At 58.3% G+C, this 57671-nt stretch carries 47 protein-coding genes (2 of these 47 only partly in view); 15 read left to right on the top strand and 32 right to left on the bottom strand.

Annotated features, from left to right (window positions below; genetic code table 11):
- On the top strand, positions 1–938 hold the final stretch of the coding sequence (locus AC3WMT_RS10405; RefSeq protein ID WP_103305683.1) for a glycosyltransferase. 2047 nt of this gene lie to the left of the window's left edge; 938 of the gene's 2985 nt are visible here — the last part of the coding sequence; its start codon lies off the left edge, out of view; it ends in the stop codon at positions 936–938.
- A 242-nt stretch (positions 939–1180) separates the two neighbouring features.
- Here AC3WMT_RS10405 and AC3WMT_RS10400 read toward each other — a convergent pair whose 3' ends face one another.
- The 17 genes from AC3WMT_RS10400 to mtnA all read right to left on the bottom strand — a co-directional run bounded on the left by AC3WMT_RS10400 (position 1181) and on the right by mtnA (position 20954).
- Positions 1181–2197 (bottom strand): MraY family glycosyltransferase, encoded by a 1017-nt coding sequence (locus AC3WMT_RS10400; RefSeq protein WP_103305682.1) that lies wholly within the window; start codon positions 2195–2197, stop codon positions 1181–1183.
- Positions 2194–3156, bottom strand: coding sequence for a UDP-glucose 4-epimerase family protein (locus AC3WMT_RS10395; protein WP_103305681.1), 963 nt, complete (start codon positions 3154–3156; stop codon positions 2194–2196). The genes AC3WMT_RS10400 and AC3WMT_RS10395 overlap by 4 nt, the downstream gene beginning before the upstream one ends.
- Positions 3153–4076: a glycosyltransferase gene (locus AC3WMT_RS10390; protein ID WP_103305680.1), complete on the bottom strand. Its 924-nt coding sequence runs from the start codon at positions 4074–4076 to the stop codon at positions 3153–3155. Before AC3WMT_RS10390 ends, AC3WMT_RS10395 begins: the two co-directional genes overlap by 4 nt.
- Before the next feature lie 57 nt (positions 4077–4133).
- Positions 4134–5024, bottom strand: a complete 891-nt coding sequence (rfbA, locus tag AC3WMT_RS10385; RefSeq protein WP_103305679.1) for a glucose-1-phosphate thymidylyltransferase RfbA — start codon at positions 5022–5024, stop codon at positions 4134–4136.
- Positions 5021–5914 (bottom strand): dTDP-4-dehydrorhamnose reductase, encoded by an 894-nt coding sequence (gene rfbD, locus AC3WMT_RS10380; protein ID WP_103305678.1) that lies wholly within the window; start codon positions 5912–5914, stop codon positions 5021–5023. The genes rfbA and rfbD overlap by 4 nt, the downstream gene beginning before the upstream one ends.
- The gene (gene rfbB / locus AC3WMT_RS10375; protein ID WP_177431439.1) at positions 5911–6987 is read right to left on the bottom strand and encodes a dTDP-glucose 4,6-dehydratase; all 1077 of its coding nucleotides are present in this window, start codon (positions 6985–6987) and stop codon (positions 5911–5913) included. Before rfbB ends, rfbD begins: the two co-directional genes overlap by 4 nt.
- Before the next feature lie 221 nt (positions 6988–7208).
- Positions 7209–7448, bottom strand: coding sequence for a LapA family protein (locus AC3WMT_RS10370; RefSeq protein ID WP_103305677.1), 240 nt, complete (start codon positions 7446–7448; stop codon positions 7209–7211).
- Between the two features lie 27 nt (positions 7449–7475).
- Positions 7476–7772 (bottom strand): integration host factor subunit beta, encoded by a 297-nt coding sequence (gene ihfB, locus AC3WMT_RS10365; RefSeq protein WP_003189779.1) that lies wholly within the window; start codon positions 7770–7772, stop codon positions 7476–7478.
- A 151-nt stretch (positions 7773–7923) separates the two neighbouring features.
- The gene (locus tag AC3WMT_RS10360; RefSeq protein WP_103305676.1) at positions 7924–8202 is read right to left on the bottom strand and encodes a hypothetical protein; all 279 of its coding nucleotides are present in this window, start codon (positions 8200–8202) and stop codon (positions 7924–7926) included.
- Positions 8203–8414: 212 nt separating this feature from the next.
- Positions 8415–10100, bottom strand: a complete 1686-nt coding sequence (rpsA, locus tag AC3WMT_RS10355; RefSeq protein ID WP_103305675.1) for a 30S ribosomal protein S1 — start codon at positions 10098–10100, stop codon at positions 8415–8417.
- 119 nt (positions 10101–10219) lie between these two features.
- Entirely contained in the window at positions 10220–10909 is a 690-nt protein-coding gene (gene cmk, locus AC3WMT_RS10350) for a (d)CMP kinase (RefSeq protein WP_015093983.1), read from the bottom strand.
- Positions 10906–13113 (bottom strand): bifunctional prephenate dehydrogenase/3-phosphoshikimate 1-carboxyvinyltransferase, encoded by a 2208-nt coding sequence (locus AC3WMT_RS10345; protein ID WP_256583571.1) that lies wholly within the window; start codon positions 13111–13113, stop codon positions 10906–10908. The genes cmk and AC3WMT_RS10345 overlap by 4 nt, the downstream gene beginning before the upstream one ends.
- 28 nt (positions 13114–13141) lie before the next feature.
- A complete protein-coding gene (gene hisC, locus AC3WMT_RS10340) occupies positions 13142–14254 on the bottom strand; it encodes a histidinol-phosphate transaminase (protein WP_103305673.1) in 1113 nt (370 codons plus the stop codon).
- Positions 14255–14266: 12 nt separating this feature from the next.
- On the bottom strand, positions 14267–15361 hold the full coding sequence (gene pheA, locus AC3WMT_RS10335; protein WP_007908404.1) for a prephenate dehydratase: 1095 nt from the start codon (positions 15359–15361) through the stop codon (positions 14267–14269).
- The gene (gene serC, locus AC3WMT_RS10330; protein WP_103305672.1) at positions 15361–16446 is read right to left on the bottom strand and encodes a 3-phosphoserine/phosphohydroxythreonine transaminase; all 1086 of its coding nucleotides are present in this window, start codon (positions 16444–16446) and stop codon (positions 15361–15363) included. Before serC ends, pheA begins: the two co-directional genes overlap by 1 nt.
- Before the next feature lie 231 nt (positions 16447–16677).
- Complete coding sequence (gene gyrA, locus AC3WMT_RS10325) at positions 16678–19452, bottom strand: DNA gyrase subunit A (RefSeq protein ID WP_103305671.1); 2775 nt, start codon at positions 19450–19452, stop codon at positions 16678–16680.
- A gap of 425 nt (positions 19453–19877) precedes the next feature.
- Positions 19878–20954: an S-methyl-5-thioribose-1-phosphate isomerase gene (mtnA, locus tag AC3WMT_RS10320; RefSeq protein WP_103305670.1), complete on the bottom strand. Its 1077-nt coding sequence runs from the start codon at positions 20952–20954 to the stop codon at positions 19878–19880.
- Positions 20955–21062: 108 nt separating this feature from the next.
- Here mtnA and AC3WMT_RS10315 point away from each other — a divergent pair, with 108 nt between their 5' ends.
- The 5 genes from AC3WMT_RS10315 (at position 21063) to AC3WMT_RS10295 (ending at position 26043) form a co-directional block, all read left to right on the top strand.
- Positions 21063–22397, top strand: coding sequence for a TRZ/ATZ family hydrolase (locus AC3WMT_RS10315; RefSeq protein ID WP_103305669.1), 1335 nt, complete (start codon positions 21063–21065; stop codon positions 22395–22397).
- Positions 22398–22455: 58 nt separating this feature from the next.
- A complete protein-coding gene (gene ubiG / locus AC3WMT_RS10310; RefSeq protein WP_025113081.1) occupies positions 22456–23154 on the top strand; it encodes a bifunctional 2-polyprenyl-6-hydroxyphenol methylase/3-demethylubiquinol 3-O-methyltransferase UbiG in 699 nt (232 codons plus the stop codon).
- Between the two features lie 4 nt (positions 23155–23158).
- Positions 23159–23830 (top strand): N-acetylmuramic acid 6-phosphate phosphatase MupP, encoded by a 672-nt coding sequence (mupP, locus tag AC3WMT_RS10305; RefSeq protein ID WP_103305668.1) that lies wholly within the window; start codon positions 23159–23161, stop codon positions 23828–23830.
- 184 nt (positions 23831–24014) lie between these two features.
- Positions 24015–24755, top strand: a complete 741-nt coding sequence (locus tag AC3WMT_RS10300) for a YciK family oxidoreductase (RefSeq protein ID WP_103305667.1) — start codon at positions 24015–24017, stop codon at positions 24753–24755.
- Between the two features lie 361 nt (positions 24756–25116).
- Positions 25117–26043 (top strand): GGDEF domain-containing protein, encoded by a 927-nt coding sequence (locus tag AC3WMT_RS10295; protein WP_103305666.1) that lies wholly within the window; start codon positions 25117–25119, stop codon positions 26041–26043.
- Positions 26044–26171: 128 nt separating this feature from the next.
- Here AC3WMT_RS10295 and AC3WMT_RS10290 read toward each other — a convergent pair whose 3' ends face one another.
- The 7 genes from AC3WMT_RS10290 to AC3WMT_RS10260 all read right to left on the bottom strand — a co-directional run bounded on the left by AC3WMT_RS10290 (position 26172) and on the right by AC3WMT_RS10260 (position 34206).
- Positions 26172–26933 carry an iron-containing redox enzyme family protein gene (locus AC3WMT_RS10290; RefSeq protein WP_371919323.1) on the bottom strand — a complete coding sequence of 254 codons (762 nt, stop codon included), beginning with the start codon at positions 26931–26933 and terminating at the stop codon, positions 26172–26174.
- 79 nt (positions 26934–27012) lie between these two features.
- Complete coding sequence (locus tag AC3WMT_RS10285; protein WP_103305664.1) at positions 27013–29472, bottom strand: EAL domain-containing protein; 2460 nt, start codon at positions 29470–29472, stop codon at positions 27013–27015.
- A gap of 201 nt (positions 29473–29673) precedes the next feature.
- Complete coding sequence (locus AC3WMT_RS10280; RefSeq protein WP_103305663.1) at positions 29674–31500, bottom strand: ABC transporter ATP-binding protein; 1827 nt, start codon at positions 31498–31500, stop codon at positions 29674–29676.
- Positions 31493–32095, bottom strand: coding sequence for a DsbA family protein (locus tag AC3WMT_RS10275; RefSeq protein WP_172828209.1), 603 nt, complete (start codon positions 32093–32095; stop codon positions 31493–31495). The genes AC3WMT_RS10280 and AC3WMT_RS10275 overlap by 8 nt, the downstream gene beginning before the upstream one ends.
- 35 nt (positions 32096–32130) lie before the next feature.
- Positions 32131–33072: an oxygen-dependent tRNA uridine(34) hydroxylase TrhO gene (trhO, locus tag AC3WMT_RS10270; protein ID WP_103305662.1), complete on the bottom strand. Its 942-nt coding sequence runs from the start codon at positions 33070–33072 to the stop codon at positions 32131–32133.
- Between the two features lie 300 nt (positions 33073–33372).
- Positions 33373–33672, bottom strand: coding sequence for a BolA family protein (locus AC3WMT_RS10265; RefSeq protein WP_103305661.1), 300 nt, complete (start codon positions 33670–33672; stop codon positions 33373–33375).
- Positions 33673–33684: 12 nt separating this feature from the next.
- The gene (locus AC3WMT_RS10260) at positions 33685–34206 is read right to left on the bottom strand and encodes a DUF2059 domain-containing protein (protein WP_103305660.1); all 522 of its coding nucleotides are present in this window, start codon (positions 34204–34206) and stop codon (positions 33685–33687) included.
- 193 nt (positions 34207–34399) lie between these two features.
- Between AC3WMT_RS10260 and AC3WMT_RS10255 the strand changes: the two genes are divergently transcribed.
- Positions 34400–35794, top strand: a complete 1395-nt coding sequence (locus tag AC3WMT_RS10255) for a class II fumarate hydratase (protein ID WP_103305659.1) — start codon at positions 34400–34402, stop codon at positions 35792–35794.
- A gap of 104 nt (positions 35795–35898) precedes the next feature.
- On the opposite strand, the gene AC3WMT_RS10250 is transcribed toward AC3WMT_RS10255, so the two are convergent.
- A complete protein-coding gene (locus tag AC3WMT_RS10250) occupies positions 35899–36858 on the bottom strand; it encodes a DMT family transporter (RefSeq protein WP_103305658.1) in 960 nt (319 codons plus the stop codon).
- A 207-nt stretch (positions 36859–37065) separates the two neighbouring features.
- Here AC3WMT_RS10250 and AC3WMT_RS10245 point away from each other — a divergent pair, with 207 nt between their 5' ends.
- Positions 37066–37260: a DUF6316 family protein gene (locus AC3WMT_RS10245; protein WP_103305657.1), complete on the top strand. Its 195-nt coding sequence runs from the start codon at positions 37066–37068 to the stop codon at positions 37258–37260.
- Positions 37261–37381: 121 nt separating this feature from the next.
- Here the strand turns inward: AC3WMT_RS10245 and AC3WMT_RS10240 are convergent, their stop codons facing one another.
- Complete coding sequence (locus AC3WMT_RS10240) at positions 37382–38566, bottom strand: thiolase family protein (RefSeq protein WP_103305656.1); 1185 nt, start codon at positions 38564–38566, stop codon at positions 37382–37384.
- A gap of 103 nt (positions 38567–38669) precedes the next feature.
- The gene (pap, locus tag AC3WMT_RS10235; protein ID WP_103305655.1) at positions 38670–40184 is read right to left on the bottom strand and encodes a polyphosphate:AMP phosphotransferase; all 1515 of its coding nucleotides are present in this window, start codon (positions 40182–40184) and stop codon (positions 38670–38672) included.
- A gap of 349 nt (positions 40185–40533) precedes the next feature.
- Between pap and mnmC the strand changes: the two genes are divergently transcribed.
- The gene (gene mnmC, locus AC3WMT_RS10230; protein WP_103305654.1) at positions 40534–42513 is read left to right on the top strand and encodes a bifunctional tRNA (5-methylaminomethyl-2-thiouridine)(34)-methyltransferase MnmC2/FAD-dependent 5-carboxymethylaminomethyl-2-thiouridine(34) oxidoreductase MnmC1; all 1980 of its coding nucleotides are present in this window, start codon (positions 40534–40536) and stop codon (positions 42511–42513) included.
- A 3-nt stretch (positions 42514–42516) separates the two neighbouring features.
- Here the strand turns inward: mnmC and AC3WMT_RS10225 are convergent, their stop codons facing one another.
- Positions 42517–47352, bottom strand: a complete 4836-nt coding sequence (locus AC3WMT_RS10225; protein WP_103305653.1) for an NEL-type E3 ubiquitin ligase domain-containing protein — start codon at positions 47350–47352, stop codon at positions 42517–42519.
- Positions 47353–47602: 250 nt separating this feature from the next.
- Here AC3WMT_RS10225 and AC3WMT_RS10220 point away from each other — a divergent pair, with 250 nt between their 5' ends.
- The 5 genes from AC3WMT_RS10220 to AC3WMT_RS10200 all read left to right on the top strand — a co-directional run bounded on the left by AC3WMT_RS10220 (position 47603) and on the right by AC3WMT_RS10200 (position 55023).
- The gene (locus tag AC3WMT_RS10220; RefSeq protein ID WP_103305652.1) at positions 47603–49420 is read left to right on the top strand and encodes a dermonecrotic toxin domain-containing protein; all 1818 of its coding nucleotides are present in this window, start codon (positions 47603–47605) and stop codon (positions 49418–49420) included.
- A gap of 109 nt (positions 49421–49529) precedes the next feature.
- Positions 49530–51302, top strand: coding sequence for an N-acetylglutaminylglutamine amidotransferase (locus AC3WMT_RS10215; RefSeq protein ID WP_103305651.1), 1773 nt, complete (start codon positions 49530–49532; stop codon positions 51300–51302).
- Between the two features lie 3 nt (positions 51303–51305).
- A complete protein-coding gene (ngg, locus tag AC3WMT_RS10210; protein WP_103305650.1) occupies positions 51306–53054 on the top strand; it encodes an N-acetylglutaminylglutamine synthetase in 1749 nt (582 codons plus the stop codon).
- A 166-nt stretch (positions 53055–53220) separates the two neighbouring features.
- A complete protein-coding gene (locus AC3WMT_RS10205; RefSeq protein WP_103305649.1) occupies positions 53221–54411 on the top strand; it encodes an osmoprotectant NAGGN system M42 family peptidase in 1191 nt (396 codons plus the stop codon).
- Between the two features lie 384 nt (positions 54412–54795).
- Complete coding sequence (locus AC3WMT_RS10200; RefSeq protein WP_003192759.1) at positions 54796–55023, top strand: YheU family protein; 228 nt, start codon at positions 54796–54798, stop codon at positions 55021–55023.
- A 5-nt stretch (positions 55024–55028) separates the two neighbouring features.
- Here the strand turns inward: AC3WMT_RS10200 and csrA are convergent, their stop codons facing one another.
- The 3 genes from csrA to AC3WMT_RS10185 all read right to left on the bottom strand — a co-directional run bounded on the left by csrA (position 55029) and on the right by AC3WMT_RS10185 (position 56574).
- Positions 55029–55214: a carbon storage regulator CsrA gene (csrA, locus tag AC3WMT_RS10195; RefSeq protein WP_103305648.1), complete on the bottom strand. Its 186-nt coding sequence runs from the start codon at positions 55212–55214 to the stop codon at positions 55029–55031.
- A gap of 148 nt (positions 55215–55362) precedes the next feature.
- The gene (locus AC3WMT_RS10190; protein ID WP_003226957.1) at positions 55363–55695 is read right to left on the bottom strand and encodes a YnfA family protein; all 333 of its coding nucleotides are present in this window, start codon (positions 55693–55695) and stop codon (positions 55363–55365) included.
- A gap of 63 nt (positions 55696–55758) precedes the next feature.
- Positions 55759–56574 (bottom strand): SDR family oxidoreductase, encoded by an 816-nt coding sequence (locus AC3WMT_RS10185; protein WP_103305647.1) that lies wholly within the window; start codon positions 56572–56574, stop codon positions 55759–55761.
- 323 nt (positions 56575–56897) lie between these two features.
- On the opposite strand from AC3WMT_RS10185, the gene AC3WMT_RS10180 reads away from it, so the two are divergent.
- Entirely contained in the window at positions 56898–57056 is a 159-nt protein-coding gene (locus tag AC3WMT_RS10180; RefSeq protein ID WP_169432680.1) for a DUF3309 family protein, read from the top strand.
- A 73-nt stretch (positions 57057–57129) separates the two neighbouring features.
- Here the strand turns inward: AC3WMT_RS10180 and AC3WMT_RS10175 are convergent, their stop codons facing one another.
- Positions 57130–57671: the 3' portion of an LTA synthase family protein gene (locus AC3WMT_RS10175; RefSeq protein ID WP_103305646.1), read on the bottom strand. Its footprint extends 1552 nt past the window's final position; only the last 542 of its 2094 coding nucleotides appear in the window; its start codon lies off the right edge, out of view; its stop codon occupies positions 57130–57132.

Below are 57671 nucleotides of genomic sequence, written 5' to 3'. Positions count from 1 at the left end.
GAATCAACAATCAAAGCCTGAAACCAGCAGAAGTTGTTTTCGTCGATGACGCGTCAGAGGAAGATTACGTTGATGGATTACAAAGTCTGGTAAAAGAACATCTGCTATTACCATACCGGATAATACGGCACCCCCAAAACAAGGGCTTGGCTGGGGCGCGAAATACGGGCCTCGCGGCCGCACAAACTGATTTCATCATCAATATCGACTCAGATGATGTACCGTTGAATGATTTTGTAAGAGATATCGTTTTCTCTCTCAGATCAAATCCGCAGCACGCCGCGGCCGTTCCTTATCTTTGTGCTTTTGATGACGGTACTGATTTCAACATCGTGCGATCTGGCATGTATGTGTACCGCCCTCTTGGCGACGGTGTAATTGCGTCGCAACTGGATAACCAGCTTGGGCATGCGAACGCAGGGTTTAGAACATCCACGCTGAGAGAGTTTGGTGGATGGGACGAATCCAGCAAGGCCATGTGGGAAGATTGGGCGCTTTACTTGAAGTTGACGGCAGCGGGTCGAAAAATTGCGATCATTCCAAAGATTGGTTGCCTTTATCGTGTCCGTCCACAGTCAATGCTGCGTACATATAAGACCTGGCCTGCGATGCGTCGACTGGCGAACAACATGCTCGGGCTGCCTAGATATGAAAATTTCCGCCTGCAGGCAATGCTCCGTAGCTATCGCGACGTCACAGCGCAGGAAGCGGAATCTCGACATCGCTTAGCTGCACTTCAGGTAGAGTTCAGTATCCTTCAGCAAGAGATTAACTCTAGTCGCCAGGAGCTAAACAGAGGCGGAGTCAGAGCGGTGCGCAGCCTGGCCAACCGGCTCGCACAATACCCTGCGTTGTTTGATGCAGTAAGAAAATGTGGGCGTACCGGGTGGAAAATCTTACGCAAACTGGCTCATCTGGGCCGCCGACTCAGAGGATGAGCCGGCGCCTAACAGGAAAACAACTCAACTGAATTGAGCCCAATGTAATCTAAACAGCCCACCGTTTTTTGAACGCCTACGAAGTTGCTTTCAAAAAACGGCGGGCTGTTAACTATAAGATCTCAGCCACCTTGATCGCGGACTGGCTAGCTCGCAAAACATCGACAGATAGGCTTATTAAAAGGAAGCCCTGGAAACTCTCTTTTCCTCGAAAATTTTAATATCCCTTCAAATATCTCCGACTACTTGGATGCCGCCACTCCAGCATTAAACTTCCATGCCAGCACCATTAGCGGGGAATAGGCCAAGAGCGCACCGAAAGCACCATTTAACCAACTGTTTCCGACCATCAATGCCAGTGGAAACAAGTAACACACATTTATTATCACGACCCCCGCCGTTACCAGTCCATGACTACCCCACCGATCAGTTGCATGCTGATATCCGTGACTACGATGGGCTTCGTATACTTTGTCGCCGCGCAAGAGACGCTGAATTAAAGTCCAGGTTGCATCGACAATAAAGACGCTGAGCATAATCATCCAACTCCACAGCATTTCCGGTGAATTTCCCGAAGACTGGATTGCCAACCCCCCAAGCACCAGCCCCAGAAAACCACTTCCTGCATCTCCCATAAAAATCCGTGCGGGTGGAAAATTCCACCATAGAAAACCTGCTACTGCCCCTGCCAGAATCAAAGGCATCCAAGCCAAGTCACTGCTCCCGCTGATCCAACAAACCAACCCCATTCCAAGGCAAACACTGATAGCCTCGGCGCTGGCCAAACCATCAATCCCGTCCATGAAGTTATACAGATTCAACATCCAAACCAAATACACCACACCCAGGATGTCACCAAACCACCCCAGATTAATAACGACGCCAAATAAATCGATTGTGGGGAAACCGTTAAACCAGAACAGAGCCCATCCCGCCGCAATGAAATGACCCAACAAACGCCACCTGGCAGCAATATGGCCATGATCATCAGCGAACCCTATCAACGCGACGAGTAGACCCGAGCCAAAGACCCCATACAGCGTAGAGGCGCTTATCAGATTAAGACCCGCAAGCACGGGAAGCGCTAGAAGGAAGGAAACTACAATGGCCACCCCGCCCCCGCGCGGCGTAGGGACCGAATGAGAGCTACGCTCGTTAGGTATATCCATCAAACTCTTCGTCAGCGCATAACGGCGCAAGACAAACGTCGATGCCCATGAAATGGCGAAAACTGCGAATAGAAGCCACCAAACAGTCATTTCGATTGTTCATCCAGATAATAGCCAGCGGTCTGACGCATGGCTTTGTCCATATTGACGGAAGGACTCCATCCCAATAAATCACGATTTTTACTAATATCGACTTGGAGGGAACCGCAGACTCTCTGCGCGATAGCCTTCCTCCCCAGCGCTGATGCCATTAGCGTTAATAACGTCTCAGGGAATGGCACAAGCCGCGCGGAGTTACCCAACGCCTTAGAAAGCCGACGGAGCAGTTCAGTTGTAGACAAGTCTTCACCGTCGCTCACCAGAAAGATCTGATTGGCGGCTGCGGGATGATCAATGCACGTAACAATAAGACTCACCAGATTTCCGATCGAAACCAGACTTCGTTGATTGCTGATAGCACCTAGAGGCAAAGGGATACGTCTGGCCAGCCAACTCAGCATGCTGCGAAAGTTTGCTTTCACCCCTGGACCATAGACCAGTGGAGGGCGAATGATCACCACTTCCATGCCGGTGTCTCGACTTAATTGCTTTAATCCCTCCTCAGCCTCGTATTTGGATACGCCGTATGGATCCTGCGGATCGGGTCGATCATCGGCTTTGAACGGCATACCCAAGCATGTACTTTCGCCATTGACCTTAATTGAACTAACGAAGATGAAGCGTTTAACCCCTGATGCAGCAGCATGCTCCGCCAACCTGAGGGTGCCGATCACATTTACTTTACGGAACTCGGCCAAAGCGTCCATTGAGGCCTCATTCATGACATGCACTCGAGCAGCGGCATGAATGACAACTTGTACATCATCAAGGACGGGCAAGGCATCGACGCGGGTCAAGTCGAAGATTTGGGTCGGGCACAGTCCATTCAGGCGCGTGATACCGCGCGCAGATGCAATTGGGGAGAACTTCTTGTCCACTAACAGCTTGAAAACTACCGCTTCGCCAACAAAACCAGCCCCCCCTGTAACTAATACCTTCGGGGCCATCATCTAGTCATCTTCCCTATCAACGCAGTAACCCAGCAAATGCAAAAGAAAAAAATCTTATCGCGCATCCGGCGTCGACAATGCCGGGCGCTGAAGGACAGCCTCAAAAGGTGCCTGCGCCGCAATTTCAGCCAGGTTCGTACAAAGGGGTGTGAGTCATGCCCGATCAAGTGCGCAATCAGTTGCACCTGATTAAACCACCAACCATCGTGAATGGTTTTGTAGCGGGCAACCAGTGGGCTTAAACCCTTGTTGGCGCCCACTTGGTTACGCTCGTGTTGGCGGTAGTTCATGGATGGTTCAGGATCGATGTACCAACGATAATCATGGCTGCGGGCAAATGCATAGCAATACCAGTCATGCAAACTGACATCTTGTAAAAGCCGCCAATTATCGAGCATCGATTTTTTTAAAGAATCCGCGAGGCTCTTACTCATTACGTACGTACAGCCGGGCCCCGCAGCCTCGAAAAGAAAATCCCAGGCAACCTGAGGTTGTGCCTTGTCCAGAAAATGAGTTTTGCCATTTGGCCAGAAAGCCGTGACGTTACTGGAGTAGGCATCCACCTCACGGGTTTGGAGGACATACGTCGCACGCTGAAGCTTGTTCGTGTGCCAGATGTCATCCTGATCAGCGAAGGCAACAAAATCGTAACCGTCGAAGTCAACATCGCGTATGAGTCGAAAGAAATTTCGAGATGCTCCACCGAAGCTGCCGGCAGCCGGCAAGACTAAAACTTCAGGATGCTCAGCGGCGTAAGCAGCACACCACCCTTCGGTACCATCAGTGGAGGGATCAATACTGATATAAATAGTTACGTCGATAGCTAACTGGCCGAGGATCGAGGCCAATTGCTCCTCGATCCACTGCATACCATTGTAGGCAGCCAGCAAAACCGCGACCTTGGGATGTTTTACTGGCATGCCATTCCTGCTTGCACCGGTTAAAACGCTTCGACTCGAAAAGGCTCGGCGCTCGAATCAGCGAGATGGTGAATCCAGCAGCTTCTGCAGGTACTGACCGTACCCGGTCTTCTTTAGTGCATCAGCTTGAGCGCCCAACTGCTCGGCGGTAATCCAACCATTGTGATAGGCAATCTCTTCAAGACAAGCCACTTTCAGGCCTTGGCGTTGCTCAATGGTGTGCACAAAGTGGCTCGCTTCGAGTAGAGAATCGTGGGTCCCGGTATCGAGCCAGGCGAAACCACGCCCTAGCATTTCAACATTGAGTGTCTTGCGCTCGAGGTACGCACGGTTAACATCGGTGATTTCAAGTTCGCCACGATCGGAGGGTTTGATATTTTTAGCGATCTCGACAACATCGTTGTCGTAGAAATACAGCCCGGTAACTGCATAGTTGGATTTTGGCTTCAGCGGTTTTTCTTCAATACTTAGCGCCCGACCGGTTTTGTCGAACTCTACAACACCAAAACGCTCGGGATCGGAGACGTGATAACCAAATACGGTCGCACCATGCTGCTGAGAGCTGGCAGAGCGCAAATTATCCGAGAAGTGCTGACCGTAGAAAATATTATCACCGAGGATCAGGCAGCAAGGGGATTCGCCGATGAACTCTTCACCAATAATAAAAGCCTGTGCCAGGCCATCCGGACTTGGTTGCTCGGCGTACGTCAGCTTGATGCCATACAGGCTGCCATCACCCAACAGTTTACGGAAACATGGCAAATCTTCAGGCGTGGAAATAATCAGGACTTCACGCATGCCCGCCAGCATCAGCACCGACAGCGGATAAAATATCATCGGCTTGTCGTAAATCGGCAACATCTGCTTGGACACCCCAAGAGTCAGAGGATGCAGACGAGTGCCGGAGCCACCGGCGAGGATGATGCCTTTACGATTTGTCGTGGTCATTTGTTCAAAACTTCCCTAAGCATTCGGGTTACACCACTTTGCCAATCCGGCAAGTGCAGAGAAAAATTGTCGCGCAACTTCTGAGTATTCAGCCGTGAATTGAGTGGGCGACGTGCAGGCGTTGGATAAGCAGTCGTGGCTATCTCGTTTACAGACGTCACGGCGAGCGCTTCGCCGTTGTCTTTGGCGAAATCGATGACTTGGGTGGCATACCCATGCCATGAAACCTCTCCACGGGCGGCCAAGTGATAAACACCCGCCAATTCGGGACGCTGCATTACTTTGAGAATTGCAAAAGCAGTCACGTCGGCAATCAGATCAGCACCGGTTGGCGCGCCTACCTGATCGGCAATAACATCGAGAGACTCACGATCTTTCGCCAGTCGCAACATGGTTTTTGCGAAGTTGTTGCCGCGAGCAGCATATACCCAACAGGTACGAAAAATCAGATGCTTACACCCCGAATCGACAATCGCCTGCTCGCCTAGAAGCTTGCTGGCACCATACTGATTCAGGGGAGCGACCGGATCATCTTCCCGCCAAGGTGCAGAACCATCCCCACTGAATACATAATCAGTCGAGTAATGAATCAGCCATGCATCGCAGGACAGCGCTTCCTCTGCCATCACACAAAGTGCCTGACCATTTACTCGCTCAGCGAGTTGCGGCTCAGACTCTGCCTTATCCACGGCAGTATATGCAGCGGCGTTGACGATAACATTCGGGGCTACCTGACGAATGGTGGCGCGTAACGCGTCCAGGTCAGACACGTCGCCGCACAAACCATCGACCGTATCGCGATCAAGGGCAATCAACTCACCAAGCGGCGCCAAGGAGCGCTGCAGCTCCCAACCAACCTGGCCATTTTTTCCCAACAAGAGAATTTTCATACCTTGTTCGAGCGACCTGCGTAATTCTGGTCAATCCATTGCAGGTAGCTACCACTCTTTACGTGCTCTACCCATTCGGTGTTACTCAAGTACCATTCGACGGTCTTGCGAATACCGGTTTCAAAAGTTTCCTGGGGAGTCCACCCCAGCTCGCGCTGGATCTTGCTCGCATCGATTGCGTAGCGTTGATCGTGACCAGGGCGATCCTGAACATAAGTGATCAAACTTGCGTGCGGACGGTGAGCGGAGTCAGGGCGCAGCTCGTCCAGCAATGCACATAGGGTATGCACCACTTCGATATTCTGCTTCTCATTATGACCACCAATGTTGTAGGTCTCACCGATGTCCCCCTCCGTCACGACCTTGTATAACGCACGAGCGTGATCCTCTACGTACAGCCAGTCACGAACCTGATTGCCCTTGCCATAGACCGGCAGCGGCTTGCCTTCAAGTGCATTGAGAATGATCAGAGGAATCAATTTCTCAGGAAAATGACAGGGGCCGTAATTGTTCGAGCAATTGGTGACCAGAGTAGGCAGGCCATAAGTACGAGCCCAAGCGCGAACCAGATGGTCGGAACTTGCCTTGCTTGCCGAGTAAGGCGAGCTTGGCTGATAGGGCGTAGTTTCGGTGAAGAGGTCTTCCGGACCTTCAAGATCACCGTAAACCTCATCAGTAGAAATGTGGTGAAAGCGGAAGTTGGCTTTACGCCCATCCTCCAATGCAGCCCAATAGTGGCGCGCGGCTTCCAGCAGGGTGTAAGTACCGATGATATTGGTTTGAATGAACTCGGATGGTCCGGAAATCGAGCGATCGACATGAGACTCTGCGGCCAGATGCATGATCGCATCTGGTTGATGTTCATGCAGAACACGGTCGATTTGATCGCGATTGCAGATATCAACGTGCTCAAATGCATAACGCGCGTCCTGGCTAACCTCTGCCAGGGATTCCAGATTACCGGCGTAAGTCAGTTTATCGACGTTAACGACTGAGTCGGTTGTATTGGAGATGATATGACGGATGACTGCCGAGCCGATGAACCCGGCGCCGCCGGTAACTAGAATTTTCACGCGAAACCATACCCTTGAGCTGCGGACAGTGCCATCAACGAGCACCATCTAATCCATGAATTCAGAAGCCATCAATTATGGCTTCCGTCAAAGTCAGTCTGAATCGACGTGCGTTAAAGGCGTTGTCGAACAAGGGCTGCATTTTACAGCTTAACGGACGTTTTACGAATGGATATAGGCAGGTAGAGACGCAATTCGACAGATGCCCTGCATCTATCGTTTCAAGTAAGACGTTTGCGCGCTGCTCTGGACGAACGCCCTAGAAACCAGCCGAGAATCGGACCAATCAGCATGCCGATGAGCAACGCCAAAACCGCAACAAGCGAAACCGGCAACTGCGGACCAGACAAACCCAGAAACACTAACGATACCGACTGCTGGTTCTCCAGCACGAATGCCAGAATCAATAGCACCAATAAAAGAATGAAAACGCCAAGAAAGATACGCTTGAGGTTACGCATGAGCCACCCCAGGAAAAATAGCGATTGTCAAACCCCCTCCTCCTCTTCCTCGTTCACTCGATCACGCAGCTCTTTACCTGGCTTGAAATGCGGAACGAACTTACCATCCAGACTGACCGACTGACCGGTCTTCGGATTGCGCCCAACGCGCGGCGCACGATAATGCAGAGAGAAACTGCCAAACCCACGGATCTCGATGCGATCTCCGGTAGCCAGGCACTGGGACATTTGTTCAAGCATGGTCTTGATGGCCAACTCCACATCCTTGGATGAGAGCAGCCCTTGATGGGTGACAATTCGTTCGATCAACTCCGACTTCGTCATATTTTTCCCTTCTTTTTCAAGCAGCTAGATCAGCGCTTGAAAGGTTTTAGCACGCCCGGAAGATTTTGAACAGCCCAGGGATTGACATATATTCCTCGGCGTTGAAACGCCCATTTTCAGGGCATCAAATCAACAAACCAGCTCACGACACTCAGCGACAGATGACCAACATGGTTCGCGTCACGTAGCCAGCAGGGTTGAAGCCAAAAGGAAACTCATCCTCATCCTTGGCATCATCCGATCGGGTGATCACTTTGTAGCCCGCCCCCTTGCACTCCTTCGCTGCTCGTTTTTGACACTTCTCCCAGCCAGAACCCAATCCAGAGCAGTCGACCTCGATACCGCTGACGCCACGTACCGCATGAGTCTTGGCGCTAGTGGTGCAGCCTGCCAAAACCAACACAGCCATGAGGGCAATAAACTTGTTCATTCACTTCCTTATGCCAGGCTACGCCCGACCACTACACGCTTAAGACAAGCTTAGTCGCGAATAGGCGATTGATCCGATTAAAGAAACAGACAATCGGGCGCATGGAATGGTTTCACAAGCAGCGCTGTTCGCACAAAAAGTAAGCACCCCCATCAAATCACAGGCACAAAAAAGGGCGACCGAAGTCGCCCTTTTTAATGATCAAGCAGAACTTAGTTCTGTTTGGCCAATGCCTGGCGCATCAATGCCGCCATGGTGGTCTCGCCGGTAACAGCTTCCGGAGTCTCTTTCAGGCTCTGGATAGCTTCTTTCTCTTCAGCATCATCTTTCGACTTGATGGAGAGTTGGATCACGCGGCTCTTACGATCAACGCTGATGATCTTGGCTTCTACTTCCTGGCCTTCTTTCAGAACGTTGCGCGCGTCTTCAACGCGGTCACGGCTGATTTCGGAGGCTTTCAGAGTCGCTTCGATATCGTCGGCCAGAACGATGATGGCGCCTTTGGCGTCAACTTCTTTCACGGTGCCAGTAACGATTGCGCCTTTGTCGTTAACCGAGACGTACTCGGAGAACGGATCGCTTTCCAGTTGCTTGATACCCAGGGAGATACGCTCGCGCTCTGGGTCAACCGACAGGATAACGGTGTCCAGCTCGTCGCCCTTCTTGAAACGACGAACAGCTTCTTCGCCAACTTCGTTCCAGGAGATGTCGGACAGGTGAACCAGACCGTCGATGCCGCCGTCCAGACCAATGAAGATACCGAAATCGGTGATCGACTTGATGGTGCCGGAGATTTTATCGCCCTTGTTGAACTGGCCAGAGAAATCTTCCCATGGGTTAGATTTGCACTGCTTGATGCCCAGGGAGATACGACGACGCTCTTCGTCGATGTCCAGAACCATAACTTCCACTTCGTCGCCGACTTGTACGACTTTCGAAGGGTGGATGTTCTTGTTGGTCCAGTCCATTTCCGAAACGTGTACCAGACCTTCAACGCCTTCTTCCAGCTCAGCGAAGCAGCCGTAGTCGGTCAGGTTGGTTACACGAGCGGTAACGCGAGTGCTTTCTGGGTAACGGGCTTTGATAGCAACCCATGGATCTTCGCCCAGTTGCTTCAGGCCCAGGGAAACACGGTTGCGTTCGCGATCGTATTTCAGAACCTTGACGTCGATTTCGTCACCAACGTTGACGATCTCGGAAGGATGCTTGATGCGCTTCCAGGCCATGTCGGTGATGTGCAGCAGGCCGTCCACGCCACCCAGATCGACGAATGCGCCGTAATCGGTGAGGTTTTTGACGATACCTTTGACTTGCTGGCCTTCCTGCAGGGATTCCAGCAGAGCTTCACGCTCGGCGGAGTTCTCGGCTTCCAGGACGCTGCGACGGGAAACGACAACGTTGTTGCGCTTCTGGTCCAGCTTGATGACCTTGAATTCCAGCTCTTTGCCTTCCAGGTGCGTGGTGTCGCGCACTGGACGGACGTCAACCAGGGAACCTGGCAGGAACGCACGGATGCCGTTAACGTCGACAGTGAAGCCGCCTTTAACCTTACCGTTGATAACGCCCTTGACCACTTCCTCAGCTGCGAAGGCTGCTTCCAGAACGATCCAGCACTCGGCGCGCTTGGCTTTTTCACGGGACAGCTTGGTTTCACCGAAACCGTCTTCAACCGAGTCCAGAGCAACGTGAACTTCGTCACCGACATTGATAGTCAGATCGCCAGCGTCGTTGTAGAACTGCTCAAGCGGGATGAGTGCTTCAGACTTCAGGCCAGCGTGAACGGTTACCCAGCGAGCTTGGTAATCGATATCAACGATAACACCGGTGATGATGGAGCCTGCCTGAAGGTTCAGGGTTTTTAGGCTTTCTTCAAAGAGTTCCGCAAAGCTTTCGCTCATTTTAATTCCTGTAGATGAGGGCGAAGAATACGCCCATCTCCACACCCCAGACGGTGTGGGTTAGTTTCATTTAAAAGAAGCGCTGCAGGACTATGACTGGTCCCCTGCGGCCTTCTTGGTCACCCGGCGATATCGCGAATGGCGATCTCGCTCATGATGCGTTCAAGCACCTGATCGATGGACAACTCCGTGGAATCCAGCTGTATCGCGTCGGCCGCCGGTTTGAGCGGGGCCACTGCGCGCTGGGTGTCACGCTCGTCGCGTGCACGGATCTCATCTAGCAGACTCGACAGACTAACACCCTCGACTTTGCCCTTCAACTGCAAATATCGACGGCGCGCCCGTTCCTCGGCACTGGCAGTCAGGAAAATCTTCAGCGGTGCATCGGGAAAAACCACCGTACCCATGTCGCGACCGTCGGCTACAAGACCCGGCGCTTCCTGGAAAGCACGCTGGCGCTGCAGCAGCGCCTCGCGCACAGCCGGCAATGCAGCCACTTGCGAAGCGCCGGAGCCGACGCTTTCGGTGCGAATGACATCGCTGACCTCGTCCCCTTCCAGAATGATCCGTTGCAATTGACCGTCGGTCGCCGCAATGAACTGAACATCCAGATGAGCGGCAAGTTTCTTCAACAGCTCTTCATTGGTCAGGTCGACACCATGGTTGTGCGCAGCAAACGCCAGCAAACGGTAAAGCGCACCGGAATCCAGCAGATTCCAGCCAAGACGCTTGGCCAGAATCCCGGCAACGGTGCCTTTGCCCGAGCCGCTTGGCCCATCGATGGTGATGACCGGTGCAATGTTCTTCACGACTGAGCCTCTTGTGCCACACGAATACCGACCTGACCGCACAACGCGAGGAAGTTCGGGAACGACGTCGCGACGTTGGCGCAATCATGGATGCGGATCGGTGCAGTGGCGCGCAAGGATGCAACGCTGAAGGCCATCGCGATACGGTGATCGCCGTGACCATGCACTTCGCCGCCGCCAATCTGGCCGCCGTCGATGATGATGCCGTCCGGAGTTGGCTGACATTTGACGCCCAGCGCCAGCAAACCGTCCGCCATCACCTGAATGCGATCCGATTCCTTGACCCGCAGCTCTTCGGCACCAGTCAGCACGGTGCGCCCTTCGGCACAGGCAGCGGCCACGAACAGTACCGGGAATTCATCGATGGCCAGCGGAACCAGCGCTTCGGGAATCTCGATACCCTTGAGTTTAGCTGCCCGCACGCGCAGGTCAGCCACAGGTTCGCCGCCGACTTCACGCTGGTTTTCCAGAGTGATGTCCGCGCCCATCAGACGGAGGATGTCGATGACGCCGGTACGGGTCGGGTTGATGCCGACGTGTTCAAGCACCAACTCCGAACCTTCGGCAATCGAAGCAGCCACCAGGAAGAACGCCGACGACGAGATGTCGCCTGGTACTTCGATATGAGTAGCGGTCAGCTTGCCGCCGGACTCGACCGAAGCCGTCGCCCCATCAACGCTCACCGGGTAGCCAAAGCCACGCAACATGCGCTCGGTATGGTCGCGGGTCGGCGCAGGCTCGGTTACCGTGGTCTTGCCTTCAGCGTACAGACCGGCGAGCAGCAGGCAGGATTTTACCTGCGCACTGGCCATCGGCATGGTGTAGGTCAGACCTTTGAGCTTGTGGCCACCACGAATGGTCATCGGCGGACGACCTTCAGCGGCAGTTTCGATCACGGCGCCCATTTCACGCAGTGGATTGGCCACGCGATTCATCGGACGCTTGGACAGCGAAGCATCACCGGTCAGGGTGCTGTCGAAGTTCTGCGCGGCCAACAGACCGGACAGCAGACGCATCGAGGTACCGGAGTTGCCCAGATAGATCGGGCCCGGCGCAGGTTTCAGGCCGTGCAGGCCAACACCGTGAATGGTCACGCGGCCGTGGTGCGGGCCTTCGATGACCACGCCCATGTCGCGGAATGCCTGCAAGGTTGCCAGGGCGTCTTCGCCCTCAAGGAAACCTTCGACTTCGGTGACGCCTTCGGCCAGCGAGCCGAGCATGATCGAACGGTGGGAAATGGATTTGTCACCCGGTACGCGAATCCGACCGGACAGGCGGCCACCAGGTTGAGCCAAGAAGATCAGATCGTTGGAATTCATAGCGTCCACATAGGCCCTGCGGGCCAGGATTTTACTGAAATGCTCGCGGGCAACCCGGGCGCGAGTGAAAACGCCCAACAATTGGTGCCCATCCCCTGCATCGACCGCGTCGCGCAAGGCGTCGAGGTCGCTGCGAAATGTATCGAGTGTGCGCAGGACAGCCTCGCGGTTGGCGAGGAAGATGTCGTGCCACATCACCGGGTCGCTTCCGGCGATTCTTGTGAAATCGCGGAAACCGCCCGCAGCGTAACGGAAGATCTCAAGATTTTCATTGCGCTTGGCCAACGAATCGACCAGACCGAACGCCAGCAGGTGCGGCAGATGACTGGTTGCAGCCAACACTTCATCGTGACGCTCGACCTGCATGTGCTCGACGTCGGCGCCCAGTTCGCGCCACAGACGATCAACCACCGCCAGCGCAGCCGGATCGGTTTGCTCAAGCGGCGTGAGGATCACTTTATGGCGGCGGAACAGCTCGGCATTGGAGGCTTCCACCCCGCTCTGCTCGGAACCGGCAATCGGATGGCCCGGCACGAAGCGCGCCGGCATAGCACCAAACGCCTCGGTTGCCGCGCGCACGACATTGCCTTTGGCGCTGCCGACATCGGTCAGAATCGCCTGACCCAGATCCATGCTCGCCAATCGCGCGAGCACTTTCTCCATCGCCAGAATCGGCACCGCCAACTGAATCACGTCCGCGCCCTGGCATGCAGCCGCCAGGTCATCTTCGCAGCGATCCACCACACCCAACTCGACCGCCAGCTTGCGCGATTGCGGATCGAGATCGACCCCAACCACTTCGCGGCACACGCCGCTTTCACGCAAGCCCTTGGCAAACGAACCACCGATCAACCCCAGACCGACCACTACAAGGCGACCGATCATAGGTGCAGCAGATTGCAGAGCAGTGACATCACCCACGAGCCAGAACCTTGCGCAGCGCTTCGAGGAAGCGGCTGTTTTCCGCCGGCAGACCGATGGTCACCCGCAGGTGGTTCGGCATGCCGTAATTGGCCACTGGACGCACAATTACGCCTTCGCGCAGCAAGCCCTGGAACACCGGAGCCGCCACCTGACCGAGATCGACGCAAATGAAGTTACCCTTGGACTCGATCCAGCCCAAGTCCAGCTCCCGGAAACCGGCTTGCAGTTGCTGCATGCCTGACTCGTTGAGCTGACGGCTTTGCGCCAGATACTCTTCATCTTTCAACGCCGCACACGCCGCTGCCAAAGCCAGGCTGTTGACGTTGAACGGCTGGCGAACACGGTTCAGCACGTCCGCCACTACCGGAGTGGACAGGCCATAACCAACGCGCAACGCCGCCAGACCATAGGCCTTGGAGAACGTGCGCGAAACCAGCAGATTCGGGTACGCAGCGAGGAAGTCCAGACCATCCGGCAGATCACTGCCTTCGGCGTACTCGATGTAGGCCTCGTCCAGCACCACCAGCACGTGCTCCGGAACATCCTGGAGGAATTCGTCCAGCGCTTCGGCGCCGAACCATGTGCCGGTCGGGTTGTTCGGGTTGGCGATGAATACTACGCGGGTGTTGGCATCGATGGCCGCGAGCATCGCCGGCAAATCGTGCCCCCAATCTTTGGCTGGGACGACTTTGGCCTCGGCACCGACCGCCTGAGTGGCAATCGGATACACAGCGAACGCGTGCTCGCTGAACACGGCATTCAGGCCCGGCGCAAGATAGGCGCGCGCGACCAGTTCGAGAATGTCGTTCGAGCCATTGCCCAGGGTGACCTGGTTCAGGTCAACACGGCACTGCTCGGCCAGCAGGGATTTCAGCGCGAAACCATTACCATCCGGGTAACGGGTCAGCTCGGCCAGTTCTTCGCGGATCGCCGCCAGCGCTTTCGGGCTGGCGCCCAGCGGGTTTTCGTTGCTTGCCAGTTTGACGATTTTGGCCGGATCAAGGTCCAGCTCACGCGCCAGTTCATCCACAGGCTTGCCCGGAACGTACGGCGAAAGTTGTTGCACGCCCGGCTGTGCCAGAGCGAGGAAATTGCCACTCATTACTACCGCCCCTTACAGAACTGCTTTCGGGTAGGAACCCAGCACTTTGAGTGCCACTGCTTCCTGACTGATCTTCTCCAATACACCCTTGATCAACGGATCACGGTGGTGGCCGACGAAGTCGATGAAGAACACGTAAGTCCATTTGCCGCTGCGCGACGGACGGGTTTCGATGCGGGTCAGGTCGATCCCGTTGTCATGGAACGGCACCAGCAACTCGTGAAGCGCGCCGGGTTTGTTGCTCATCGACACGATGATCGAGGTCTTGTCGTCGCCGGTCGGCGGCACTTCCTGGTTACCGATCATCAGGAAGCGCGTCGAGTTGTCCGGACGGTCTTCGATCTTCTCGGCCAGACGAGTCAGGCCATACAGCCCGGCCGCCATGTCGCCAGCGATTGCCGCCGAATTCCACTCACCTTTAACCCGCTTGGCAGCTTCAGCGTTGCTCGACACCGCGACGCGCTCGACATTCGGGTAATGCGCATCCAGCCACTTGCGGCACTGGGCCAGCGACTGCGCATGGGAATAGATGCGGCTGATGCTGTCGGTCTTGGTGTTTTCACCGACCAACAGGTGATGGTGGATACGCAGCTCGACTTCGCCGCAGATCACCATGTCGTGTTCGAGGAAGCTGTCCAGCGTGTGGTTGACCGCGCCTTCGGTGGAGTTCTCCACCGGGACAACACCAAAGTTCACCGCACCGGCAGCCACTTCACGGAACACTTCGTCGATCGCCGCCATTGGCTTGCTGATCACCGCATGACCAAAGTGCTTCATGGCCGCCGCTTGAGTGAAGGTGCCTTCAGGGCCGAGATAAGCCACCTTCAGTGGCTGCTCCAGCGCCAGGCAGGAAGACATGATTTCGCGGAACAACCGCGCCATCTCTTCGTTGCCCAACGGTCCCTGATTGCGCTCCATGACGCGCTTGAGCACCTGAGCTTCACGCTCGGGACGATAGAACACCGGCACTTCGCCTTCGGCCAGCGAAGCCATCTTTACTCTTGCGACTTCCTGGGCGCAACGCGCACGCTCACTGATCAGCTCCATGACTTTGGTGTCCAGAGCGTCAATGCGAACGCGCAGCGCCTTGAGTTCTTGCTCGGACATCAGCCGTGTTCCTTCTCGAATTCAGCCATGTACGCCACCAGCGCATTGACGGCGGTGATGTCGACGGCGTTGTAGATGGAAGCGCGCATGCCGCCCACAGAGCGGTGGCCCTTGAGGTTGAGCAGACCGCGCTCGTCAGCACCCGCGAGGAACGGCTTGTCCAGACGATCGTCAGCCAAGCGGAAAGGCACGTTCATCCACGAGCGGTCGGACTTGTTGATCGGGTTGCTGTAGAGACCACTGGCATCGATGAAGTCATACAGCGTGCGCTGCTTGACGTCGTTGAGCTTGGCGATGGCTTCGACGCCACCCTGCTCTTTCAGCCACTGGAACACCAGACCGGACAGGTACCAGGCCAGGGTCGGCGGGGTGTTGTACATAGAGCCGTTATCGGCCGCGACCTTGTAGTCGAGCATGGTCGGGCACAGCGAGCGTGCCTTGCCGAGCAAGTCTTCGCGGATGATGTTGACGACGATGCCGCTCGGGCCGATGTTTTTCTGCGCCCCCGCGTAGATCATGCCGAAACGCGAGATGTCGACCGGGCGCGACAGAATGTCCGAGGACATGTCAGCCACCAGCGGTACGTCGCCGGTTTCCGGGATCCACTGGAATTCCAGACCGCCGATGGTTTCGTTCGGCGCGTAGTGAACGTAAGCGGCGTCTTTCGACAGGTTCCACTCGTTCTGACCCGGAATGGCGAAATAGTCGTAAGGCTTGGCGGTGGCGGCAACATTGACGTGGCCGTAGCGCGACGCTTCTTCGATGGCTTTCTGTGACCAGATACCGGTGTCGATGTAGTCGGCAGAGCCGCCTTCAGGCAACAGGTTCAGTGGAATCTGCGCGAATTGCTGGCTGGCGCCACCTTGCAGAAACAGCACTTTGTAGTTCGAAGGGATATTCAGCAGGTCACGCAAATCCTGCTCGGCCTGGGTCGCGATGGACACGAACTCATCGCTGCGATGGCTCATTTCCATGACCGACAGGCCCTTGCCGTGCCAGTCAAGGAGTTCACCTTGGGCGCGTTGCAGGACAGCTTCGGGAAGCGCCGCAGGGCCGGCGCAGAAGTTATAGGCTCGCTTGCTCACATCCAGTCTCGCTCTGATTTGGTGATATCACGCAATAAATCACACTACCGATCAACATGGCCCTGTGGGAGCGAGCCTGCTCGCGAATGCATCACCGCGGTGTGTCAGAGGTACCGCAGCGTCTGCATTCGCGAGCAGGCTCGCTCCCAAAGGGAATCTCCATGATGTCGAAATTTCATACCGGACAAATAACAAGGGGGCGAATTTTCATCCGCCCCCTCGCTTGTCCGCTTATTCTTGCGGCTCTTCGTCTGCTGCGGCGTCGAGCTGCTGGTCTTCGGCGGCATCGTCGATCACGACGTTGCCCTCGAATTCCTCGCCCTCTTCACCTTCAAGCTCTTCACCTTCGACTTCCGAAGGCTCCTGAACCCGCTCCAGACCGACCAGGGTTTCATCCTTGGCCAGCTTGATCAGGGTGACACCTTGAGTGTTACGACCCAGGCTCGACACTTCGTCGACACGGGTACGCACCAGAGTGCCCTGATCGGAGATCAGCATGATTTCTTCGCCATCCTGCACCTGAACCGCGCCGACCAGACGGCCGTTACGCTCGTTGCTGACCATGGCGATAACACCTTGACCACCACGCTTGTACTCAGGGAACTCGGTGATAGCAGTACGCTTGCCATAACCACGCTCGGAAGCAGTGAGGATCTCGCTGCCTTCTTCCGGAATCAGCATGGAGATCAGCTTCTGTCCTTCCGGCAGACGCATGCCACGCACACCCCGGGCGGTACGGCCCATGGCGCGAACTTCGGATTCCTTGAAGCGGGTCACTTTGCCGCCGTCGGAGAACAGCATGATTTCCTGCTCGCCATCGGTGATGGCAGCGGAGATCAGAATGTCGCCTTCGTCCAGTTCCAGGGCGATCAGACCGACGCTGCGCTGACGGCTAAAGGCCACCAGCGGAGTCTTCTTGACCGTACCGTTGGCGGTCGACATGAAGATGAACGGCGCCTTCTTGCGGTCGGCAGCCTTGATGCGCGCACGGCGCTCTTCGTCGGTTTCGTTGCTGTTTTCGATTTCTTCTACATCAGTCTCAACGCCTTCGGCTTCTTCTTCGTCAGCCTGACGCTTCATGGCTTCGAGATCGACCGGCAGCATGGTGGTGATGTATTCGCCCTCGCTCAACGGCAAGAGGTTGACCAGCGGACGACCACGGGCGGCGCGGGACGCTTCCGGAATCTCGTAGGTCTTGAGCCAGTACACCTTGCCCTTGCTGGAGAACAGCAGCAGCGTGGTGTGGCTGTTGGCAACCAACAGGTGAGCGATGTAGTCCTCATCCTTGACGCCGGTAGCCGACTTGCCCTTACCGCCACGACGCTGAGCCTGGTACGCAGCCAATGGCTGAGTCTTGGCGTAGCCACCGTGGGAAATGGTCACGACGCGCTCTTCTTCCGGGATCATGTCACCCAGGGTCAGGTCGAGACGGGCATCGAGAATCTCGGTGCGACGCTGATCGCCATATTCGGCACGGATCACTTCCAGCTCTTCGCGGATCACTTCCATCAGGCGCACGGCGCTGTTGAGGATGCGGATCAGCTCGCCGATCTGGTTGAGGATCTCTTGATACTCGGCCAGCAGCTTCTCGTGCTCCAGACCGGTCAGACGGTGCAGGCGCAGTTCCAGAATGGCTTGCGCCTGCTCTGGCGACAGGAAGTATTTGCCTTCGCGCAGACCGTATTGGGGATCGAGGTTTTCCGGACGGCACGAATCGGCACCAGCTCGTTCAACCATCGCCACTACGGCGGAAGATTCCCAAGGCGTGCTGATCAACGCTTCCTTGGCTTCCGAAGGAGTCGGCGAAGCCTTGATCAGAGCGATAACCGGGTCGATGTTCGACAGGGCGACGGCCTGGCCTTCGAGGATGTGGCCACGCTCACGCGCCTTGCGCAGTTCGAACACGGTACGACGGGTGACGACTTCGCGACGGTGACGAACGAAGGCTTCCAGCAGATCCTTGAGGTTAAGGATGCGTGGGCGGCCATCGATCAGCGCAACGATGTTGATGCCGAATACCGATTGCAACTGGGTCTGGGCGTACAGGTTATTGAGGATCACCTCAGGCACTTCGCCGCGACGCAGTTCGATCACGACGCGCATACCGTCCTTGTCGGACTCGTCGCGCAGTTCGGTGATGCCTTCCAGCTTCTTCTCTTTGACCAGCTCGGCGATCTTCTCGATCAGACGCGCCTTGTTCAGCTGGTACGGCAGTTCGGTGATGACGATCTGCTGACGACCACCGACCTTGTCGATGTCTTCAATGATCGAACGGGCACGCATGTAAATGCGCCCGCGACCGGTGCGGTAGGCTTCGATGATGCCGGCGCGGCCGTTGATGATCGCGGCAGTCGGGAAGTCCGGACCGGGGATGTATTGCATCAGCTCATCGACGGTCAGCTCAGGGTTGTCGATGAGTGCCAGGCAACCGTCGATGACTTCACCGAGGTTGTGCGGCGGAATGTTGGTCGCCATGCCCACGGCGATACCGCTGGAACCGTTGACCAGCAGGTTTGGCACGCGGGTCGGCATGACCGCCGGGATCAGTTCGGTGCCGTCGTAGTTCGGCACCCAGTCCACGGTTTCTTTATGCAGGTCAGCCAGCAGTTCGTGCGCCAGCTTGGTCATGCGCACTTCGGTGTATCGCATGGCCGCAGCGTTGTCGCCGTCGACCGAACCGAAGTTGCCCTGACCGTCGACCAGCAGGTAGCGCAGGGAGAAAGGCTGAGCCATGCGGACGATGGTGTCGTACACCGCGGTATCACCGTGCGGGTGATACTTACCGATCACGTCGCCGACAACACGGGCAGATTTCTTGTACGGCTTGTTGAAGTCGTTGCCCAGCTCGCTCATCGCGAACAGTACGCGACGGTGCACGGGCTTGAGGCCATCGCGCGCATCCGGCAGTGCACGGCCGACGATTACGCTCATCGCGTAGTCGAGATAGGACTGTTTCAGCTCGTCTTCGATATTGACCGGGAGGATTTCTTTGGCCAGTTCGCCCATGAGAAGCCTGATTCCTTTTTCTGGTGAAACTTCGTCATATCCATGTGGGAGCAACGAAGCTCGTCGGGGCAGGCTGAGTGCCATGCACCGACTTACGACAAATCAACAATCTGGAGAGTGGATTTGCGCAGTAAAGACAGCTCCGCGGAGCTGCCTCGGAAAACGCCGGATGTTATCACAAAGGCCGCCACGCACCTATCCCCCAGATGCGCATGGAGCATAGTTAGTTGACCGGTGACAGGCTTAACGGGGACGAGAGAGGCTCAGAGCTTCTTTGAATGCAGAATTGGGGCGTGGATTGCGGATGTTTATTGACTTTTAAGGCCTCATCGCTGGCAAGCCAGCTCCCACAGAATCGGTGGCAAGCTCAAAACCTGTGGGAGCTGACTTGCCAGCGATGGCGTCTTCACAGACGCCATACCCCATCAATGCAGGCGTTTGCGGCACATCAACTGGGCCATCTTCGCGGTATCCGGGCGCTCGACGATGCCTTTCTCCGTGACGATTGCATCGATCAGGTCCGCCGGCGTCACGTCAAACACCGGGTTGAACGCCTCAACATCGGCGCCGACACGTTTGCCGCCGACTTCGAGTAACTCGGCACCGTCACGCTCCTCGATCGGGATGTCGTCGCCGCTGGCCAGATTCATGTCGATGGTCGAACTCGGCGCCACCACCATGAAGCGCACACCGTGGTGCATCGCATTGACGGCCAGTTGATAGGTGCCGATCTTGTTCGCCACGTCACCATTGGCCGTGATCCGATCAGCACCGACGATCACCCAGGTCACGCCTTTGGTCTTCATGATGTGCGCGGCGGCGGAGTCGGCATTCAGAGTGACAGGGATGCCTTCGTTGGCCAGCTCCCACGCCGTCAAGCGCGAGCCCTGTAGCCATGGACGGGTTTCGTCGGCATAAACACGCTCGACCATGCCCTCAAGGAACGCCGCGCGGATCACGCCCAGCGCCGTACCGAAACCACCCGTGGCGAGTGCGCCGGTATTGCAATGGGTCAGGATCGCCTGGGCATTGCCCTGATGCTTACGGATCAGGTCGACGCCCAGCTGCGCCATAGTCAGATTGGCTTCGCGGTCGCTTTCATGAATGGCAATGGCTTCCGCTTCCAGCGCGGCCAGCGGATCGGCATTGTCCTTCAGACGATCAAGCCGATCGTGCATGCGACCCAGCGCCCAGAACAGGTTGACCGCAGTCGGACGAGAATCGGCCAGCAGTGCGAAATCCTCTTCCAGCGCCGCGTACCAGTCGCCCCCTTCGGCGACCCGCGCACGGGCCGCAAGCACAATGCCATACGCCGCACTGATGCCAATGGCCGGCGCGCCGCGCACCACCATCGAGCGAATCGCTTCAGCCACGCCGGCGGCGCTGGTGTAGGCAATCCAGGTTTCCTCGAACGGCAAAATACGCTGATCCAGCAGGTGGAGCGCGCCATCTCGCCAATCGATGGCCTTTACTTTCTCCGCAGCCAACAGTCGATCGCGCATCCCTCACCCCGCACTCATGAACAAAAGCCGCCGATTATAGCGATCCCCCCGCGAAGACGCTCGGGTATACTTCGCCATCCTTTATAAAAGCACTGGAACCGACCCTCGATGCCGAAACCTGCCATTGCGCTCGACTTATTATTGCTGCCGACCTGGCTGGTACCCGTCGAACCTGCAGGCGTTGTGCTCAAGGAGCACGGCCTGGGCATCCGCGACGGTCGCATCGTGTTTATCGGCCCGCGCGCCGAAGCGTTGAAATGTAACGCCACGGAAATCCGCGAGCTGCCGGATGTGCTGCTCGCTCCCGGCCTGATCAATGCGCACGGCCACGCGGCGATGACGCTGTTCCGTGGCATGGCCGACGATCTGCCGCTGATGACCTGGCTGGAAAACCACATCTGGCCGGCCGAGGCCAAATGGGTCGATGAAGACTTCGTCCGTGACGGCACCGATCTGGCCATCGCCGAGCAGATCAAGGGCGGCATCACCTGCTTCTCGGACATGTATTTCTTCCCGAAGGTTGCCAGTGAGCGTGTACACAACAGCGGTATCCGTGCACAAATCGCCATTCCGATCCTCGACTTCCCGATTCCCGGCGCCAGCAGCGCCGATGAAGCCATTCGTCAGGGCGTCGAGCTGTTTGGCGACCTCAAGCATCATGAGCGGATCAAGATCACTTTCGGCCCTCATGCACCCTACACCGTCGGCGACGAGAACCTTGAGAAAATCCGCGTGATCGCCGAGGAGCTCGACGCCTCGATTCACATGCACGTCCATGAAACTGCCTTTGAAGTCCAGCAAGCGCTCGAGCAGGGCGGCGAACGGCCGCTGGCCCGCCTCGGCCGACTCGGTTTGCTCGGCCCGCGCTTCCAGGCGGTGCACATGACGCAGATCAGCGATGACGACCTGGCGTTGCTGGTAGAAAGCAACACCAGCGTGATCCATTGCCCGGAATCGAACCTCAAACTGGCCAGCGGTTTCTGCCCGGTGGAGCGTTTGTGGCAGGCCGGGGTGAATGTCGCCGTCGGTACTGATGGTGCAGCGAGCAACAACGACCTCGACCTGCTGGGTGAAACCCGCACTGCCGCACTGCTGGCAAAAGCCGTCGCCGGCTCGGCCACCGCACTCGATGCCCACCGCGCCCTGCGCATGGCCACTCTCAACGGCGCGCGGGCGCTGGGCATAGAATCGCAGGTCGGCTCGCTGGAAGTCGGCAAAGCCGCCGACATCGTCGCCTTCGACCTCTCCGGCCTGGCCCAGCAGCCGGTCTATGACCCGGTTTCGCAGCTTATATATGCCACCGGTCGCGATTGCGTGAAACATCTGTGGGTCGCCGGCAAACAATTGCTCGACGACCGGCGCCTGACGCGCATGGACGAACAACAGCTGGGCGCCACCGCCCGCACCTGGGGCCAGCGCATCAGCGGCCACACCGAATCGTAAACACCGCGGAACACAATCCGCGGCTACAGCCTTTTTCAAGTTTTTCGAGGAATTGAACATGAGCAACGTCGACCACGCCGAAATCGCCAAATTCGAAGCCCTGGCCCATCGCTGGTGGGATCGTGAAAGCGAATTCAAACCGCTACACGACATCAACCCGCTGCGGGTCAACTGGATTGACGAGCGGGTCAATCTGGCTGGCAAGAAGGTCCTCGACGTCGGTTGCGGCGGCGGCATTCTCAGCGAAGCCATGGCCCAGCGCGGCGCCACCGTGATGGGCATCGACATGGGCGAAGCGCCATTGGCGGTGGCGCAACTGCATCAGCTGGAATCCGGCGTCAGTGTCGAATACCGGCAGATCACCGCCGAAGCTTTGGCCGAAGAAATGCCCGAGCAGTTCGACGTAGTAACTTGCCTTGAGATGCTTGAGCACGTGCCCGACCCATCGTCGGTGATCCGCGCCTGCTTCCGCATGGTCAAACCGGGCGGCCAGGTGTTCTTCTCGACCATCAACCGCAACCCGAAGGCGTACCTGTTTGCCATCGTCGGCGCCGAATACATCATGAAGCTGCTGCCGCGCGGCACCCACGACTTCAAGAAATTCATCCGCCCGTCCGAGCTGGGCGCCTGGAGCCGCATGGCCGGCCTGACCGTCAAGGACATCATCGGCCTGACCTACAACCCGTTGACCAAGCACTACAAACTGGCCAACGACGTTGACGTCAACTACATGATCCAGACCCTGCGCGAGGAGTAAGCCGATGGCCATCAGAGCAGTCCTTTTCGACATGGACGGCACCCTGCTCGACACCGCGCCGGACTTCATCGCCATTTGTCAGGCGATGCGCGCGGATCGCGGCTTGCCGCCGATGAACGACAAGCACATCCGCGATGAAATTTCCGGCGGCGCCAAAGCGATGGTCGCGGTGACTTTCTCGATGGACCCGGAATCGCCGGGCTTCGAGGAATTGCGTCTGGAATTCCTCGAACGCTATCTGGTTGGCTGCGCAGTGCACAGCAAGCTGTTCGACGGCATGGGAGAACTGCTGGCCGACATCGAGAAAGCCAATCTGGTTTGGGGCGTGGTGACCAACAAGCCGCTGCGCTTCGCCGAGCCGATCATGCAACAACTGGGGCTGGCCGAGCGCTCGGCGCTGCTGATCTGCCCCGATCACGTGAAAAACAGCAAGCCGGATCCGGAGCCGTTGATCCTTGCGTGCAAGATGCTTGATCTGGATCCGTCGACGGTTCTGTTTGTAGGCGATGATCTACGCGATATCGAGTCGGGCCGCGATGCCGGTACAAAAACGGCAGCGGTGACGTTTGGCTACATTCATCCGGATGACAACCCACGGCACTGGGGTGCGGATGTTGTGGTGGATCATCCGTCGGAGTTGCGCAAGGTGCTCGATAGCGCGCTTTGCAGCTGCTGACCCGACTGTTTGCAGGAGCCGTTTGTGGCGAGGGGATTTATCCCCGATCGACGGCGAAGCCGTCGTTAAACCTGCACGTCAAATCGACCTGAAAGAATGCTGGGCTGCTGCGCAACCCATCGGGGACAAATCCCCTCACCACAAAGGGTGAAGCAGGTCTTCATGAATGGATTGTGAGGTTTTTATGTTCGATTACTCCGCTCGTCCCGAATTGCTCAAGGATCGGGTCATTCTGGTCACCGGTGCCGGGCGCGGCATTGGCGCGGCTGCCGCCAAGACCTACGCCGCGCATGGCGCTACCGTGCTGCTGCTGGGTAAGACTGAAGCGAATCTGACCCAGGTTTACGACGAGATCGAAGCGGCGGGCCATCCGCAACCGGCGGTGATTCCGTTCAACCTCGAAACCGCCCTGCCCCATCAGTACGATGAGCTGGCAGCGATGATCGAAAGCGAATTCGGTCATCTTGACGGTCTGCTGCACAACGCCTCGATCATTGGCCCACGCACGCCGATCGAGCAGTTGTCCGGCGAAAACTTCATGCGCGTCATGCAGGTCAACGTCAACGCCATGTTCATGCTCACCAGCACTCTGCTGCCGCTGCTCAAGCTGTCGCAGGATGCTTCGGTGGTGTTCACCTCCAGCAGCGTCGGGCGCAAGGGTCGTGCCTACTGGGGCGCTTACGGCGTGTCGAAGTTCGCCACCGAAGGCCTGATGCAAACCCTCGCCGATGAAGTCGACGGCGTGGCGCCAGTACGCGCCAACAGCATCAACCCGGGCGGCACTCGCACCAGCATGCGCGCGCAGGCTTACCCGGGAGAAAACCCGCTGAACAATCCGACTCCGGAGGAAATCATGCCGGTCTATCTGTACTTGATGGGCCCGGACAGTACCGGCATCAACGGCCAGGCATTCAACGCACAGTAATGCCATACGTCGCATTTGTTGCCGTGGCGGATTACCGTCGCGGCACGCATTTGCCGCTGCCTGCCGTCACATAACAGTCAAATATCCAGCACAACCTCCTTACCTTTCATATCAAGTCGTTGATTTATAACGGGTTAAATAAAACCGAACCGAATGGCACGACTTTCGCTCTAATTTTCCTCAAAGCATGCCGTGTGAAGGCAATGGGGCAAGGCCTGATTCGATAGCTGACTAATCGTCATCAGGCAGACTAAACTTACGCCAAATGTCCTACGGGACTGATGGATCAGTATGACGCGCAGCCCATAGCCGCTCTCACCCAGCCTGTAAGACAGACTTACTGCTTAGGGGCTCACGCCATATGAAATCACCCTCCCAGACCAATGCAATTGACTTTGACAGTGCCAAATTGCAACGCCTGGGCTTTGGTCAACTGCCTCCCCTTCTGGAGCGACCGACCAGCCTGGCGCAACTGCGCCAGCAAATGAGCCTGCAACTGCAAACCAGTCTTGAACCGCAACGGATCCTCGGTCTGTTCTTCCGCGAAGTACAACGTCTAGTGCCGCTGGATGCCTTGAGCTACGCGCATCAGGGCAGTGACCTGCGCCTGGAATTCGGCGCCCGAGGCCATCATTCGGTCAGCTACAGCTTGAGCCACGAAGGCGAGCACATGGGCGAACTGGTGTTCCGGCGCAATCAACGTTTCAACGAACAGGATCAGGGCAATCTCGAATCGCTGCTGTCGTCGTTGCTGTTTCCGATGCGCAATGCCCTGCTCTATCGCGCCGCGACGCAAAGCGCATTGCGTGATCCGTTGACCGGCGCCGGCAACCGCATCGCCATGGAGCAAACGCTGCAACGCGAGATCGAAATGTCGCGTCGGCATCTGCAACCTTTATCCGTGCTGATGCTCGATATCGACCACTTCAAACGCGTCAATGACAGTCATGGACACAGCGCTGGCGACACCGTGCTCAAAGCCGTGGCCGCATCGATCAAGGGACAGTTGCGCAACGTCGACATGGTGTTTCGCTATGGCGGGGAAGAGTTTCTGATCCTGCTGTCCAACACCAGCCGGGAAGCGGCGGCGATGGTCGGCGAGCGTCTGCGCTATGCGGCGCAGGCGGCGGAGTATTACGCGGATGGGCAGTTGATCGAATTGACGGTCAGCCTCGGTTGCTCGACCCTGCTTCCGGGCGAATCGGTAGAAAGCCTGTTGCGCCGCGCGGACAGTGCGCTATACGTGGCCAAACGCGAAGGGCGTAATCGCTTGGCGATGGCGGGCTGAATCTCCCCGCCGGCAAAAACAACTGCAGGAGTGAGCCTGTTCGCGATAGCGATCTGACATTCAACAATGATGTTGACTGGCAGTCCGCCATCGCGAGCAGGCTCAGTCCTACATTTTTACGCGGCTAATCAGCTCTCGACCACGGCCCTGCGCTCACGACTTACCAGCAAACGCTCCGACGTTTCGAGCTGCATGCAGCGCTCCAGGAACAGGTACATGTAGTCATAGCTCTTGCAGATCGCCTGACGCAGCTCGGCCTGCAAAGCCTTGCTCGGGTTCATGCCCGCCAGGGTGCAGATGATTTCCAGCGCCTCCCACGGATGAGCATCATCGTATTGGGCGTGCATCTTCAGCCACTTCATCGCCCGCTTTCGGTCTTCTTCGGGGAACGCAGCGGCGTAAACCCCGGTAGAACAGACCAGCGCCGACCACTCCCCGGTCGCGCCTTCGATAGCGTAATTGGTCGCGGCGATGGCCACGATCAGCGAATCGGCAGAACTGGTGTGCCAGCACCAATGACTCAGCGCATGCAGTTCGGGCGGCACGTGCTGGGCTTGGAGATCTTCCAGACTGACGCCGTGCGCGCGACTCCAGTGCACCCAGTAATCGGCGTGATTGAGTTCAACGCGGATGTTGCGCATCAACCAGCGCCGCGCCATGTCTTCGCCCGGGTGACGGGCAAATTTGGTTTTGGTGAGATTCTGCGCCATGTACAAGGCAAATTGCTCAACCACCGGCCAGCCCCCGATCAGGTACTGGCGCATGGTTTTGGCGCTGAGCTTGTTATCGCGCATGCGCAGATACAACTCATGTTCGACAACCCGGCGCTTGCTCTCGCTGCAATCCTCGATCAGCTGTTGTGCCCAGCCGGGATAACTTGCAGCTTCCATGAGTGGTCCGGTTCGGTTGAATGTGTCGATCACTGTTCGGCTCCTTTTGATTTGTGATTGTAAGGATCGGCGAGAGATTTCAACGGAACGTGCCAGGCGCTTTGAATAACAGCGGCTGCGGTCTGGCGGGGCGACTTAGCAAACTGTCGCAGGTAAACAATTGCGGGCGTTCAATAACATAACCCTGAGCGTAATCCACACCAATCTCAAGCAATGCCTGCTCGATCTGGGTTGTTTCAACAAACTCGGCAATTGTCTGCTTACCCATGACATGGCCGATGTGATTGATCACTTCGACCATTGCGCGATTAATCGGGTCGTCCAGCATATCCTTTACGAAACTCCCATCGATCTTCAGGAAGTCTACAGGCAAATGTTTCAGATAAGCGAATGAAGACATTCCGGCACAAAAGTCATCAAGCGAGAAATAGCAGCCCAAGCCTTTGAGTTCATTAATAAATCTGATTGCACTACCCAAGTTTGAAATTGCACTGGTTTCAGTAATTTCAAAACAAATCATTTCAGGCGGGATCGAATAAATAACAAACTGTTCCCGCAGGAAGTGCAAAAACGCGTCATCTCCGATAGTAATGCCTGACAGATTAATCGCACACATTGCTAATGGGCCTTTATGTTCTTGTGCAATACATTGAGCAATAACCTTAAATACGTTTTGCACTACCCAGCGATCCAACTGACTCATCAAACCATAACGTTCGGCGGCCGGAATGAAACTGTCCGGCAGAATCATCCGACCGGCTTCATCGTGCAGACGCAGCAGAATCTCGATGTGCCCACCCTTGCCGTCGCTCGGTTTCAGCGGCGAGATTTCCTGGGCATAGAGGCAGAAGCGGTTCTCTTCCAGCGCCATGTGCAGTCGTTGCACCCAGGCCATTTCGCCGAAGCGCAGCGACAGCTCGGAATCGTCGGCATGGTAGACCTGCACGCGGTTGCGCCCTTTCTCCTTGGCCATGTAGCAGGCCATGTCGGCAGCACGCAGCGAGGCTTCGAGGGTTGTCGGCGTTTGCGCGACATGGACCAGGCCGATACTCACGGTGGTCAGGAAGGGCCGCCCTTTCCAGACAAAATGCAGATTCTGCACGGTCTGGCGCAGCGACTCGGCGATCTTCTCAGCCGCTTCCGGCGCGCAGTTCTCCAGCAGAATGCCGAACTCGTCACCGCCCAGGCGCGCCAGCGTGTCGCCCTCGCGCAGGCCTGATTGCAACAACGTGCAGATGTGCCGCAACAGTTCATCGCCGGCGGCATGCCCGCAGGTGTCGTTGACCAGTTTGAACTGATCCAGATCGAGGAACATCAGCGCATGCCGCCCGGACTGGCGCGTGAGGTTGTGCAATGCCTGTTCCAGGCGATATTCGAACTCGCGGCGGTTGGCCAGCCCGGTCAGCGCATCATGGGTGGCCTGCCACGACAGATTGGCGATGTATTGCCGCTCCTGGGTCATGTCGTGCAGCACCAGCACCGTGCCAATGACCTTGCCGCTATTGCGGATCGGCGCGCCAACCAGCGTCACCGAAACCGTGCTGCCATCCAGACGCTGGATCAGCTTGGAGTGCTCGCTGCCACCACTGAGCTGGCCGCTGAGAATGTGCTCGATCAGGGTCAGGCCTTCGGTCTGGGCGTTGTCGTCGAGCAAGTTGAACAACGCTGCCAGCGGCAATCCTGCGGCCTGCTCGGCCTTCCAGTGGGTCATGGCTTCGGCGGCGGGGTTCATGTAGTCGATAGCGCCGCTCACGTCAGTGGTGATGACGCCATCGCCAATCGATTGCAACGTGACATGCGCGCGGTCCTTCTCCAGTTGCAGCGCTTCGGCGAAGGCATGACGCTGCTTGAGCAGTTTGTGCGTGCGTAACAAGGCCAGCACGATCAAGCCCAGCGCCGTGGCCAGGTTGGTGAACAGCAGCAGCCGCAGGATCATCCGCGAGCCTTCGCCCAGGGCATCGCTGAACGCTTTCGCCGCCGGGGTCACGCCGTCATTGATGGCAAAGATCCGCGCCTTCCAGCCCTGGATGTCGGCGCTGCTGGCGCTGTTCTGCGCAATGCTCCGATGCATCTCGCGCGCCACGTCATCGAGCTCGACCAGATAGGCGTCACCCACGGTCCAGCGGTCGATGGCGGTTTCCAGGTAACTGAAATGACGGAAGTTGAGGTACAGCCAGATCAGGCTGGAGACGTCATCGGGGTGATTGCCGCCCTTGAGAATGCCTTCGCGCGCAGCAGCCAGATCCGGCGGCTGGCGATCCAGCGCGAGGCGTAACTGATGGCCGCCCTGAGGCACGGCAATCGCATTCTGGTATTTGAGGAAAATCGACTCGTCACGACTGTCGGCGTACAGATTGAGGTAGTAGATGGCGTCTTTCTGGCCCTTGGACCAGAGACTCTCCCCCGCCACATACCCGCGAACGGCCGACAGCACGTAAAGACTCACGCCCCCCAACAAGGCCTGAAATAACACGACGGCAATAAATGGCCAGACGATGCCCAACAACCGTGGCGTTCCGAGAGTCCGCTTTTGCTTCATGAGATCCCTTGCGCAAGCACTGCCAGATGAACACCGGAAAATACCGCTCCTGACAGCTCAGCCTAGGCTAATTTTCGACATGTCAAAGGGACAGCTCTGCCGTCCTCTATGTCGATCGTGCAACGTTGCTGTCCGCGGAGGTATTCCGGGCGTCTTTAGTCAAAGCAATTCAAGCACTAAGCACAGAAACGCCGACAAAACTCAAGGGCGCTGGATTTGTTGCAGGTGGCCATAGAGTTTGGCGTACAGCCCGCCGTCGGCAATCAACTGCTGATGATCGCCATCTTCGGCAACCTGCCCGCCATCGAAGACCAGCACCCGATCAGCCTGCTTCACAGCCGACAGGCGGTGGGCAATGATCAGCGTCGTGCGGCCATTGAGAAAGCGCGCCATGGCTTGGTGCAAGTTGTATTCGGTGGCGGCGTCGAGAGCCGAGGTGGCTTCGTCGAGGATCACCACTTTCGGCTCGGCGAGGATCATTCGCGCAATCGCCAGGCGCTGGCGCTGACCGCCAGACAGACGCACACCGGAGCGCCCGACGATGCTGTCGAGGCCGTCCGGCAAGGCGCGGATAGCGGGTTCGAGCTGGGCGATTTCCAGCGCCTGCCAACAGGCTTCGTCGCTGCGGGTGCGGCCCATGGTCAGATTGGCGCGCACGGTATCGTTGAACAGCGCCGGGTGTTGCAACACCACAGCGACGTTTTCGCGAACCGTCTCCAGGCCGATTTCCTGTTGGGTCGAACCGCCGAAACGGATGGTCCCGGCCAGCGGCGTGTACAGTCCCAACAGCAACTGCACCAGGGTACTTTTGCCGCCGCCGCTGGCGCCGACGATGGCCACCTTCTCACCGGGCGCGATGGACAGGTCCAGCTTGTTCAGCACCAATTCGTCGCCATAACCGAAGCTCAGGCCTTGCACCTGAATGCCCACGGTGTCGCGGCCCTTGAACGGATCGACACCGCCCGGGTACTGCGGCTCATCGGCGCGTGCCAGCAACTCGTTGATCCGCGCCAGCGCACCGCCGGCCGCGTAGTAGGCGTATTGCAGATTCAGCAGCTGTTCCACCGGGCCGATCATGAACCACAGGTAACTGAACACCGCGAGCATCTGACCGATCGACAGGTCGGAAAACAGCACGGTGAGCATCGCCGCCGCACGGAATATATCGATACCGAACTGGAACAGCAGGCCACTGGCGCGATTGGATGCGTCGGTTTTCCACTGCGAGTTGACTGCGTAATTACGCACTTCCTGCGCGCGCAAGCCGAGCCGGCCAAGGAAGTAACCCTGACGGTTGCCCGCACGCACTTCCTGAATCGAATCGAGGGTTTCGCTCAGCGCCTGGGTGAAACGCGCCGTGCTGTCGTTCTCGAGTTTCTTCAGATGCTTGACCCGTTTGCCCAACTGCACCGTGGCGTAAATCACCAGCGGGTTGAACAGCAGAATCAGCAAGGCCAGTTTCCAGTGCATCCACATGAGAATGCTCGCGGTGCCGACCAAGGTCAGCATCGCCACCAGAAAACGGCTGAGGGTTTCACCGACAAACTTGTCGAGGGTGTCCAGGTCCGTGACCAGATGCGTGGTCACCGTGCCGCTGCCGAGACTTTCGTACTCGCCGAGGGAAATACGTTTGAGCCGATCAATCAGGCGCACGCGAATGCGATAGACGATGTCCTTGGCCAGCCGTGCGAACAGCCGCGACTGCAACACGCCAAAACACAACGCGCTGCATCGCAGTGTCAGGGTGACCACCAGCATGAGGCCGATATAACCCGCCGCTTGCTGCCACATCGTCGGCAGCACATGGTTCATGACTTTCAGCGCGGCGTCGCCGTGGCCGAGCAACACCTCGTCGACCAGCAATGGCAGCAGCAGCGGAATCGGCACGCTGCACAGCGTCGCCAGCACGGCCACGCCGTTGGCGATCCACAGGGATTTTTTGTGATGCAGTGCCAGGCGCCGGACTTCTGCCCAGCTCAGCCGGTCGACACGCTTTACGGCTGGCGTGTCATCGGCGTGGTCAGGCACAGGCGGCGCGCTCCAGCCAGCGGCCGAGCAAGGGCGACAATTCGCTGAGCGGTTGATAGCCGTTGGTGAGCAACGCCAGTTGGCCATTGCGTTCGGCGAGCAAGGTCGGGAAACCGGCGATGCCGAGATCCTGTACCCAACTGAAATCGGCCTGAGTCGCTTTGTGTTGATCGGCATGATCGAACAGCGCGGCGAATTCGATACGCGGCACACCGGCCTGTTCGGCCAGTTCCACCAGTACGCTGGCCTGAGTGACATCGCGACCTTCAGCGTAAAACGCCTGCTGAATCAGCCCAACCAGCGTCCACGCACAATCGGGCGCAAGGCTGCGCGCGGTGACGATCGCGCGGCAGGCAGGTTCGGTGTCGTAAACAAAACCATCGGGCAGCGCGCCGTCGAACTTGAACGGCTGGCCGGTGGCCTCGGTGACCGCTTGCCAGTGCTCAAGGATGTAACGACGCGTGGTCGGTTCCAGCGCCGAACCGCTGCCGGTGCGCAAACCACCGACCACCAGATGCAACTCCACCCCGGCTGCCTGCGCCTGCTCGACCAGTGCCTTGGCCACCGGAGCGAACCCCCAGCACCACGAACACATCGGATCCATCACATAGAGCAGGCGCGCAGACATGGTTAAGCCTCGGTGGATGCTTGCTTATAGTTGTAGCCGATCGGGTGCGGCTGGTTGCGCGCCTTGGCCAGTTCGATCTGCTTCTGCCGATCGGTGGCGCTGCGACGGGTTTTCTCGCTCAGGCTGTTCCAGCAGTGCGGGCAGCTGATACCGGCGACGTAATGTTCGGAGGCGCGATCTTCAACGCTGACCGGCGTGCGGCAGGCATGACATTGATCGTAGTCGCCTTCGCTGAGGTCGTGGCGCACGGTCACGCGATTGTCAAACACGAAGCAGTCGCCCTGCCACTTGGTTTCTTCCTGCGGCACCTCTTCGAGGTACTTCAGGATGCCGCCCTTGAGGTGGTAAACCTCTTCGTAGCCTTCACCGAGCATGTAGCTCGACGCTTTCTCGCAACGAATGCCACCGGTGCAGAACATCGCGACCTTCTTGTGCACGGCCGGGTTGAAGTGTTCTTTGATGTAGTCGGGGAATTCACGAAAACTGGTGGTTTTCGGATCGATGGCGCCTTCGAAGGTGCCGATCGACACTTCGTAATCGTTGCGCGTGTCGATCAACAGCACTTCCGGGTCGCTGATCAACGCGTTCCAGTCTTGCGGATCAACGTAGGTGCCAACCTTTTTGTTCGGGTCGACGCCTTCGACACCGAGGGTGACGATCTCTTTCTTGAGTTTGACCTTGGTGCGGTAGAACGGCTGCTCGTCGCAGTACGATTCCTTGTGGTCGATGTCGACCATGCGCGGGTCGTTCTTCAACCAGGCGAGCAGGCCGTCGATGCCTTCGCGCGTGCCGGAAACCGTGCCGTTGATGCCTTCTTCGGCGATCAGCAGGGTGCCTTTGATGCCGTTGTCGACCATCGCTTGCAGCAGTGGCTCGCGCAGGTTGACGTAATCTTCGAGGGTGACGAACTTATACAGTGCCGCCACGACAATCGGTTGTGTCATGGGTATTTCTCCAGGTGGCTACCCTCGTAAAGGGTGAACCGGATTCAAAAAAAACGCGCCGACTAAGCGGCGCGTTGCGGATTCTAGCAAAAACACTGTGGTTTTAGGATCTGCTGATGTTTCTGTGGCGAGGGGATTTATCCCCGATGGGGCGCGAAGCGGCCCCAAACCCTGATAATGCGTATTTCAGGCATATCGAGTTCTGTGGTTTTGGGGCTGCTGCGCAACCCATCGGGGATAAATCCCCTCGCCACAAAAATTCCCTCATCACAAAAGCACCACGAACAAAACCGTCCAATATCAGTATTTGCTACCGCCGGCACAGGTCGGCGACGCCGGGGCGGCGCCGATCTCTGCCCATTCCTGCGGGGTGTAGGTGTGCAGCGCCAACGCATGGAACTCACCCATCAGCTCGCCGAGCGTGCCGTAGACCTTCTGGTGGCGCTTGACCCGGTTCAGGCCGTCGAACTGCGCGCTGACCACCACAGCCTTGAAGTGGGTCTGTAACCCGCGACTGTGCATGTGGCTTTCATCCAGCACTTGCAGATGCTCGGGCTGAAGCAGACCCAGCGTCGATTCGATGCGTTGTTGCATGGTCATCACGAACTCCGCTTACGGCTTTTTCTTGGCCGGAGCAGCGCCTTTCGGGGCCAGCTCGTTGGTCATGTCTTCCAGCAGCTTGTTGACCACCGGTACTGCGCTTTCCAGCTTGGCCTGGGTCATCTGGGCCGATTGCTGGGTCAGCTGCGGCATTTTTTCCAGGACTTTCTTGCCCAGTGGCGACTGGTAGAACGCAACCAGGTCCTTGAGCTCGGATTCGCTGAAGTTGCTGGTGTAGAGCTTGACCATGTCCGGCTTCAGCTTGTTCCAGCCAATGGCCTGGTCCAGAGCGGCGTTGGCCTTGGCCTGATAGGTTTCCAGGGTAGCTTTCTTGGATTCCGGGGCTTTGGTCTGTTCAAAACGCTGGGCGAACATTTGCTGCACTTGCATGTACACCGGGGTACCCAGTTTGTCAGCGTGCGCCAGGGTCAGGAAAGCTTCGGCACTGGCGTTGTGGCTGGCGGTATCGGCAAGCACCTGGCCGCTGGCGCAAACCAGTGCAACCGCGGTACAGATGGCACGAAGACGAGTCATCGAGTTTCCTTTTAAGCAAAGCGAGGTAAAACCCCAAGGGCGACCATTCTGCGCCTAAAAATCGCTGCGGCTCAACCCCCGGGCCTTGCCGCGCTTGATTGACGGGGATTTGCCGGTCAACAATCGGATCGAGGGAACCACCTGGGCCGACACCGGCCTAAACTGCGCAAACAGACCAACAGGAGTGTGCACGATGAGCCGTATCGAAACCGACAGCCTGGGCCAGATCGATGTCCCGGACGACGCCTACTGGGGTGCTCAGACGCAACGCTCGCTGATCAACTTCGCCATTGGTCAGGAACGCATGCCGCTGCCGGTATTGCATGCCCTGGCCCTGATCAAGAAAGCCGCCGCACGGGTCAACGACCGCAACGGCGACCTGCCCGCCGACATCGCCCGCCTGATCGAACAAGCCGCCGACGAAGTCCTCGACGGCCAGCATGACGACCAGTTTCCACTGGTGGTCTGGCAGACCGGCAGCGGCACGCAGAGCAACATGAACGTCAACGAAGTGATCGCCGGTCGCGCCAACGAACTGGCCGGCAACCCGCGCGGCGGCAAGACGCCGGTGCACCCGAACGATCACGTCAACCGCTCGCAAAGCTCCAATGACTGCTTCCCCACCGCCATGAGCATCGCCACCGTCAAAGCCGTGCAGGAGCAACTGCTGCCGGCGATTGCCGAACTGTCCGGTGGCCTCGCCGAATTGGCCGCCCGGCACATGAAACTGGTGAAAACCGGTCGCACGCACATGATGGATGCGACGCCGATCACCTTCGGTCAGGAATTGTCCGGTTTCATCGCGCAGCTGGATTACGCCGAACGGGCGATCCGCGCCGCGCTGCCGGCGGTGTGTGAACTGGCGCAGGGCGGCACCGCGGTCGGTACCGGGCTGAACTCGCCGCACGGTTTTGGCGAGGCAATTGCGGCGGAACTGGCCGCGCTGTCGGGCTTGCCGTTTGTTACTGCACCGAACAAGTTCGCCGCACTGGCCGGCCACGAACCGCTGACCAGCCTGTCCGGCGCGCTGAAGACCCTCGCCGTGGCGCTGATGAAAATCGCCAACGACCTGCGCCTGCTCGGCTCCGGTCCACGCGCAGGTTTTGCCGAAGTGCGCTTGCCGGCCAACGAGCCGGGCAGCTCGATCATGCCCGGCAAGGTCAACCCGACCCAGTGCGAAGCGCTGTCGATGCTCGCCTGCCAGGTGTTGGGCAACGACGTGGCAATCGGCATTGCCGCCAGTCAGGGTCACTTGCAGTTGAACGTGTTCAAACCGGTGATCATCCACAACCTGCTGCAATCGATCCGCCTGCTCGGCGACGGCTGCAGCAACTTCCAGCAGCACTGCATTGCCGGTCTTGAGCCGGACGCCGAAGTCATGGCGAAACATCTGGAACGTGGGTTGATGCTGGTGACGGCGTTGAACCCGCACATCGGTTACGACAAGTCAGCGGAAATCGCCAAGAAGGCTTACGGCGAAGGGCTGACCTTGCGTGAGGCCGCGCTGGAACTGGGCTATCTGACTGATGAAGAGTTTGATGCGTGGGTGCGGCCGGAAAACATGATCGAGGCTGGCGCCAAGGGCTGAGTCCTTCAGCACCTGAACGTCCGCCATCGCGGGCAAGCCCGCTCCCACAGGGTTATGTGCATACCTGTGGGAGCGGGCTTGCCCGCGATGAACGATGACGCGGTTCAACTCGCTGCCACCTTCAGCCGCCGTGCCTTCAATCCGGCAATCAACGAAGGCCCCAACGCCACCAGCGCCGACCCCAGCACCACCAGCACGGCGCCGCCATAACCGAGCGCATTGATCTGCTCGGCATGCACATATTCCGGCCAGACCCCGGCCGCAATTGCCACCGCCCCGAATGTCACCAACGGCGTGATCGCCAACGTCGCACTGACCCGCGATGCCTCCCAGTGCGCCAACGCCTCTGCAAACGCGCCATAGGCAATCAACGTGTTCATGCAGCACGCCAACAGCATCCAGCCCTGCAACGGGCTCAACTCAAGCGCTTCGAGCGGATGTACCCAAGGCGTCAGCAACAAGGCGCAGAACAGGTAGATCACCATCATCACTTGCAGCGAATTCCACACCGTCAGCAATTGCTTCTGACCCAGCGCATAAAAGGTCCAGACCGTCGACGCCAGCAGCACCAGCAACACCCCGGCGGTGTAATCCGACAGCGAGGTCAGCAACTCCGCCAGACGCTGATTGAAAAACAGCACAAACCCGATCAGCAACACCGCCAGGCCAATGCCCTGGCCGATGCTGAAGCGCTCCTTGAACACAAACAGACTGGCGATCAGCAACATGATCGGCCCCATCTGCACCACCAGTTGCGCAGTGCCGGGACTCAGCAGGCTCAGGCCCATCAGGTACAAAACGTAGTTACCGACGAGCCCGAGCACGGCCATCAACACCAGCCAGCCGCCCTTGGGCCCAAGCACTTTGCGGCTCGGAAGGCGTTTGACCGCCGCCAGGTAAATGAACAAACAGCCGCCGGACACCGTCAGGCGAAACCAGGTCACCGTGATCGGGTCCATCACCAGCAAGACCTGTTTGAGCTTGATCGGCAGGATGCCCCACAAAAACGCCGTCAGCAGCGCCAGGAACAAGCCGTACACCCAGCGACCCGATGAAATGTGCATGCGAACCCCGAAGCCTGCCGACAAGTGCGCTCATTCTAGGCTTGGCAACGGAAGCAACACAGGGACAGTTCAGGACACGCCGCGAATGAAACTGTGCAGGTCGCAGCATTAAATTGACGCGCCGCCGTTGATCGGCAGAGCAAGCAGGGTAAGTGCTTCAGGCTTAAGCTCATTGGATCCACTGCCACTGCCATCAGGAGACCCGCCATGTTAGGCATGCGCCGCCAGGACCCCGCCCCCGCCACGCACTTTCGCAGCGACCGGGTGTGTCGGGTCAATGGCGAACTGTTTTTCAGCACTCGGGAAAATACCCTTGAGGGGCCGTTTGACAGTCCCGAGAAAGCTGAGCTGGAGATAAAAGCCTATATCGCGCGGATGCAGCTTCTGGATTCAAACCGGTAATCAAGGGTGATCCAATCGCTGGCAAGCCAGCTCCCACAGGATCAGTGGCGAACACCACAAAACCTGTGGGAGCGGGCTTGCCCGCGAAGAGGCCAGATCAGACAACACAAATCCTGCCTATTTAACGCACCGCCTCAAACAACCCCGTCGCGCCCATCCCGCCGCCAACACACATGGTGACGATGCCGTAACGCAGATTGCGCCGCTGCAACTCCCGCACCAGATGCCCGACCTGACGCGACCCGGTCATGCCGAACGGGTGTCCGATGGAGATCGAGCCGCCATTGACGTTGTACTTCTCGTTGTCGATCTCCAGCCGATCCCGGCTGTACAGGCACTGCGAGGCGAACGCCTCGTTCAGTTCCCACAAATCGATATCCGCCACCTGCAAACCCTTGGCCTTGAGCAGTTTCGGCACCGAGAACACCGGGCCGATGCCCATCTCGTCCGGCTCGCAACCGGCCACGGTGAAACCGCGGAAAAACGCTTTCGGCTTGAGGCCCAGTTGCAACGCTTTCTCCAGGCTCATCACCAGCGTCATCGACGCACCGTCCGACAGTTGTGACGAGTTGCCCGCCGTCACCGAACCGTCTTCGGCAAACACCGGTTTCAACCCGGCGAGGCTTTCGTAAGTGGTGTCCGGGCGGTTGCAATCGTCACGATCAACGATGCCATCGAGAATCTGCACGGCACCGCTGTTCTTGTCCTCGACGCGATACTTCACCGCCATCGGCACGATTTCATCGTTGAACAAGCCGGCGGCCTGCGCCTGTGCGGTACGAATCTGGCTTTGCAGGGAATAGCGATCCTGCGCCTCACGGCTGACGCCATAACGCCGCGCCACGACTTCGGCGGTCTGCCCCATCGTGTAATAGATGCCCGGCGCCTGCTGTTTGAGCAGCGGGTTGATCAGGTGATCGGTGTTGACGCTTTTCAGGGTCAGGCTGATCGACTCGACGCCGCCGGCGACGATGATGTCGCTGCAGCCCGAGGCGATCTGATTGGCAGCAATCGCGATCGCCTGCAAACCCGACGAACAGAATCGATTGAGGGTCATGCCGGCCACGCCCGTGCCCAGTTGCGAGAGCACCGCGACGTTACGACCGATGTTGTAGCCCTGAGCGCCTTCGTTGGAGCCGGCGCCGACGATGCAATCTTCGACGCTCGCCGGGTCGATGTCATTGCGCGACAGCAGCGCGTTGACGCAGTGCGCCGCCATGTCGTCAGGGCGGGTCTGGTTGAACTTGCCGCGAAAGGACTTGGCCAGGCCCGTCCGGACGCTGTCGACGATCACCACTTCACGCATGGCATACCTCATTGTTGTTGTCGGTTGAGAGTGGACCTGAGCATAAGTCCACCCGATTACCGACCGCGACAATCATTCACCCCGCGTATGCGTGTTCATCGGCTCAGTCCTTGTGCTTTTTGGCCTTCTTGTCGGACTTTTCGAACGCCTCTTCCAGAGCCCGGTTGATCGTGCGCAAGACCTTGACCCGGGCCCAGCGCTTGTCGTTGGCCTCAATCAGCGTCCATGGCGAGATCTCGGTGCTGGTGCGGTCGACCATGTCGCCAACGGCGGCGCGGTAATCGTCCCACTTGTCGCGGTTACGCCAGTCGTCTTCGGTGATCTTGAAGCGCTTGAACGGGATTTCCTCGCGCTCCTGGAAACGCTCCATTTGCGTGTCCTTGTCGATGGCCAGCCAGAACTTGACCACGATCACCCCAGCGTCGGCGACCTGCTCCTCGAAGTCATTGATCTCGCCGTAGGCACGCATCCAGTCGGCGGTGCTGCAAAAGCCTTCGACCCGTTCCACCAGCACCCGGCCATACCAGGAACGGTCAAACACGGTGAACTTGCCCCGCGCCGGAATATGCCGCCAGAACCGCCACAGGTACGGTTGCGCGCGCTCCTCTTCGGTCGGCGCGGCAATCGGCACGATGCTGTACTGACGCGGATCGAGCGCCGCCGCCACCCGGCGAATCGCCCCACCCTTGCCGGCCGCGTCATTACCTTCGAAGACGGCGACCAAGGCGTGGCGGCGCATGCGTTTGTCACGCATCAGGCCGGACAGCCGCGCCTGCTCGGTGATCAGTTGCTCTTCGTAGTCTTTCTTGTCCAGGCGCTGGGTCAGGTCGAGGCTGTCGAGCAGGTTCAACTGATCAACCGCCGTGCCCAATGGCGCAGCACTGACATCGTGGGGATGCACGTCCGGACGCTTCAGGGCGTTCTGCAAACCCTCAAGCAGAATCTTGCCGACCGCCAGACTGCGGTAATGCGCATCCACGCCTTCGATAATGTGCCACGGCGCGTAGTCGCGACTGGTCCGGCGCAGCACGCGCTCGCCGAATTTGACGAACTTGTCGTAAGTCTCCGATTGCTGCCAGTCCAGCGGGCTGATGCGCCAGCTGTGCAACGGGTCGTCAGCGAGGGCCTTGAGCCGCGCCTTCATCTGTTTCTTGGACAGGTGGAACCAGAACTTGAAGATCAGCGCGCCTTCATCGCAGAGCATTTTTTCCAGGCGCTCGGCCGCATTGATCGCTTGATCCAGGCGCGGGTCCTTGAACAATCCGTGCACCCGGCCCTGGAGCATCTGGCTGTACCAGTTGCCGAAGAAAATCCCCATCCGCCCCTTGGCCGGCAGCATCCGCCAGTAACGCCAGGCCGGTGGCCGCGCCAGTTCTTCGTCGGTCTGCTGATCGAAAGTGCGCACCTCGATCAGGCGCGGGTCCATCCACTCGTTGAGCAATTTGACCGTCTCGCCCTTGCCCGCGCCCTCGATACCGTTGATCAAAATGATCACCGGGAAACGCTTCTGCTGCTGCAACTCGAACTGCGCTTCCAGCAGTGCTTCACGCAATGCCGGGACGGCAGCCTCATAAGTATCTTTGTCGATGGCGTGACCGATTTCAGCGGATTCAAACATGGGACGGCTCCTTCCAGGGTTCAGCAAGACTAGCGGATTGGGCACAGATGCAGGGCAGAATTTGCCACTCTCTCAGGACTGCATGAGTTCCCTGTGGCGAGGGGATTTATCCCCGACCGGCTGCGCAGCAGTCGTAAATCCAGCAGATACGGTTAATCCGAAGTAATCGGTTGAATGGTTTTGGGGCCGCTTCGCTGCCCATCGGGGATAAATCCCCTCACCACAGGTTTCCAGGCTCAGGTCTTGAATATTCAATTGTCCCCGGGCCCGTGCAATCAAGGCTTGCCATGGATCAAGCAGCCCCTGCGCGATCGGCTAGAATGGCGGCCTTGTTGCTGCCGAGCCTGCCATGAAACCTGTAATGCCCCACGCCCAACTCGACTGGGATGACCAGGGACGCCCGCGTTCGCGAGTGTTCGATGACGTGTATTTTTCCGACCAGTCGGGGCTGGAGGAAACCCGTTATGTGTTCCTTGAACAGAACCGTCTGGCCGAGCGCTTTGCGGCATTGCCGGCGGGCGGGCGACTGGTCATCGGTGAAACCGGATTCGGCACCGGGTTGAATTTTCTCTGCGCCTGGCAACTGTTCGAAGCGCATGCCTCGGCCAGCGCACGGCTGCATTTTGTCAGTGTCGAAAAGTACCCGTTGAGCCCTGCCGACCTGCAACGCGCACTGGCGTTATGGCCGGCGCTGAAACCGCTCGCCGATCAATTGCTCAAGCATTACGTGGCCATCCATCAAGGCTTCCAGCGCATCACCCTGGCCAACGGTCGAGTGACGCTGACGCTGTTGATCGGTGATGCCCTGGAGCAGTTGCCGCAGCTGGACGCGCAAATCGACGCGTGGTTCCTCGACGGTTTCGCCCCGGCGAAGAACCCCGATATGTGGACCGCCGAACTGTTCGTCGAACTGGCCCGTCTGGCGGCGCCCGGCTCGACCATCAGCACCTTTACCAGCACCGGCTGGGTGCGGCGTTTGCTCAACGCCGCCGGGTTCAAGATGAAACGCACGCCGGGCATCGGCCACAAATGGGAAATTCTCCGTGGCGAATTCCTCGGCTGGCCCGAGGACGTCGCCCCGCCGCCAGCGGAAAAACCCTGGTTCGCGCGCCCTGCGCCGTTGAACGGTGACCGGCGGGCGCTGGTGATCGGCGCCGGTCTGGCCGGTTGCGCCACGGCAGCCAGCCTTGCGTCACGCGGCTGGCAAGTGAGTTTGCTGGAGCGCCACGCAGCCGTTGCGCAAGAAGCGTCCGGCAACCCGCAAGGCGTGCTGTACCTGAAACTGTCAGCCCATGGCACGGCGTTGTCGCAACTGATTGTCAGCGGCTTCGGCTACACCCGACGCCTGCTGGAAACCCTGCAACGCGGCAGCGACTGGGACGATTGTGGCGTGCTGCAGCTGGCGTTCAACGCCAAGGAAGCCGAGCGCCACGCGCAATTGGCAGAAGCATTCCCGCCAGACCTGCTGCAGTGGCTCGACCAGCCCGAGGCACAGGCCCGCGCCGGGGTCGGTGTGGCCCACGGCGGTTTGTACTATCCCGAAGGCGGTTGGGTGCATCCACCCGCGTTGTGTCAGGCGCAAGCCGCGCAAGCGAATGTCGAACTGCTCAGCCATCGCGAAGTGCTTGATCTGCGCAAGGTCGATGACCAGTGGCAGGCCTTCGACGGCGACCACCTGCTCGCCAGCGCGCCCGTCGTGGTATTGGCCGGCGCTGCCGAGATCAAGCGTTTTGCGCAAAGCGCCGAGCTGCCACTCAAGCGCATTCGCGGACAGATCACCCGGCTGGCGCAGACTGAACACAGCCAGACACTGGCCACGGTGGTGTGCGCCGAAGGTTACGTCGCACCCGCACGCTTGGGCGAACACACCCTGGGCGCCAGCTTCGATTTCAACAGCAACGAACTGACTCCGACCATCGCCGAACACTTGGGCAATCTGGCCATGCTCGAGGAGATTTCCAGCGATCTGGTGGCGCGTCTGCAAATCGATCAACAGGCGCCTGAAGACCTCCAGGGCCGAGCGGCCTTCCGTTGCACCAGCCCGGACTACCTGCCGATCGTCGGCCCCCTTGCCGACCGCGAAGCGTTCATTCAAGCCTATGCCGCGCTGAGCAAGGATGCCCGGCAAGTGCCGGACATCGCCTGCCCATGGCTCGACGGTTTATACGTCAACAGTGGCCATGGCTCGCGCGGCCTGATTACCGCGCCATTGTCCGGCGAACTGCTCGCCGCCTGGCTGGACAACGAACCGTTGCCGCTGCCAAGAAGCGTGGCGGAGGCCTGTCATCCGAACCGTTTCGCGCTGCGCCAGCTGATTCGCGGCAAGTAGATTTCACGCATCGGGCAACGCACAGATGCCCAGATCGACGAGGCGTATCGCATCGTCGGTCAGGCGTGAGAGTTCGGCTTGTACCGCCTTCTCTCGCTTTGACTGGATGGCATCCATCTGGCTCAGATAATCCGCCGTGGTCAGTTGGGTTGCCTGTTCGAAAACCGTGTTCATCTGCGGCGCGAATTTCTCATCGATGGCGGTGAATTTTCGTGCAAACGTGCGCTTGAGGTAGTCACCCCAGAATGGTTGACGCTGCATGAACGTCAGCCATTCGGAAGACAGCTCCGCCGCTTTGACCGTGTTTGTAGCCGTTTCCAGATCCGCCGCGGTCACTCCGCCCAACACGGCAAACTTCATATGCCGTGGCTGCCCCGGCAGATTGAGCGCATCGGCCAAGCCGATGCGATAAGCGAGGTTGACTTCCAGCGGATCGGTCGCCGGATTTTGGCTGGCATGCTTAAGCGCAATCCGATCAAGCTGATCCAGCCGAAACAGACCTCGGCCGAGCATGAGCAGCGGTTTCGCGCTGCTGCTTTGGCCGCTCGCAATTCGCGTCACTCTGTTGACTTCCACCGCGACTTCGAGATGACTGAAGTTCATGGCTGCACTGTCGGTGCAGTTGATCGGGTTGGCGGCCAGGTTCAGCACCTGCTCACTCAGGATCACATCGGGTTCGGCCGTTTCAAGCACCGACCAGACTCGTCGATGCATGTCCTCACTCACCTTTTCAGAGTCGGCCGTATTACCCAGTTCCGCGAGCAGATGAAACAAGCCCTCGGCCCTCGGATCATCCTTGAAGGCCGTCCAGATCCGGTTACGCCGCCCCCAATCCGCGCCAGCCCCATCTTTGAACCACAACGAGCGCGCCTGCTGCTCATCGAGGCGGGCGATGTCGTCTTCCAGATAGCCCATGCCGATGCCGATGTTTTTTCGATAGTCGGCCAGATGGGTGCGGCTGCTCAGCGACAACGGATTGCCACGCAGATTGAGTGCCTGAGTGAAATGTTTCGGAGCCTTGAACAGCCACGCCGGCAGGTCCTTGATCTCGTTACCGCGCAAATCGACCCAATCCAGATACGGCAGGCGTGCAAGGCCTTTGGGCAATTCGGTGGCGCGGGTGTCGTTCAGGGCCAAGGCACGCAAGTCAAACAGTTTGCTCACGTCCGGGGTCGCGCCCAGCGGATTACCGCTCAGGTTCAGGCGGCGCAGTGTCCGCAATTGGCTCAGTTTGGCCAGGGTGTGTTCGGTCAGCTTGATCTGGTTGCCGGCCAGGCTCAACCGGGCAAGCTTGGGCATGTGCGACAGCACTTCAGGGAGCCGGGTCAGAGTATTGCTGTCGAGTTCAAGGTATTCGACCTGCTTGAAGGCCTTGAGGAAATACACGAGGTCGTCGTCCTGCGCCATATTCTTCAGCGACAACTGTTGTATGTGATCGAAATTCAATCCGGAGGGTAACGTTGGCAGTTTGCCGACCCGCATGCCGTCCAGATTCAAGGTGCAGACTGATTTTCCACTCTCATCGGTAGTCAGCAGAATCCGTCGAAAGCTGTTCTCGATCTGCTCGGCGGCCCACTTGCGACTGTGCTGCACTTCAGCCGAATCGCCGCCCACCGCTTTGATGGCGTCCTTGTCCTCGCTCCATTTATCCAGCACCTCGCGCAAGTGCTCAAGGTCGCGGCGCAACGTTCTGACCTGGGTTGCGCGGGTCAGCGAGTCAGTTCCCAGGCCGTCAATAAACTCACTGGCCTGCGTCTCGGAAAACCGTGGATAGAGCTTTTTGACCTTGCGCAGTAACGTCCGGGGATGGCTCGTCGCTGCCGGCGCTTGATCGGCCTGAAGGCAGGCAGGCTCAGCGACCAGTGGTTCAAGCTTGCCATCGGTCAGGATCCGCGCACTGGCTTCACGCTCATCCAGTGCCACATCGAATAGCTTGCTGCGCAGCCGTGCACTGTCGGCGTCAACAGGATCGGGAAAACCGGCGGCCAGACGCTGGCGCGGCGACAGAGCCTTGAGGATCGCGGTGTAGAGGCTGTCCGGGCCCGCCGCCACGCGTCCTAGGGATTTTTCGTCGCCGGCGAATACCTCATAACCGTCACTGGATTTGACCAGCGTGCAGGTATTCGAGGGGGGCGCCGTCGTCTCGCCGATGGCTTCCAGTACTGGCCCGGTCAGTGACTTCTCCCGCACGGTCAGACGCAGAGCCGGATCCCAACCACTCAAACGGGGCAGCAACTGGATGGCGAGTTTTTCGTTATCCGCATTGGCAATCCGCGGCAGGTGAAACCCGCTCAACGCCCGATCCAGGCGCACAGCGGCGCTGGCATCACAGACTTTCTGCGCCAGCCCCAGGGGCACCCGCCCGGTTGCGCGCAAATGCACACGCTCGACGCTCGACGCCTGTTCGATCAACTGCTGAGCGTAACGCGCAGGAATGTCGGCAAACACGCTGCGCAACTTCTTCACCTCGTCGACCTCACTCTGGTCATAGCGCTGATACATGCGCTCGAACACTGCACGACGATCAGCCTTGAGTGCCGCACCCAGCTTCTTCGCCAGTGCTTGACTTTCGCCTTCGCCATTCACCTTGCTGCCCAGCAACGTATCGACCTCCTTCTGATACAGGCCGTCGATCACCGTTTGCAGCAATTGCCCGGAATCCAGCTCATCCTCGCTGACCACCACACTGAGTGTGTCGTCAGGGGTGCTGGGCGCGGGATACCTGGCACTGACGGCTCCTTCGCTATCTTGGACTTCGATGTAACGGTCCGTCGGCCAACCTGACAACTTCGGTAAACCGTGCAGTTGTTCCTGCACTGGCTGATCCGAGTGGATTTCACCCAAGCCCAGCTCGCGGATGAGCAGGCGCAACTGCCGCTCGATGCGCACTCGTTCCACGGTATCGCGCAACCGAACAGGCAACGCGAGGTTGTCGATAAAGGCACGCTGCAACTCATCCTCGGTAACGCCGCTGAGTCGGCGCATCATGTCCAGATCGCTGTCGACGAACTCGCTCAGATGCGGGTCCATGCGCTTGAGGGTATAGGGCGTGCTGGTCCCCAGCTCGGGATGTTCGCTCGCCAATCGCCAGCCGCCCTCGACATGGCGCTCCAGCTCAGGGGCATAGGCTTGCGGGCGCTGCGGATGGTCGAGGCGCCAGCGCCGGGTCTGCGCATCGATGAAGCCGGAGACGATCCGATGGTCGACGCGACCGACCATCTTGCCCCTGATCTCGTACATTTCTTCGGAATCGGCGGCCACCGTGAACCCCTCCGGCAGTCGATGCTCATACATCGTGAAGTCAGGCTTCCACAGCCGTGGATGTCCGGCCGGATTGGTAATAGCAGTGAACTGCCCAAAGAACTCCGGATGAGCACTGAGCAGTTTGCTGCCCAGCAACCCCACCGCTTTCTGCCCACCGGCCAACAGCCCCATCAAGGCGATGTTTTCCGCGACACTGAACAGATGCGAGAGTGCCTCCTGATGATCGCCCCGGCGCCAATCCTCGACACCTTCGTACACTTCGGCGAGCAGTTGCCCGGCCGCGACGCCCATCATCAACTGCCCGACGACCGGCACGAAAAAACCCGCCACCGTCGCAATCGTCACACCCAGCTCAAGGAAATCGAGCAGGCGTTTGTCTCGCACCTCTTCATCGATATCGGCGGTCGGCACGGCCAGTTTGCGCGCGTCGATCTGCAGCTTGCCGACATGACTCTGCAGCATGAATTCGAACAACGGCACGCTGATCGGTAATTGCCGGATGTGCCCTATATCGGAGGTGCTGGCGAAAGTTTTGAAGAAGTCTGCCTTGTCATCTTCATCGAGACTGTGGGTGAAGTAGTCCTTGTAGCTTTTCACGCTCAGCTTCTGCGTGAGGTACTGTTTGAACGCGGTAAAACTGGGGTATTCGTACAGCGGCCGTTCGGGCTCGCCGGCCATGTACACAAGGCACCATTCGTCCGGGTACGACTCGACCGACCGTGCGGAAAACACCACGACGCCCCAGATGCAACTGTCGAGGATTTCGATGCCTTGCATGATCATCGGGCTTTGCCCGTATCGCAGGGTTTGTGCGGAGGGCTTGCCGTCAGCGGCCGCCAATTGTCGCAGCATGCGCACGCCTTCCGGCGTGATGTGAGACCTGAGCCCGGCCAGATGCATATCCAGTTGCAGCAGGTATTTTTTCATCGTGGCGATGTCGCGGGTCATGCCGCTGCTGGGCGCAATCCTGCCGTCGCTTTCGACGATGCTGAACACCTTTTGAAGGTGTTCCTGATACCGCTTGCCCAGATCCAGTTCACGACAGAATTTGGCGAACGCGGCCGGGGTCAATCCCTCAACACCAGACGGCGCACTATTCACCCGCACCAGACTGCCCTCGGGGAAACCGTCGGCCGCCTCGTCTTCACTGAAATTCTGCATGGCGGCTTGCAGCAGGGACTGGGTGGCATGCGGGACGGTTTCAATGCCCTTGTCGTCGGTCGATGTCGGCGCACAACCGCAATCGGGCCCCGGCAGACTCAGAAGATCCTGTTCAACATCAAACACCGCTGACCACTTGCCCTCCAACGCAAGGGTCAATTCGGTGATACAGAAGGTGTTCAAGGGTTTGAGCTGGAGCAGATCCTTTTCAACCTTGAGCTGAATGGCATGCAGGTCACGCGCGATCTGATCCAGCGCGGCCAGTGTGGCAATCGAGCTTTTCAGGAGTATCTCGGGCAGGCTCTTTTGCAGTGCTTCGGCACTGTCCAGATCGCCAGTGGCTTCGAGCAAGGTGCCGAGTATCTCGGTCTGCGTCGGCGCCCGCAGCTCGGGTTTGTTCTGGGTGGTTGTCATCGCAATAGTCCTTTATTGCAGGTATGAGCCATTGACCTTATCGATTTAAAACAAAAACAGGAAATACAAAAACCGATAGTTTTCAATGCAGATGCAATAGACATATTCGACCAATAAGCGTGCGGTATATACGTATATCAAACGTTCAAAATCTCGCTGAACTCACGCACCAAATCATTCATTAATGGCGTTATTTTTTCGCAGCCACTGCGCCTAACATCAGGGTTCCTTCCGCGATGAGAGTGTTTGTATGACTTTGCCATTGGAGCAACAACCTGCCCCACCAAGAAACGACAACTTACTGACTCAGGTCTTCAATGAGATCAATGACTGGGACAAAGCAAAAATTGTCGAAAAATTCCTGACCGACAAGCTGCCGAACGCCGACAAAACGAGAATTGCCGACTATCGATCCGAACTGAAAAAGGCACTGCCGCTCCAGACCTTTTTTGAAACGTTGCTGCCCACACTGGATAGCCCCAACAAGTTTTGCGGACGGATACTTCGAGACGAGTTGCGTACCACCTACGGCCCCCGGTTCAGGGTCCAGGACCTCATCAAGCTCGTACCCAAGGCAGGTTCGGAAAAGGACAGGCACGCCTGTACCTTGCTGCGGGCAGCAATGCTCAATTTCACCGAGACCGAGGCCGCTGCTGATTACTTTTCCGCCGATAGCGCAACGCTATCCGATGCTCAGGATGCACCCGCCGAAGGCGCCGCAGATTCAAGACTTACCGCGCAGGCGTTTGCAGCGTTGAGTCGTAAACTCGATCTCGGTGATCAATACCAGAAACTGATTGCGCAAACATTTGCAGGGCCAGATGTCCAGTTGCAAGCCATGCGGCTTGGCAAACTCAATATGAGGCTGGCTGCTTACAACCGGTACTTCAGTAAAGACATTCACCTATCGCAGTTATTCATGCTGACTCAATTCACCGAGGGCAATGACGAAATATTCAATGGTGAGTGCTTCAATAACGCGCCGATCCAACTTTGTTCAGTGCAACTCTTTGGCAAGTATCTGGTAAATGCTGTGCTGATTATCTGTCGCCTGACTCATGAATCCACTCAGGATCGTTACATCCTTTATGTGCCTGACGACAAAGGCAGCGGCTTTTACCAGGACGACAATGAAGACAACTGTCGGATCCGTCTGGCCGCCAGTCTGCTTGGCCAATCGCCGCTGCGGAACGTATTCGCCTCTCAACTGAACAGCAGCGATCAGGAGGATTTCCTCAATGAAAAACTGTCCGTCGTGTCATTTTCAAAAGACATAAATTTCGTCCCGTTGAGTCATGGGCTATTCGAATACCTGTTTAAACGGCAACTGGATAAATTCGCCTCCGACGTCAAGCAACTGGCTGTACCCGTCGCCGAGGTCGACCAGTCGATGCATGACAAACGACGTGAAAATCGCGCATTGCAGCAACGCCCGTCACTCTCCGAAACCTTGATCTACGATTTCAGCAGACGTATCCGCGCCGGTACGCCAGATACTCTGCTGAGCGAAGTGTTTATCGGTGTCGAAGACTGGACGTTCAGCGAAAAGCTGCAGGGACTCAACGCCCTGTTGGACCTGAAGGAAAAACTCTCCCCTGCGCAGGCCAATAGTCAAAGCGCCCATGCCCAAAGCCCCGATTCGTCCAGCGAGTTGGCAGCTGTTTTCTTCAAAAAGTTTGAGCTGCAAGACCATTCCAATCCGCAAAAAAACGCTTTGCTGTGGAAACGGGCTCTGTCCGGATACGAACAAAAAGCCCACGCCGCCAACCGGATCATGGATCAGGCGTATCCCGATGACGATGATCAGCGAGTGCGCAACTACAGCGGACGGCACTTCATCCGGGTTGCTGGCAGTGTCTATGAAGTCGAGCCAAACCCCTTGGCCTGGCGCATTCGTCATCCACTGAATGAAGCGGCCTACCGCCCGCCGGTGGTCTATTCCCCTGGCAGCGGCTGGAACTTGCAGCACAAACGCTCCGTCACCGGAGCAGCAAAAAAGGCTGAAACCCAAGTGGCAGCAGAACCGGTCAGCTCACTCCCCGCAGCGACACTGCCAGCGGTCTTATAACTTATCGTTCTAAAACTCCACTTACCGAGGCGGGTCAGTTTCTGAGTACCCGCCCTTGTGGCGAGGTAGTGTTTGACCCCTCCCCAACGGAAAAACCGGTAAGGACTTTATGTGCGGATTAGCTGGCGAGTTACGTTTTGATCATCAACCTGCAGACCTTGCAGCCGTTGAACGAATTACCCATCACCTGGCCCCTCGCGGCCCGGACGCCTGGGGCTTCCATGCCCAAGGACCGATTGCCCTGGGCCATCGTCGCCTGAAAATCATGGACCTGTCGGACGGCTCGGCGCAGCCGATGATCGACAGTCAGTTGGGCCTGTCACTGGCCTTCAACGGTGCGATCTACAACTTCCCGGAACTGCGCGCCGAGCTCGAAGCGCTCGGTTACGCGTTCTATTCCGGTGGCGACACCGAAGTGCTGCTCAAGGGCTATCACGCCTGGGGTGAAGCGCTGCTGCCGAAACTCAACGGCATGTTTGCCTTCGCCATTTGGGAACGCGACGCCCAGCGCCTGTTCATCGCCCGCGACCGTCTCGGCGTGAAGCCGTTGTACCTGTCCCGCACCGGCCAGCGTTTGCGTTTTGCCTCGGCTTTGCCGGCGCTGCTCAAGGGTGGCGATATCAACCCGATCCTCGATCCGGTGGCGCTCAACCATTACCTGAATTTCCACGCCGTGGTGCCTGCGCCGCGCACCTTGCTGGCCGGTATTGAAAAGCTGCCACCCGCGAGCTGGATGCGCATTGAAGCCGACGGTACCACCGAGCAGAAAACCTGGTGGACCCTGCCCTACGGCCCACACGACGACGAGAAAAATCTGACCCTCGAAGACTGGGTCGACCGCGTACTCGACAGCACCCGCGAAGCGGTGGCGATTCGCCAACGCGCTGCCGTGGATGTCGGCGTGTTGCTGTCGGGCGGTGTCGATTCGAGCATGCTGGTCGGGCTGTTGCGTGAAGTCGGTGTGCAAGACCTGTCGACTTTTTCCATCGGTTTTCAGGATGCCGGCGGCGAGCGCGGCGACGAGTTTCAGTATTCCGACCTGATCGCCAAGCACTACGGCACCCAGCACCACCAACTGCGCATCGACGAGAAAGAGATCATCGAGCAACTGCCCGCCGCGTTCCGCGCGATGAGCGAGCCGATGGTCAGTCATGACTGCATCGCGTTCTATCTGCTGTCTCGCGAGGTGGCCAAGCACTGCAAAGTGGTGCAGAGCGGCCAGGGCGCCGACGAGTTGTTCGCCGGCTATCACTGGTACCCGCAAGTGGACGGCGCGACCGATCCTTACGCGGCGTATCGCCAGGCGTTTTTCGACCGCAGCTACGACGACTATGCCGCCACCGTGCAACCGAAATGGCTGACCGCCAATGACGCTGCCGGCGACTTCGTGAAGGAACATTTCGCACAACCCGGCGCCGAGGCGGCAGTCGACAAAGCCTTGCGTCTGGACAGCACGGTGATGCTGGTGGACGACCCGGTCAAACGCGTCGACAACATGACCATGGCCTGGGGCCTGGAAGCGCGCACACCGTTTCTCGACTATCGCCTGGTTGAACTGTCGGCGCGAGTGCCGGGCAAGTTCAAACTCCCGGACGGCGGCAAGCAAGTGCTGAAAGAGGCGGCGCGCCGGGTCATTCCGAGTGAAGTGATCGACCGCAAGAAAGGTTACTTCCCGGTGCCAGGCCTCAAGCATTTGCAAGGCGACACCCTCAACTGGGTACGCGAACTGCTGCTCGATCCGAGTCAGGATCGCGGCCTGTTCAACCCGGCCATGCTCGACAAACTGCTGACTGATCCGCAAGGCCAACTGACGCCGTTGCGCGGCTCGAAGCTGTGGCAACTGGCAGCCCTGAACCTGTGGCTCAGTGAACAAGGAATCTGATTGATGAAACCCCACGCCACGGCCATCAACCAACGCCTGATTCGCGGCCAGACGCCGTCGTATGAACGTTTGCAGGCGCGTCTGGCCGAAGACGGCAACGAACTTGCGACCGCCCCGATTGCCGTGCATTGCGGCTGGGGCCGGTTGCTGATCGGCCACACCTTTCCCGACCCGGCGACCCTCGCTCAGGAACTGCTCAACGAGCAGCCGGGCGAGCGTGATATCGCCCTGTACGTTGCCGCGCCGCAGCAGATTCTCGGTCTTGAACCGACGCAATTGTTCCTCGATCCGTCCGACACGCTGCGCCTGTGGTTCAGCGATTACCGTCAGGCCACCCGCGTGTTTCGCGGCTTCCGCATTCGACGGGCGCAAAGCGAGGCCGACTGGCAGGCGATCAATCAGCTGTATCAGGCGCGCGGCATGCTGCCGATCGATGCCACGCTGCTCACCCCGCATCATCAGGGCGGCCCGGTGTACTGGCTCGCCGAGGATGACGACAGCGGCGCGGTGATTGGCAGCGTCATGGGCCTGAATCATCACAAGGCCTTCAATGATCCGGAAAACGGCAGCAGCCTGTGGTGCCTCGCGGTTGATCCGCAGTGCTCGCGTCCCGGTGTCGGCGAAGTGCTGGTGCGCCACCTGATCGAACACTTCATGAGTCGCGGTCTGAGCTATCTGGATCTGTCCGTGCTGCACAACAACCGGCAGGCGAAGAACCTCTACGCCAAGCTCGGTTTCCGCAATCTCTCGACCTTCGCGATCAAGCGCAAGAACGGTATCAATCAGACGCTGTTTCTCGGTCCGGGCCCGGAAGCCAATTTCAATCCCTATGCACGGATCATCGTCGAGGAGGCTCACCGGCGCGGGATCGACGTGCAAGTCGATGATGCCGAGGCCGGATTGTTCACCCTCAGCCATGGCGGGCGCCGTGTGCGTTGCCGTGAATCGCTGAGCGATCTGACCAGTGCGATCAGCATGAGCCTGTGTCAGGACAAAAGCCTGACCCACAAAGCGCTGAAAGCCGCAGGGCTGAAATTGCCCTCGCAACAATTGGCCGGCAACGCTGACGACAATCTAGCGTTTCTCGATGAGCATCAGCGCGTGGTGGTCAAACCGCTCGACGGTGAACAGGGCCAAGGCGTGGCGGTGGATCTGCAAAGCATCGAAGAGGTGCAGCAGGCCATCGAAACGGCGAAGCAGTTTGACAGCCGCGTGCTGCTGGAAAGCTTTCATGAAGGGCTCGACCTGCGAATTCTGGTGATCGGCTTTGAAGTAGTGGCGGCAGCGATCCGTCGTCCGGCGGAAGTGATTGGCGATGGTCAGCATTCGATTGGTGCGCTGATCGAAGCCCAGAGCCGCCGTCGGCAAGCCGCCACGGGCGGCGAAAGTAAAATCCCGCTGGATCATGAAACCCAGCGCACCTTGCATGCGGCCGGTTACGACTACAGCAGCATTTTGCCGGCCGGTGAACATTTGTTCGTACGCCGCACGGCGAATCTGCACACCGGCGGCACCCTGGAAGATGTCACGGCGATTCTGCATCCGACCCTGGTCGATGCGGCCGTGCGGGCGGCGCGGGCGCTGGATATTCCGATGGTCGGCCTCGACCTGATGGTGCCGGCGGCGGATCAGCCGGAGTACGTGTTTATCGAGGCCAATGAACGCGCAGGGCTGGCCAACCATGAGCCGCAGCCGACGGCTGAGCGCTTTGTCGATCTGTTGTTTCCGCACAGTCAGCCGGCTGTTTCTTGAATCTCTGTTATCCGGGCTGACGCCATCGCTGGCGAGCCAGCTCCCACAGTTTTTGTGTGCACCATGAAACGTGTGGGAGCTGGCTTGCCAGCGATGAGGCCGATCAGGCAACACAAAATTTCCTCTCATCGAAACCATCGATGTGCTCAACCCATCAGGAGTTTCCATGACCACACAAATCCCTGAACCAGATCTCAACTACCTGCAAAAAGTCCTGCTGGAAATGCTCGCCATTCCCAGCCCCACCGGGTTCACCGACACCATCGTGCGCTATGTCGCCGAACGTCTTGAAGAGCTCGGCATTCCCTTCGAAATGACCCGCCGCGGGACCATTCGCGCCACGCTCAAGGGCAAGAAAAACAGCCCCGACCGCGCCGTCTCCGCGCATCTGGACACCATCGGCGCCGCTGTGCGCGCAGTCAAAGACAACGGTCGCCTGACCCTCGCCCCAGTCGGCTGCTGGTCGAGCCGCTTTGCCGAGGGCAGTCGCGTCAGCCTGTTTACCGACAACGGCGTGATTCGCGGCAGCGTGTTGCCGCTGATGGCCTCCGGGCATGCCTTCAACACCGCCGTGGATGAGATGCCGATCAGTTGGGATCACGTCGAGCTGCGTCTGGACGCCTACTGCGCGACCAAGGCCGATTGCGACTCGCTGGGCATCAGCGTCGGCGATGTGGTGGCGTTCGATCCACTGCCGGAGTTCACCGAAAGCGGCCATATCAGCGCTCGCCATCTCGACGACAAGGCCGGCGTTGCCGCGCTGCTGGCATCGCTCAAAGCCATCGTCGACAGCGGCCAGGAACTGATGATCGACTGTCATCCGCTGTTCACCATCACCGAGGAAACCGGCAGCGGCGCGGCGGCGGCATTGCCGTGGGACGTCAGCGAGTTCGTCGGCATCGACATTGCACCGGTCGCGCCGGGGCAGCACTCCAGCGAACACGCGGTGAGCGTGGCCATGCAGGATTCCGGCGGGCCCTACGACTATCACCTGTCGCGGCACTTGCTGCGTCTGGCCGGTGAAAACGAGCTACCGGTGCGCCGCGACCTGTTCCGCTACTACTTCAGCGATGCACACTCGGCGGTGACCGCCGGCCACGACATCCGCACCGCCCTGCTCGCCTTCGGTTGCGACGCGACTCACGGTTACGAGCGCACGCACATCGACAGCCTCGCGGCGCTCAGTCGCTTGCTCGGGGCCTACATTCTGAGTCCGCCGGTATTCGCCAGCGATGCGGCGCCAGCCAATGCGTCACTGGACCGCTTCAGTCATCAGATCGAGCATGACACGCAGATGGAAAGCGATACACGAGTGCCGTCGGTGGACAGTCTGGTGGGGCAGCGTTCGGAGAGTTAATCCATTTTCTGCGGTGACAGGACCGGCCCCATCGCTGGCAAGCCAGCTCCCACAGGTTCAGGGTGGAACACATTATTTGTGTACCCCACAAATACTGTGGGAGCTGGTTCCCACAGGTTCAGGTTGGAACACAGTATTTGTGTACCCCTCAAATACTGTGGGAGCTGGCTCCAACAGGTCCAGGGTGGAACACAGTATTTGTGTACCCCACAAATACTGTGGGAGCTGGCTCCAACAGGTTCAGGGTGGAACACAGTATTTGTGTACCCCTCAAATACTGTGGGAGCTGGCTTGCCAGCGATGAGGCCGGCACAGGCAACACAAAAACTGGCAGCCCAACATCAATCGCCGTAGCATCCCGCCATTGATTTAGCCGAGGTGCCCATGCTCATTCCTTACGACGCCCTTGAAGTCGACACCCTCACCCGCCTGATCGAGGATTTCGTCACCCGCGACGGCACCGACAACGGCGACGACACCCCGTTGGAAACCCGCGTATTGCGCGTGCGCCAGGCGCTGACCAAAGGCCAGGCACTGATCGTCTTCGATCCGGAAAGCGAGCAGTGCCAACTGATGCTCAAACACGACGTGCCCAAGCACCTGTTCGACTGAAAGCCTCAGCGAAGCTTTTCCGTGGCTTGTTTGCGCTGGATCCGCTCATAGACCTCCGAGCGATGCACATTGACCTTCTGTGGCGCTTCGACGCCAAAGCGCACACTGGAACCGTTCACGGACAGAACGCGCAAGGTGATGTCATCACCGATTGAAATCAACTCACCAACGACACGGCTGAGCACAAGCATGAGATTCGTCCTTCAGGGTTAACGAGCCCTGAAGATGCGCGGCTTGCGGCGGCTCTACAATGCGTGGCGAGCAAATCAGTAATGCCCTACGCCATGCAGCGCGGCCGCCCTTCAGACATTTCCTGCAAATCGTTAAACACGCGTTTTCTCACGCGGCGGAAAAGCGCGGACCAAATAGAATCACGCTGGCACCGATCACGCACAACGCCACGCCGATCCAGTCTGAGCCCAGCGGCCGAACCCGCTCGACCACCGCCAGCCAGCCAATCGAAGCCACGATGTAGATCCCGCCATAAGCGGCGTAGGCGCGACCGGCATAGGCCGCCTCGACGCGCGTCAACAACAGCGCGAACAGGGTCAAACTGAGCAGCGCAGGAATCACCCACAAGGCGCTTTTGCCCTGACGCAGCCACATGAAGAAGGCGAAACAACCGGCAATTTCAAACAGCGCCGCGAGGAAGAACCACAGGTAGTTGAGCATTTGCACGTCCAGACAGGGTGACCATTGCAGCCACCCTATCGACGCGTCAAGCCAGGGGCAAGTTTAGCCGTTGTTCTGCTTGGCCTTGGCACGCATCTTTTCGGCCATGGCGGTCATTTCGTTGTAGAGCAGTTGCGGATTCTTCTGTTTGATCGCCCAGGCCATGCGGCCCTGCTCGTGAGGCAAAATCATGAACTCGCCGGCCGCCACTTGCTGATAGATGTAGTCGGCGATGTCCGCAGCAGTAATCGGCGAACTTTCCAGCAACTTGCCGACCTGAGCTTTCATGGCCGGGGTCGGGCCACGGAAAGAATCGAGCAGATTGGTCTGGAAGAACGACGGGCAAACCACATGCACACCGACTTCCTGTTGCGCCAGTTCGATCAACAGACTTTCCGACAACGCCACCACGCCAGCCTTGGCCACGTTGTAGTTGCTCATCGCCGGGCCTTGCATCAGCGCGGCCATGGAGGCGATGTTGATGATCTTGCCTTTGCTTTGTTCAAGCAGCGGCAGGAACGCTTTACAGCCCTTGACCACGCCCATCAGGTTGATCGCGATCTGCCAGTCCCAGTCTTCCAGCGACAGCTCGCTGAAGAACCCGCCCGAGGCGACACCGGCGTTATTGACGATGATGTCGATGCCGCCGAGTTTCTCTTCGCAGGCCTGAGCGAACGCGGTGAGCTGGCTGTAATCACGCACATCGCAGCGCTGGATAAAACCGTCGCCGCCCGCCTCGCGGACCATTTTCAGGGTTTCCTGCAGACCGGGTTCGCTGACGTCGGACAAGGCCAGTCGCCAGCCTTCACGCGCCCAGCGCAGCGCGATTTCGCGACCCAGGCCCGAGCCTGCACCAGTGATCATCATGCGATTTTGCATAGCGGACAGCCTTGTTGTTCCGGGAAAGATGCGCCGAGTGTAGCGAAGGAACTGTGTGGGCCCACGCTCCATCAAGTTGCTGAATGGAGGATCAAAAGATCGCAGCCTGCGGCAGCTCCAACATCGATTCCTGCACGAGTTGCCGCAGGCTGCGATCTTTTGATCATTCGCTGTAAAGGAAATAAACGAGTAATCCAAATACCTTAAAAAAACATTGAATTTTCTTTCATCCGCACCGGTCGGAATTTATAAGCCGTCTGGAATTACTTAGTCTCCAGTCGCCCCTTGAACAGCAAGACTTCTCGAACACAATCAACAAGGAAATCGACATGGGCACAATTCTTATCATTATCCTGATCCTGTTGCTGATCGGTGGTCTGCCGGTCTTCCCGCACTCCAGAAGTTGGGGTTACGGTCCTTCGGGCATTATCGGCGTGGTGTTGGTCGTGCTGTTGGTACTGTTGTTACTCGGCAGGATATAAAGATTCAGGCATAAAAAAAGAGGCCCTGTTCAGGGCCTCTTTTTTATTGCGCGGATTTTGCGCTAACGAGCAATCAGTCCGGCTTGCCGTTAATCACACCGGCGGTGTTGTCCATCAGGCTCTTGGTCGCCGTTTGCAGGAACGACTCCAGCTTGAGTTTCAACTCTTCGGTGCGCGGTGCATTCGGCACGATCTCGGCGTGTGGATTGGCACCCAACTGGTACTGCCACATCTTCGGCCCCATTTCCTTGTCTTTCGGCAGCACGAGGATCTGGTCAGCGGTGACGATGGCGGTGGTCTGCTCACTGCCCGACGGCTTGATCACACCGAAACCGGTGTCGCCTTCCGGCAGGTTGAGCAGGTCACGGCCCCAGCACTGATGACGCACTTCGCCACCCAGACGACCCATGATGGTCGGCACGATGTCGATCTGCGTACCCACGGTGTGGTCACGCGTACCGAACTTCTCCTGAATGCCCGGGGCAATCATCAGCATCGGCACGTTGAAGCGGCCCAGGTCCATTTCGGTGATCTGGCGTTCGTTGCCAAAACCGTGGTCGCCGACGATGACGAACAGGGTTTCCTTGAAGTACGGCTCTTTGCGCGCCTTCTCGA

Source organism: Pseudomonas sp. FW305-7 (assembly GCF_058786735.1).
Note: the sequence above shows the minus strand (reverse complement) of the source record. Positions and strands in the feature narration are given on the sequence as shown.

Coding starts and splice junctions, on each gene's coding strand:
- AC3WMT_RS10400 (WP_103305682.1), bottom strand. CDS start 2,197: ATGACTGTTTGGTGGCTTCTATTCGCAGTTTTCGCCATTTCATGGGCA.
- AC3WMT_RS10395 (WP_103305681.1), bottom strand. CDS start 3,156: ATGATGGCCCCGAAGGTATTAGTTACAGGGGGGGCTGGTTTTGTTGGC.
- AC3WMT_RS10390 (WP_103305680.1), bottom strand. CDS start 4,076: ATGCCAGTAAAACATCCCAAGGTCGCGGTTTTGCTGGCTGCCTACAAT.
- rfbA (WP_103305679.1), bottom strand. CDS start 5,024: ATGACCACGACAAATCGTAAAGGCATCATCCTCGCCGGTGGCTCCGGC.
- rfbD (WP_103305678.1), bottom strand. CDS start 5,914: ATGAAAATTCTCTTGTTGGGAAAAAATGGCCAGGTTGGTTGGGAGCTG.
- AC3WMT_RS10370 (WP_103305677.1), bottom strand. CDS start 7,448: ATGCGTAACCTCAAGCGTATCTTTCTTGGCGTTTTCATTCTTTTATTG.
- ihfB (WP_003189779.1), bottom strand. CDS start 7,772: ATGACGAAGTCGGAGTTGATCGAACGAATTGTCACCCATCAAGGGCTG.
- AC3WMT_RS10360 (WP_103305676.1), bottom strand. CDS start 8,202: ATGAACAAGTTTATTGCCCTCATGGCTGTGTTGGTTTTGGCAGGCTGC.
- rpsA (WP_103305675.1), bottom strand. CDS start 10,100: ATGAGCGAAAGCTTTGCGGAACTCTTTGAAGAAAGCCTAAAAACCCTG.
- AC3WMT_RS10345 (WP_256583571.1), bottom strand. CDS start 13,113: ATGATCGGTCGCCTTGTAGTGGTCGGTCTGGGGTTGATCGGTGGTTCG.
- hisC (WP_103305673.1), bottom strand. CDS start 14,254: ATGAGTGGCAATTTCCTCGCTCTGGCACAGCCGGGCGTGCAACAACTT.
- pheA (WP_007908404.1), bottom strand. CDS start 15,361: ATGTCCGAGCAAGAACTCAAGGCGCTGCGCGTTCGCATTGACGCTCTG.
- gyrA (WP_103305671.1), bottom strand. CDS start 19,452: ATGGGCGAACTGGCCAAAGAAATCCTCCCGGTCAATATCGAAGACGAG.
- mtnA (WP_103305670.1), bottom strand. CDS start 20,954: ATGCGCGATCGACTGTTGGCTGCGGAGAAAGTAAAGGCCATCGATTGG.
- AC3WMT_RS10315 (WP_103305669.1), top strand. CDS start 21,063: ATGCCGAAACCTGCCATTGCGCTCGACTTATTATTGCTGCCGACCTGG.
- ubiG (WP_025113081.1), top strand. CDS start 22,456: ATGAGCAACGTCGACCACGCCGAAATCGCCAAATTCGAAGCCCTGGCC.
- mupP (WP_103305668.1), top strand. CDS start 23,159: ATGGCCATCAGAGCAGTCCTTTTCGACATGGACGGCACCCTGCTCGAC.
- AC3WMT_RS10300 (WP_103305667.1), top strand. CDS start 24,015: ATGTTCGATTACTCCGCTCGTCCCGAATTGCTCAAGGATCGGGTCATT.
- AC3WMT_RS10295 (WP_103305666.1), top strand. CDS start 25,117: ATGAAATCACCCTCCCAGACCAATGCAATTGACTTTGACAGTGCCAAA.
- AC3WMT_RS10290 (WP_371919323.1), bottom strand. CDS start 26,933: ATGGAAGCTGCAAGTTATCCCGGCTGGGCACAACAGCTGATCGAGGAT.
- AC3WMT_RS10285 (WP_103305664.1), bottom strand. CDS start 29,472: ATGAAGCAAAAGCGGACTCTCGGAACGCCACGGTTGTTGGGCATCGTC.
- AC3WMT_RS10275 (WP_172828209.1), bottom strand. CDS start 32,095: ATGTGTTCGTGGTGCTGGGGGTTCGCTCCGGTGGCCAAGGCACTGGTC.
- trhO (WP_103305662.1), bottom strand. CDS start 33,072: ATGACACAACCGATTGTCGTGGCGGCACTGTATAAGTTCGTCACCCTC.
- AC3WMT_RS10265 (WP_103305661.1), bottom strand. CDS start 33,672: ATGACCATGCAACAACGCATCGAATCGACGCTGGGTCTGCTTCAGCCC.
- AC3WMT_RS10260 (WP_103305660.1), bottom strand. CDS start 34,206: ATGACTCGTCTTCGTGCCATCTGTACCGCGGTTGCACTGGTTTGCGCC.
- AC3WMT_RS10255 (WP_103305659.1), top strand. CDS start 34,400: ATGAGCCGTATCGAAACCGACAGCCTGGGCCAGATCGATGTCCCGGAC.
- AC3WMT_RS10250 (WP_103305658.1), bottom strand. CDS start 36,858: ATGCACATTTCATCGGGTCGCTGGGTGTACGGCTTGTTCCTGGCGCTG.
- AC3WMT_RS10245 (WP_103305657.1), top strand. CDS start 37,066: ATGTTAGGCATGCGCCGCCAGGACCCCGCCCCCGCCACGCACTTTCGC.
- AC3WMT_RS10240 (WP_103305656.1), bottom strand. CDS start 38,566: ATGCGTGAAGTGGTGATCGTCGACAGCGTCCGGACGGGCCTGGCCAAG.
- pap (WP_103305655.1), bottom strand. CDS start 40,184: ATGTTTGAATCCGCTGAAATCGGTCACGCCATCGACAAAGATACTTAT.
- mnmC (WP_103305654.1), top strand. CDS start 40,534: ATGAAACCTGTAATGCCCCACGCCCAACTCGACTGGGATGACCAGGGA.
- AC3WMT_RS10225 (WP_103305653.1), bottom strand. CDS start 47,352: ATGACAACCACCCAGAACAAACCCGAGCTGCGGGCGCCGACGCAGACC.
- AC3WMT_RS10220 (WP_103305652.1), top strand. CDS start 47,603: ATGACTTTGCCATTGGAGCAACAACCTGCCCCACCAAGAAACGACAAC.
- AC3WMT_RS10215 (WP_103305651.1), top strand. CDS start 49,530: ATGTGCGGATTAGCTGGCGAGTTACGTTTTGATCATCAACCTGCAGAC.
- ngg (WP_103305650.1), top strand. CDS start 51,306: ATGAAACCCCACGCCACGGCCATCAACCAACGCCTGATTCGCGGCCAG.
- AC3WMT_RS10205 (WP_103305649.1), top strand. CDS start 53,221: ATGACCACACAAATCCCTGAACCAGATCTCAACTACCTGCAAAAAGTC.
- AC3WMT_RS10200 (WP_003192759.1), top strand. CDS start 54,796: ATGCTCATTCCTTACGACGCCCTTGAAGTCGACACCCTCACCCGCCTG.
- csrA (WP_103305648.1), bottom strand. CDS start 55,214: ATGCTTGTGCTCAGCCGTGTCGTTGGTGAGTTGATTTCAATCGGTGAT.
- AC3WMT_RS10190 (WP_003226957.1), bottom strand. CDS start 55,695: ATGCTCAACTACCTGTGGTTCTTCCTCGCGGCGCTGTTTGAAATTGCC.
- AC3WMT_RS10185 (WP_103305647.1), bottom strand. CDS start 56,574: ATGCAAAATCGCATGATGATCACTGGTGCAGGCTCGGGCCTGGGTCGC.